Annotated in this window: 52 protein-coding genes, 1 tRNA gene and 4 pseudogenes (1 of these 57 only partly in view); 39 read left to right on the top strand and 18 right to left on the bottom strand. The window is 68.6% G+C overall.

The annotated features are described in order from the left end of the window. Window positions 1-254 precede the first annotated feature (254 nt). The 5 genes from mraZ to AWC25_RS09700 all read left to right on the top strand — a co-directional run bounded on the left by mraZ (window position 255) and on the right by AWC25_RS09700 (window position 6,097). The gene (gene mraZ / locus AWC25_RS09680; protein ID WP_044506536.1) at window positions 255-686 is read left to right on the top strand and encodes a division/cell wall cluster transcriptional repressor MraZ; all 432 of its coding nucleotides are present in this window, start codon (window positions 255-257) and stop codon (window positions 684-686) included. Next, the gene (gene rsmH, locus AWC25_RS09685; protein ID WP_142278770.1) at window positions 661-1,896 is read left to right on the top strand and encodes a 16S rRNA (cytosine(1402)-N(4))-methyltransferase RsmH; all 1,236 of its coding nucleotides are present in this window, start codon (window positions 661-663) and stop codon (window positions 1,894-1,896) included. The genes mraZ and rsmH overlap by 26 nt, the downstream gene beginning before the upstream one ends. After that, on the top strand, window positions 1,893-3,146 hold the full coding sequence (gene ftsL / locus AWC25_RS09690) for a cell division protein FtsL (protein ID WP_069400460.1): 1,254 nt from the start codon (window positions 1,893-1,895) through the stop codon (window positions 3,144-3,146). Before rsmH ends, ftsL begins: the two co-directional genes overlap by 4 nt. Before the next feature lie 173 nt (window positions 3,147-3,319). After that, the gene (locus tag AWC25_RS09695) at window positions 3,320-5,197 is read left to right on the top strand and encodes a peptidoglycan D,D-transpeptidase FtsI family protein (RefSeq protein WP_232327013.1); all 1,878 of its coding nucleotides are present in this window, start codon (window positions 3,320-3,322) and stop codon (window positions 5,195-5,197) included. 171 nt (window positions 5,198-5,368) lie between these two features. Then, on the top strand, window positions 5,369-6,097 hold the full coding sequence (locus AWC25_RS09700) for a sulfite exporter TauE/SafE family protein (RefSeq protein ID WP_085166699.1): 729 nt from the start codon (window positions 5,369-5,371) through the stop codon (window positions 6,095-6,097). On the opposite strand, the gene AWC25_RS09705 is transcribed toward AWC25_RS09700, so the two are convergent. Next, a complete protein-coding gene (locus AWC25_RS09705; protein ID WP_142278771.1) occupies window positions 6,089-7,210 on the bottom strand; it encodes an FAD-dependent monooxygenase in 1,122 nt (373 codons plus the stop codon). The genes AWC25_RS09700 and AWC25_RS09705 overlap by 9 nt on opposite strands. Before the next feature lie 63 nt (window positions 7,211-7,273). Between AWC25_RS09705 and AWC25_RS09710 the strand changes: the two genes are divergently transcribed. From AWC25_RS09710 to AWC25_RS09785, 16 genes and pseudogenes are all read left to right on the top strand, one after another. Then, window positions 7,274-7,879, top strand: a complete 606-nt coding sequence (locus AWC25_RS09710) for a TetR/AcrR family transcriptional regulator (protein ID WP_211281035.1) — start codon at window positions 7,274-7,276, stop codon at window positions 7,877-7,879. Between the two features lie 60 nt (window positions 7,880-7,939). Continuing rightward, the gene (locus AWC25_RS09715; protein WP_085166702.1) at window positions 7,940-9,517 is read left to right on the top strand and encodes a UDP-N-acetylmuramoyl-L-alanyl-D-glutamate--2,6-diaminopimelate ligase; all 1,578 of its coding nucleotides are present in this window, start codon (window positions 7,940-7,942) and stop codon (window positions 9,515-9,517) included. Next, a complete protein-coding gene (locus AWC25_RS09720; protein ID WP_085166703.1) occupies window positions 9,514-11,097 on the top strand; it encodes a UDP-N-acetylmuramoyl-tripeptide--D-alanyl-D-alanine ligase in 1,584 nt (527 codons plus the stop codon). The genes AWC25_RS09715 and AWC25_RS09720 overlap by 4 nt, the downstream gene beginning before the upstream one ends. After that, window positions 11,094-12,173, top strand: a complete 1,080-nt coding sequence (mraY, locus tag AWC25_RS09725; protein ID WP_069400453.1) for a phospho-N-acetylmuramoyl-pentapeptide-transferase — start codon at window positions 11,094-11,096, stop codon at window positions 12,171-12,173. Before AWC25_RS09720 ends, mraY begins: the two co-directional genes overlap by 4 nt. Before the next feature lie 19 nt (window positions 12,174-12,192). Then, window positions 12,193-13,632: a UDP-N-acetylmuramoyl-L-alanine--D-glutamate ligase gene (murD, locus tag AWC25_RS09730; RefSeq protein ID WP_276048578.1), complete on the top strand. Its 1,440-nt coding sequence runs from the start codon at window positions 12,193-12,195 to the stop codon at window positions 13,630-13,632. Between the two features lie 280 nt (window positions 13,633-13,912). After that, window positions 13,913-15,500: pseudogene (gene ftsW, locus AWC25_RS09735) on the top strand (putative lipid II flippase FtsW); the annotation flags it as partial. Beyond that, window positions 15,497-16,729: an undecaprenyldiphospho-muramoylpentapeptide beta-N-acetylglucosaminyltransferase gene (gene murG / locus AWC25_RS09740; RefSeq protein ID WP_085166704.1), complete on the top strand. Its 1,233-nt coding sequence runs from the start codon at window positions 15,497-15,499 to the stop codon at window positions 16,727-16,729. The pseudogene ftsW and the gene murG, both read left to right, overlap by 4 nt. 89 nt (window positions 16,730-16,818) lie before the next feature. Continuing rightward, a complete protein-coding gene (gene murC, locus AWC25_RS09745) occupies window positions 16,819-18,252 on the top strand; it encodes a UDP-N-acetylmuramate--L-alanine ligase (protein WP_069400480.1) in 1,434 nt (477 codons plus the stop codon). Further along, window positions 18,249-19,160 carry a cell division protein FtsQ gene (gene ftsQ, locus AWC25_RS09750; RefSeq protein ID WP_085166705.1) on the top strand — a complete coding sequence of 304 codons (912 nt, stop codon included), beginning with the start codon at window positions 18,249-18,251 and terminating at the stop codon, window positions 19,158-19,160. Before murC ends, ftsQ begins: the two co-directional genes overlap by 4 nt. 219 nt (window positions 19,161-19,379) lie before the next feature. Next, window positions 19,380-20,540, top strand: coding sequence for a cell division protein FtsZ (gene ftsZ / locus AWC25_RS09755; protein WP_069400479.1), 1,161 nt, complete (start codon window positions 19,380-19,382; stop codon window positions 20,538-20,540). Window positions 20,541-20,620: 80 nt separating this feature from the next. Beyond that, window positions 20,621-21,328: a peptidoglycan editing factor PgeF gene (pgeF, locus tag AWC25_RS09760; RefSeq protein WP_085166706.1), complete on the top strand. Its 708-nt coding sequence runs from the start codon at window positions 20,621-20,623 to the stop codon at window positions 21,326-21,328. Window positions 21,329-21,333: 5 nt separating this feature from the next. Next, a complete protein-coding gene (locus AWC25_RS09765; protein ID WP_069400450.1) occupies window positions 21,334-22,110 on the top strand; it encodes a YggS family pyridoxal phosphate-dependent enzyme in 777 nt (258 codons plus the stop codon). Window positions 22,111-22,177: 67 nt separating this feature from the next. After that, entirely contained in the window at window positions 22,178-22,822 is a 645-nt protein-coding gene (locus AWC25_RS09770) for a cell division protein SepF (protein ID WP_069400449.1), read from the top strand. Between the two features lie 174 nt (window positions 22,823-22,996). Further along, a complete protein-coding gene (locus tag AWC25_RS09775) occupies window positions 22,997-23,293 on the top strand; it encodes a YggT family protein (protein ID WP_069400448.1) in 297 nt (98 codons plus the stop codon). A gap of 233 nt (window positions 23,294-23,526) precedes the next feature. After that, on the top strand, window positions 23,527-24,318 hold the full coding sequence (wag31, locus tag AWC25_RS09780; protein WP_069400447.1) for a DivIVA-like cell division protein Wag31: 792 nt from the start codon (window positions 23,527-23,529) through the stop codon (window positions 24,316-24,318). A 74-nt stretch (window positions 24,319-24,392) separates the two neighbouring features. Continuing rightward, window positions 24,393-24,758 (top strand): hypothetical protein, encoded by a 366-nt coding sequence (locus tag AWC25_RS09785; RefSeq protein WP_069400446.1) that lies wholly within the window; start codon window positions 24,393-24,395, stop codon window positions 24,756-24,758. Window positions 24,759-24,760: 2 nt separating this feature from the next. On the opposite strand, the pseudogene AWC25_RS09790 reads toward AWC25_RS09785, so the two are convergent. Beyond that, window positions 24,761-25,447: pseudogene (locus AWC25_RS09790) on the bottom strand (phosphoribosyltransferase); the annotation flags it as partial. Between the two features lie 258 nt (window positions 25,448-25,705). On the opposite strand from AWC25_RS09790, the gene nthB reads away from it, so the two are divergent. The 4 genes from nthB to AWC25_RS09810 are packed head-to-tail and all read left to right on the top strand — an operon-like array spanning window position 25,706 to window position 27,584. Beyond that, entirely contained in the window at window positions 25,706-26,443 is a 738-nt protein-coding gene (nthB, locus tag AWC25_RS09795) for a nitrile hydratase subunit beta (RefSeq protein WP_085166707.1), read from the top strand. After that, the gene (nthA, locus tag AWC25_RS09800) at window positions 26,440-27,069 is read left to right on the top strand and encodes a nitrile hydratase subunit alpha (RefSeq protein WP_069400443.1); all 630 of its coding nucleotides are present in this window, start codon (window positions 26,440-26,442) and stop codon (window positions 27,067-27,069) included. Before nthB ends, nthA begins: the two co-directional genes overlap by 4 nt. Next, complete coding sequence (locus tag AWC25_RS09805; protein WP_069400442.1) at window positions 27,056-27,394, top strand: nitrile hydratase accessory protein; 339 nt, start codon at window positions 27,056-27,058, stop codon at window positions 27,392-27,394. The genes nthA and AWC25_RS09805 overlap by 14 nt, the downstream gene beginning before the upstream one ends. Next, entirely contained in the window at window positions 27,381-27,584 is a 204-nt protein-coding gene (locus tag AWC25_RS09810; RefSeq protein WP_069400441.1) for a CbtB domain-containing protein, read from the top strand. The genes AWC25_RS09805 and AWC25_RS09810 overlap by 14 nt, the downstream gene beginning before the upstream one ends. Window positions 27,585-27,607: 23 nt before the next feature. Here AWC25_RS09810 and AWC25_RS09815 read toward each other — a convergent pair whose 3' ends face one another. The 3 genes from AWC25_RS09815 to AWC25_RS09825 form a co-directional block, all read right to left on the bottom strand. Next, on the bottom strand, window positions 27,608-28,228 hold the full coding sequence (locus AWC25_RS09815) for an isochorismatase family protein (protein WP_232327007.1): 621 nt from the start codon (window positions 28,226-28,228) through the stop codon (window positions 27,608-27,610). 98 nt (window positions 28,229-28,326) lie between these two features. Then, window positions 28,327-29,151 carry an alpha/beta fold hydrolase gene (locus AWC25_RS09820; RefSeq protein WP_085166708.1) on the bottom strand — a complete coding sequence of 275 codons (825 nt, stop codon included), beginning with the start codon at window positions 29,149-29,151 and terminating at the stop codon, window positions 28,327-28,329. 375 nt (window positions 29,152-29,526) lie between these two features. Beyond that, window positions 29,527-29,612: transfer RNA gene (locus AWC25_RS09825), tRNA-Leu, on the bottom strand. Between the two features lie 101 nt (window positions 29,613-29,713). Here AWC25_RS09825 and AWC25_RS09830 point away from each other — a divergent pair. Genes AWC25_RS09830 through AWC25_RS09845 form a run of 4 tightly spaced genes read left to right on the top strand, consistent with a single transcriptional unit; the run spans window position 29,714 to window position 33,659 of the window. Beyond that, a complete protein-coding gene (locus AWC25_RS09830) occupies window positions 29,714-31,087 on the top strand; it encodes a M20/M25/M40 family metallo-hydrolase (RefSeq protein ID WP_084229330.1) in 1,374 nt (457 codons plus the stop codon). Window positions 31,088-31,121: 34 nt separating this feature from the next. After that, window positions 31,122-31,652, top strand: coding sequence for a YbhB/YbcL family Raf kinase inhibitor-like protein (locus tag AWC25_RS09835; protein ID WP_085166709.1), 531 nt, complete (start codon window positions 31,122-31,124; stop codon window positions 31,650-31,652). Window positions 31,653-31,658: 6 nt separating this feature from the next. Beyond that, window positions 31,659-32,261, top strand: a complete 603-nt coding sequence (locus tag AWC25_RS09840; RefSeq protein WP_069400423.1) for an alpha/beta fold hydrolase — start codon at window positions 31,659-31,661, stop codon at window positions 32,259-32,261. Between the two features lie 30 nt (window positions 32,262-32,291). Then, complete coding sequence (locus tag AWC25_RS09845; protein ID WP_085166710.1) at window positions 32,292-33,659, top strand: HNH endonuclease signature motif containing protein; 1,368 nt, start codon at window positions 32,292-32,294, stop codon at window positions 33,657-33,659. A gap of 1 nt (window position 33,660) precedes the next feature. On the opposite strand, the gene AWC25_RS09850 is transcribed toward AWC25_RS09845, so the two are convergent. The 3 genes from AWC25_RS09850 to AWC25_RS09860 are packed head-to-tail and all read right to left on the bottom strand — an operon-like array spanning window position 33,661 to window position 36,076. Beyond that, on the bottom strand, window positions 33,661-34,731 hold the full coding sequence (locus AWC25_RS09850) for a quinone-dependent dihydroorotate dehydrogenase (RefSeq protein ID WP_198166653.1): 1,071 nt from the start codon (window positions 34,729-34,731) through the stop codon (window positions 33,661-33,663). Between the two features lie 20 nt (window positions 34,732-34,751). Then, window positions 34,752-34,958: a DUF5703 family protein gene (locus tag AWC25_RS09855; RefSeq protein ID WP_069400421.1), complete on the bottom strand. Its 207-nt coding sequence runs from the start codon at window positions 34,956-34,958 to the stop codon at window positions 34,752-34,754. Window positions 34,959-35,002: 44 nt separating this feature from the next. Then, entirely contained in the window at window positions 35,003-36,076 is a 1,074-nt protein-coding gene (locus AWC25_RS09860; protein WP_085166711.1) for a YncE family protein, read from the bottom strand. Between the two features lie 110 nt (window positions 36,077-36,186). Here AWC25_RS09860 and AWC25_RS09865 point away from each other — a divergent pair, with 110 nt between their 5' ends. From AWC25_RS09865 to AWC25_RS09900, 8 genes and pseudogenes are all read left to right on the top strand, one after another. Next, window positions 36,187-36,489, top strand: a complete 303-nt coding sequence (locus AWC25_RS09865) for a hypothetical protein (RefSeq protein ID WP_069400419.1) — start codon at window positions 36,187-36,189, stop codon at window positions 36,487-36,489. Window positions 36,490-36,550: 61 nt separating this feature from the next. After that, window positions 36,551-37,381, top strand: a complete 831-nt coding sequence (locus tag AWC25_RS09870; RefSeq protein ID WP_085166712.1) for an undecaprenyl-diphosphate phosphatase — start codon at window positions 36,551-36,553, stop codon at window positions 37,379-37,381. Then, complete coding sequence (locus AWC25_RS09875; protein WP_069400417.1) at window positions 37,378-38,118, top strand: histidine phosphatase family protein; 741 nt, start codon at window positions 37,378-37,380, stop codon at window positions 38,116-38,118. Before AWC25_RS09870 ends, AWC25_RS09875 begins: the two co-directional genes overlap by 4 nt. A gap of 75 nt (window positions 38,119-38,193) precedes the next feature. Then, window positions 38,194-38,781, top strand: coding sequence for a DUF3090 domain-containing protein (locus tag AWC25_RS09880; protein ID WP_069400416.1), 588 nt, complete (start codon window positions 38,194-38,196; stop codon window positions 38,779-38,781). Next, on the top strand, window positions 38,765-39,580 hold the full coding sequence (locus tag AWC25_RS09885; RefSeq protein ID WP_069400415.1) for an SCO1664 family protein: 816 nt from the start codon (window positions 38,765-38,767) through the stop codon (window positions 39,578-39,580). Before AWC25_RS09880 ends, AWC25_RS09885 begins: the two co-directional genes overlap by 17 nt. A 65-nt stretch (window positions 39,581-39,645) precedes the next feature. Next, complete coding sequence (locus AWC25_RS09890) at window positions 39,646-40,413, top strand: 3'(2'),5'-bisphosphate nucleotidase CysQ (RefSeq protein WP_069400476.1); 768 nt, start codon at window positions 39,646-39,648, stop codon at window positions 40,411-40,413. Between the two features lie 139 nt (window positions 40,414-40,552). Continuing rightward, window positions 40,553-41,797, top strand: coding sequence for a cysteine--1-D-myo-inosityl 2-amino-2-deoxy-alpha-D-glucopyranoside ligase (gene mshC, locus AWC25_RS09895; protein WP_069400475.1), 1,245 nt, complete (start codon window positions 40,553-40,555; stop codon window positions 41,795-41,797). Window positions 41,798-41,822: 25 nt separating this feature from the next. Further along, window positions 41,823-42,703, top strand: a pseudogene (locus AWC25_RS09900) (SDR family oxidoreductase). A 15-nt stretch (window positions 42,704-42,718) separates the two neighbouring features. On the opposite strand, the gene AWC25_RS09905 reads toward AWC25_RS09900, so the two are convergent. From AWC25_RS09905 to AWC25_RS26785, 3 genes are all read right to left on the bottom strand, one after another. Further along, window positions 42,719-44,263, bottom strand: a complete 1,545-nt coding sequence (locus tag AWC25_RS09905) for an amino acid permease (RefSeq protein ID WP_244899487.1) — start codon at window positions 44,261-44,263, stop codon at window positions 42,719-42,721. Beyond that, window positions 44,260-45,111 (bottom strand): PAC2 family protein, encoded by an 852-nt coding sequence (locus AWC25_RS09910; protein WP_069400473.1) that lies wholly within the window; start codon window positions 45,109-45,111, stop codon window positions 44,260-44,262. The genes AWC25_RS09905 and AWC25_RS09910 overlap by 4 nt, the downstream gene beginning before the upstream one ends. Window positions 45,112-45,370: 259 nt before the next feature. After that, window positions 45,371-45,511: a hypothetical protein gene (locus AWC25_RS26785; RefSeq protein ID WP_157118300.1), complete on the bottom strand. Its 141-nt coding sequence runs from the start codon at window positions 45,509-45,511 to the stop codon at window positions 45,371-45,373. A gap of 44 nt (window positions 45,512-45,555) precedes the next feature. Between AWC25_RS26785 and metH the strand changes: the two genes are divergently transcribed. After that, window positions 45,556-49,302 (top strand): methionine synthase, encoded by a 3,747-nt coding sequence (gene metH / locus AWC25_RS09915; RefSeq protein ID WP_085166713.1) that lies wholly within the window; start codon window positions 45,556-45,558, stop codon window positions 49,300-49,302. A gap of 79 nt (window positions 49,303-49,381) precedes the next feature. Continuing rightward, window positions 49,382-49,663: a hypothetical protein gene (locus AWC25_RS09920; RefSeq protein ID WP_085166714.1), complete on the top strand. Its 282-nt coding sequence runs from the start codon at window positions 49,382-49,384 to the stop codon at window positions 49,661-49,663. Here AWC25_RS09920 and malQ read toward each other — a convergent pair. The 7 genes and pseudogenes from malQ to AWC25_RS09955 form a co-directional block, all read right to left on the bottom strand. After that, window positions 49,664-51,155, bottom strand: a pseudogene (gene malQ / locus AWC25_RS09925) (4-alpha-glucanotransferase). It abuts the gene before it with no gap. 474 nt (window positions 51,156-51,629) lie between these two features. After that, window positions 51,630-52,529, bottom strand: coding sequence for a class I SAM-dependent methyltransferase (locus AWC25_RS09930; RefSeq protein ID WP_069400412.1), 900 nt, complete (start codon window positions 52,527-52,529; stop codon window positions 51,630-51,632). 79 nt (window positions 52,530-52,608) lie between these two features. Next, complete coding sequence (locus tag AWC25_RS09935) at window positions 52,609-53,376, bottom strand: mannan-binding family protein (protein ID WP_142278775.1); 768 nt, start codon at window positions 53,374-53,376, stop codon at window positions 52,609-52,611. Further along, a complete protein-coding gene (locus tag AWC25_RS09940) occupies window positions 53,373-53,993 on the bottom strand; it encodes a tetratricopeptide repeat protein (RefSeq protein WP_085166715.1) in 621 nt (206 codons plus the stop codon). Before AWC25_RS09940 ends, AWC25_RS09935 begins: the two co-directional genes overlap by 4 nt. Window positions 53,994-54,061: 68 nt before the next feature. Further along, window positions 54,062-55,312, bottom strand: a complete 1,251-nt coding sequence (locus AWC25_RS09945) for an MlaD family protein (RefSeq protein ID WP_069400410.1) — start codon at window positions 55,310-55,312, stop codon at window positions 54,062-54,064. After that, window positions 55,309-56,508 carry an MCE family protein gene (locus AWC25_RS09950; RefSeq protein ID WP_069400409.1) on the bottom strand — a complete coding sequence of 400 codons (1,200 nt, stop codon included), beginning with the start codon at window positions 56,506-56,508 and terminating at the stop codon, window positions 55,309-55,311. The genes AWC25_RS09945 and AWC25_RS09950 overlap by 4 nt, the downstream gene beginning before the upstream one ends. Next, window positions 56,505-57,375 carry the 3' portion of an MCE family protein gene (locus AWC25_RS09955; RefSeq protein ID WP_069400408.1) on the bottom strand. Its footprint extends 251 nt past the window's final position, so the window shows 871 of its 1,122 coding nt (coding positions 252-1,122); its start codon lies beyond the right edge, outside the window; it ends in the stop codon at window positions 56,505-56,507. Before AWC25_RS09955 ends, AWC25_RS09950 begins: the two co-directional genes overlap by 4 nt.

Below are 57,375 nucleotides of genomic sequence, written 5' to 3' on the forward strand. Positions count from 1 at the left end.
ACCGGGCCCCCCGAAGGCCCCACCTTCCCCCACCTCGGGCGTCACGCGGTCTGACGTGCGGTTTTGGCAACCGAGTCGGATCGGGTGGCGCGCCGTTGCACACGCGCGCGGCCTCTTCGCTCGCGCCGGCGTGGCAAATAGTCCACGAAACGCCCCGGCGACACCTCATTTATGGGGAGAAGTGGGGGATTGTGGGGTATGGTGGCTGAAGTGTTTGGGCGAGCCGGGAAACGGCCTCGACGGGAGGTGAGCTGGTGTTTCTCGGCACCTACACGCCCAAACTCGACGACAAGGGGCGACTGACGTTGCCCGCCAAGTTCCGCGACGCGCTGGCAGGGGGGTTGATGGTCACCAAAAGCCAAGACCACAGCCTCGCCGTCTATCCGCGGGCGGAATTCGAGCAGCTGGCCCGCCGGGCGAGCAAAACGTCTCGAAGCAACCCGGAAGCCAGGGCGTTCCTGCGCAATCTGGCGGCCGGCACCGATGAGCAGCATCCCGATGCCCAGGGGCGCATCACCTTGTCGGCCGACCACCGGCGCTACGCGAACCTCTCCAAGGACTGCGTGGTTATCGGGGCGGTCGACTACCTCGAAATTTGGGATGCCCAGGCCTGGCAGGACTACCAGCAAACGCACGAAGAGAACTTCTCCGCGGCCAGCGATGAAGCACTCGGCGACATCATCTGAGGCGCATGCCCGTGCATCGTGGCCTCTGCCCGAACCGACCCTGGCGTACTTCCCCAACGCCTGGTTCGTAGTTTCGGACAGGGACCTCGGTGCAGGGGCGCGTCCTTCCCCAGCGCTGCGGGCCGGCCCGCGTTTCGACGAGTCCCTCCAGATGCGGGGAGGTGTTGCGGTGGCCGACGAGCCAGATCACCTAGGGCCGAACGGGTTCGGGCACGTGCCGGTGCTGCTGCAGCGCTGCGTCGAGCTGCTCACGCCGGCGCTGACCCGCCAGCACCCCGACGGAACCGGCGCGGTGCTGATCGACGCCACCCTCGGCGCGGGCGGGCACGCGGAGCGCTTCCTGACCGAATTACCCGGGCTGCGGCTGATCGGGCTGGACCGCGACCCCAGCGCCCTGCAGATCGCCCGCGACCGGCTGGCCCCCTTTGCCGACCGCATCGCGCTGGTGCACACGCGCTATGACGGCCTGGCCGACGCCTTGGCCGAATCCGGTTACGCCGCACACGAATCCGTCGACGGTGTGCTATTCGATCTGGGCGTGTCCTCGATGCAGCTGGACCGGGCCGAGCGGGGCTTCGCCTACGCGCAGGACGCCCCGCTGGACATGCGGATGGATCCCACCTCCGCGCTGACCGCCGCCGACATCGTGAACACCTACGACGAATCCGAACTGGCGAACATCCTGCATCGCTACGGCGAGGAGCGTTTCGCGCGCCGCATCGCCGCGCGCATCGTGCGCCGCCGCGCCCACACCCCGTTCACCTCCACCGCCGAGCTGGTGGCGCTGCTGTACGAAGCGATCCCGGCCGCGGCCCGCCGCACCGGGGGGCATCCGGCCAAGCGCACGTTCCAGGCGCTGCGCGTCGCGGTCAACGACGAGCTCGACACGCTCAGGCGCGCGGTTCCGGCCGCGCTGGCCGCGTTGCGGGTCGGCGGGCGGATCGCGGTGATGTCCTACCAGTCGCTGGAAGACCGGATCGTCAAACGCGCCTTTGCCGACGCGACCGCCTCGCGCACACCGGTGGATCTGCCGGTCGAGCTGCCGGGCGCCGGCCCGCGCTTCGCGACGCTGACCCGCGGTGCCGAACGCGCCGACGCCGACGAAATCGACCGGAACCCTCGCAGTGCGGCCGTGCGACTACGGGCCTTGCAGCGGCTGCAGCGCGAGGGACAACCACCGCAGCGGGCGACCGAGAAGGGCGACTCATGAGAGCGAAAGCCAAGCGCGAGACGCCGAAACGCCGGGGCGGCACCGACCGCCGCGGCGGGCGTGACGGCGCGGTCCGTATCGGCAGGCGCGGTGCGGCGGACCCGACGGCCCGCCGCACCCGCCCGGCGCAGGGTTCGGCGGCCGGCCGCGAGGCCCGGTCGGCCAAGTCCGGTCCGCAGACCAGCCCGCATGCCCGGCCCGTTCAGCGCTCGGCGCGGCCGACCAGCAGCAGGCAGGCCAAGGCGCGCGCGAAGGCCCGGAAAGCCAAGGCACCCAAAGCTATTCGGCCACGCCTCACGGAGCGGTTAGCGTTGCGGCTGGCCTCGGTCGAGCTGCGGCCGCAGACGCTGCTGGCCAAAGTTCCGTTCGTGGTGCTGGTCATCGGCGCGCTGGGTGCCGGGTTGGCGCTGACGCTGTGGTTGTCCACCGACTCCGCCGAGCGGTCCTATCAGTTGAGTGCCGCCCGCGAAAAGACCCGCCTGCTGCAACAGCAGAAGGAGGCGCTGGAGCGCGACGTCCGCGAGGCGGAGGCCGCGCCGGCGCTGGCCGAGGCGGCCCGCAAGCAGGGCATGATCCCGACCCGCGACACCGCCCACCTGGTCCAGGACCCCGCGGGGAACTGGGTGGTGGTCGGCACGCCCAAACCGGCCGACGGTGTTCCGCCGCCGCCGCTGAACACGAAGCTGCCCGACGAGGGGCCACCGTCGCCGAAACCGGCGGCGGCGCCGGAGGTCCCGGTGCGGGTGCAACCCGATCCGGGCGCGGCACTGGTGCCCGGCCGCAGCACGGGGCCGGAGGCGCTGTTGCGTGCACCGGACGGCTCGACCACGGTGGGCGGCCAGCATCTGCCGCCGGCCACCCCGCCCGTGCCGGGTGCGCCGGGCGGACCGGTCGCCGGGCAGTTCCCCGGCTTGCTCGCCGCGCCGGGCCTGCCGGCGCCGGGCCTTCCGGGGCAGGGCCTTCCGGCGCAGGGACTGCCGCTGCAGGGGCTGCCGACGCCGGGCTTACCGATGCCGGCCACGCCCGCCCCCGCCACTGCGATGCCTGCCGAGGTGCCGGTCCCGATCGCCGGGCTGCCGCCCGCGCCGGCCCCCGCCCCGTTGCCCGCGGAGGTGCCGGTCCCGGTGCAACCGGCTCCCGGACCGCAGGCCGGTGTCCCCGTCCTGCCCGGACTGCCGGGACCGGCCATCGCGGCCCCCGTCGCGCCGCCCACCGGTGCGGGTCCCGTTGCGGCCCCGGGTGCCCGGTGAGTCGCGGCGAGGACGGTCGCAGCCGCCGGCCCCGCAAGGCCGGCGGCCCGCGTCGAGGCGCCGGCGTCCGGCAATCGAACCGCCCGGTCAAGCCGGAGCAGGCATCGAACGCCCGGAAAGGCCGGAAAGCCCAGCAGCCCAAGGCTTCCCGTAAGGACAAGAAGTCCGGGGCGGTGGGCAAGCCGGAGGCCGCACTCGGCCACTCGGCGCGCGCGCGACGCACCCGGCCGGTCGTCGAGGCCACCACGCGCAGCACCTCGTTCCTGTTCCGGCATCGGGTCGGCTACACGGTCATCCTGGTGATGATGCTGGTGGCCGGGGCGCAGCTGTTCGTCCTGCAGGTCACCAACGCGCCGAAACTGCGCGCCCAGGCCGCCGGGCAGCTCAAGGTCACCGACGTCTCCAAGGCCATCCGCGGCAGCATCGTCGACCGCAACAACCAGCAGCTGGCGTTCACCATCGAATCGCGAGCTTTGACATTTCAGCCCAAGCGAATCCGCCAGCAGCTGGAGGACGAAAGGAAGAAGAACCCCGACGCTCCCGATCCGCAGGCGCGACTGCGGGACATCGCCAAAGAGGTGGCGGCGCGGCTGAACAACAAGCCGGACTACGCGACCGTGCTCAAGAAGCTGCAAACCGACGACAACTTCGTCTATTTGGCGCGTGCCGTCGATCCGGCCATTGCCAGTGCGATCTCGGACAAATACCCCGAGGTCGGCTCGGAGCGACAGGACCTGCGCCAGTATCCGGGCGGATCGCTGGCGGCCAACATCGTCGGCGGCATCGACTGGGACGGCCACGGCTTGCTCGGCCTCGAGGACAGCATGGACTCGGTGCTCTCGGGCACCGACGGCTCGATCACCTACGATCGCGGTTCGGACGGCGTGGTCATCCCCGGCAGTTACCGCAACCGGCACAAGGCGGTCAACGGTTCGACCGTGCAGCTCACCATCGACAACGACATCCAGTTCTACGTGCAGCAGCAGGTCCAGCAGGCCAAGAATCTGTCTGGGGCACACAATGTTTCGGCCGTCGTGTTGGACGCGAAGACCGGTGAAGTGCTGGCCATGGCCAACGACAACACCTTCGACCCGTCTCAGGACATCGGCCGTCAGGGTGACCGGCAGCTGGGCAACCTGCCGGTGTCCTCACCGTTCGAGCCCGGTTCGGTGAACAAGATCGTCACCGCATCGTCGGTCATCGAATACGGCCTGTCCAATCCCGACGAGGTGCTGCAGGTGCCGGGCTCGATCAACATGGGCGGCGTCAACGTGCACGACGCCTGGGATCACGGCGTGATGCCGTACACCACCACCGGCGTGTTCGGGAAGTCCTCCAACGTCGGCACCCTGATGCTGGCGCAACGCGTTGGGCCGGAACGGTTTTACGACATGGTCCGCAAATTCGGGCTGGGGCAGCGCACCAACGTCGGGCTGCCCGGTGAGAGCGCCGGTCTGGTGCCGCCGATCGACCAGTGGTCCGGCAGCACCTTCTCTAACTTGCCTATCGGACAAGGCCTTTCGATGACGTTGCTGCAGATGACGGACATGTACCAGGCCATCGCCAACGACGGGGTGCGCATCCCGCCGCGCATCATCAAGGCCACCGTCGCCGCCGACGGCACCCGCACCGAAGAGCCGCGCCCCGAAGGGGTGCGCGTCGTCTCGCCGCAAACCGCGCAGACCGTCCGGGGGATGCTGCGTGCCGTCGTGCAACACGACCCGATGGGCTACCAGCAGGGCACTGGGCCCGCGGCCGCGGTGCCCGGCTACCAGATGGCCGGCAAAACCGGCACCGCCCAGCAGATCAACCCCGGCTGCGGTTGCTACTTCGACGACGTCTACTGGATCACCTTCGCCGGGATGGCCACCGTCGACAATCCGCGCTACGTGATCGGAATCATGATGGACAACCCGGAGCGCAACGCCGACGGCACACCCGGACACTCGGCGGCCCCGCTGTTCCACAACATCGCCGGCTGGCTGATGCAGCGGGAGAATGTGCCGCTGTCCCCCGACCCGGGGCCGCCGTTGACGTTGCAGGTGACCTGAACGCGGGCGACGGTGCTAGCGTCGGGGTTCGACAGCGTCTAGGGTTCCGGCGTGATCGCGTGACTGGTCCGAGCGACGCCACCGCGGCTTCCGAACGGCCGCGGTCATCTGAACGGACAAAAGCCTGGAGGATCTCCGGTGGCGCGCCGCGCGTCGCCGAGAAGGTCCGTCATGCTTGCGACAGCCGTTCTGTTCCTCGTTGCATTGGCCGCCGGCGCTCTTGGTGGTCTGGTCGGCACCGGATCGTCGCTGGTGCTGTTGCCGATCCTGGTCAGCATGTACGGCCCACGGGTCGCCGTGCCGGTGATGGGCATCGCGGCGGTGATGGCCAATGTGGGCCGGGTTGCCGCCTGGTGGCGGCAGATTCGGTGGCGTCCCGTACTCGCCTACGCCGTGCCGGGCATGCCCGCGGCCGTCGTCGGTGCGAACACCCTGCTGACGATCTCGCAGACCGTGGTCGACGGCGTGCTCGCCGCGTTCTTTCTCGCCATGGTGCCGGTGCGAAGGATCGTGGCGGCCCGGCGGTGGCGGGTGCGGCTGTGGCAGCTGAGCGTGGCGGGCGTGGTCATCGGCTTTCTCACCGGGATGATCCTGTCGACCGGCCCGCTGAGCGTCCCGGTGTTCACCGGTTACGGCCTTTCCGGCGGGGCGTTCCTTGGCTGCGAGGCGGCCAGCGCGCTGCTGCTCTACCTGGGCAAGATGGCCACCTTCGGTCAGTTGGGTGCGCTCACCGGCACCGTCGTGGTGCGCGGGCTGGCCATCGGCGCGGCCTTGATGATCGGCCCGTTCCTGGCCCGCCGGCTGGTGCGGCGCGTGCAACCGCACACCTACGCGTTGTTGATCGACCTGGTCCTGCTCACCGCCGCCGCCGGCATGGCGGTGGCGACCTGGTCAACCTGACGACGCGGCGGCGAAATCGCGGTTGCGGGCCTCGATTTCGTCCTGGGTGGCCGGCACCAAGCGGTCGCCGCCCGGCGCCGCGGTGGCCTGGCAGCGGATGACGTGCGGACGCTGATCGCGCTCGTATTGCTGCCATGCCCGGTCCAGGTCGCCGGGGTTGTCGCGCAGCGCCCGGGCCAAAAACCAGGTGCCGGTCAGGGCGAGGCTGGTGCCGCGGCCCGAGAGGTTGGACGCGCAGTGCGCGGCGTCACCGACCAGCACCACCCGGCCGCGATGCCAGGCGGGCATGTCGATCTGGCTGACCGAGTCGAAATACAGTTCGGGGTCGCGGGTCGCCGCCTCGATCAGCTCCGGGACCCGCCACCGGTCATGGCCAGCGAACGCATTGGCGAGGATCCGCTGCTGGGCGTTCAGGTCGTGGTAGTCGTAGTCGATCCAAGTGGACCGAAACATGAAGACGGCCAACGCCTTATCGTTGTAGGCGGCGATGCCGGCGAGGTGCCCGGGGAAGTTGTACATCGGGTTGGTGCGGCCCTGCGGCGCATAATCGGGCAGGGCGGCCAGCGCGACGTAGAAGCCGAGATGGCGCAGGAACTGCGGTTCGGGGCCGAAGGTGAGGCGGCGGACCGCGGAGTGCATCCCGTCGGCGCCGACGACCAGGTCGTAACGGTCACGCTCACCCGAGGCGAACACGACGTCGACCCCGGCGCCGAAGTCGTCGAGCGCGGCGACGGACTGCTCGAAACGCAGCCGCGTCGACGACCCGAGATGCTCGTAAAGGATGCGGGTGAGGTCCTCGCGCGGGATTTCGATGTCGTCGACCGAGTCATTGATCTGCTGGAGCGGCGGTTCGGCCACGACCGTGCCGGTCCAATCGACGAACTGCACGCGTTCGGTCATGTCCACCCGGTGGTCGACGATCTCGGCGAGCACACCCATCCGCTCGGCGACGCCGATGGCGACCTCGCCCCGAATGTCGATGGGGGAGCCGTTGACCCGCAGATGGTTGGCGCGCTCGACGATGGTGACGTCGTGACCGTCGGCGCCCAGGTCGATCGCCGCGCTCAGGCCCGCGATTCCGGCGCCGGAGACGAGAATGCGCATCGGAGCCACCCCTTCCGGCTATTAGATACGTTTTGTATCCTATGACCCTAAGCGCGAGCGCTAGGAAACGCAATGTCTCTTAATTCGACGGGCGGCCCGCAACGTCGCCGGGGCGCCGCCTTGGAAGAGGCGTTGCTGGATGCCGCCTGGCTGGAGCTGACCGAGCGCGGTTACGACGACCTGACGATCGATGCGGTCGCTGTGCGCGCCGGCACGAGTCGCGCGGTGCTCTATCGCCGCTGGCCCAACAAGCAGGAGCTGGTGCTCGCCACGCTGGCGCACGAGGTGGGCAAGGATGCCGTGGTCATGCCCGATACCGGCAGTCTTCGCGGCGACGTCGTCGAGCTGCTCCGGCAGGCCAACAAGCTCCGGGTGGGGTTGGCGACTGCGCTGATGACCCGGCTGGGCGGTTTCTACCAGCAGACCGGCCGCAGCCTGGCCGACCTCAGGGCGTTCGTCCTGGGCGACCGCGACGCCGTCCTCGAACAAATCATCCAGCGCGCCATCGACCGCGGCGAAATCCGGCCGCAACAGGTCACCGACCGGATCGCGCGCCTACCGGTGGAGTTGTTCCGGTATGAGATCCTCATGACGCTGCGGCCGCTGTCCGACGAGGCGATCGAGGAGATCGTCGACACCATCTTTTTGCCTCTGCTCGAGTCGCGTAAGGAGCGGTAACGCGCCCCGTCCGGGCGCGGGACGACGAGCACGGTGCCGGCTCCCCCTCGGTAGGGTGTCATGGCCGATCATGGCGGACGGAGGTGGTGCTCAGTGTCGGTGCCGATGGCGCTGCGGCCGAACGGGGTGGCCGGCGTGCGGCTGCCCGCCCTGGCGGCTCGGGTCGGCGCGGTGCCGAGCGACGGAGCGGCCGCGGTTGCAGACCTCGCCGTCACCGGCGTGACGCTGCGCGCCCAGGACGTGCGGCCCGGTGACCTGTTCGCCGCGCTGCCCGGCTCGGCCACCCACGGCGCCCGCTACGCCGCCGAGGCGGTCCAACGCGGCGCCGCCGCGGTGCTCACCGACGCGGCCGGGGTGGCCGAGATGCGCGAGATCTTCGGCGCCGCGGCGGTGCCTACGCTGGTGCACCCGTCCCCGCGCACCGTGCTGGGCGAGCTTGCGGCGACGGTGTACGGGAACCCGTCAGCGCGGACCGCGGTGATCGGCATCACCGGCACGTCCGGCAAGACCACCACGACCTATCTGGTCGAGGCCGGCTTGCGGGCCGCCGGCCGCACCGCCGGGCTGATCGGCACCATCGGCATTCGCATCGACGGCACCGACATCCCCAGCGCCCTGACCACGCCCGAGGCGCCCGCATTGCAGGCCCTGCTGGCCGCCATGGCCGAGCGCGGGGTGGACACCGTCGTCATGGAGGTCTCCAGCCACGCTTTGGCCCTGGGCCGGGTCGACGGCACCGGCTTCGCGGTTGGCGCATTCACCAACCTGTCCCGCGACCACCTCGACTTTCACCCCACCATGGCCGACTATTTCGACGCCAAGGCGCTGCTGTTCGACCCGCACTCGCCGCTGCACGCCCGTCGTGCCGTCGTCTGTGTTGACGACGACGCCGGTCGCGCGATGGCCGCGCTGGCCGCCGACCCGGTCACGGTCAGCGCCGCCGGTCACCCGGCGCACTGGCGCGCCATCGACGTGGCACCGGCCGGCGCGGCCGGTCAGGAGTTCACCGCCGTCGACCCGGCCGGCGGCCGGCACCGCATCGGCATCGGGCTCACCGGCGCCTACAACATCGCCAATTGCCTTGTGGCACTGGCGATTCTCGACGCGGTCGGGGTGTCCCCGGAACACGCGGCCGCCGGATTGGCGGACACCCGGGTGCCGGGCCGGCTGGAAGAGATCGACCGCGGCCAGGATTTCCTCGCCCTCGTCGACTACGCGCACAAGCCCGGCGCGCTGCGCGCGGTCTTGACCACGCTGGCCCGGCCGGGGCGCCGCGTGGCGGTGGTGTTCGGCGCGGGCGGGGACCGCGACCCGGGCAAGCGGGCGCCGATGGGCGCCGTCGCCGCCGAGCTGGCCGACCTGGTCGTCGTCACCGACGACAACCCGCGCAGCGAGGACCCGGCCGCCATCCGGCGCGAAATCCTGCGCGGCGCAACGGGATTCGCCGCGCAGGTGATCGAGATCGGCGACCGGCGGGAGGCGATCCGGCACGCGGTCGGCTGGGCCGGTCCGGGCGACGTGGTGCTGATCGCCGGCAAGGGGCACGAGACCGGGCAGCGCGTCGGTGACGCGCTGCGCCCGTTCGACGATCGGGTGGAATTGGCCGCGGCGCTCGACGATCTCGGGGCACGCCGGTGATCGATTTGACCGTCGCGCAGGTCGCCGAACTCGTCGGCGGCACACTGGCCGACGTCTCCGCGGAGCGGGCCGCCGAACTGCGCGTCACCGGGACCGTCGAATTCGACTCGCGCGCGGTCGGTCCCGGTGGGCTGTTTTTGGCGCTGCCCGGCGCCCGTTCGGACGGACACGACCACGCCGCCGCGGCGGTGGCCGCCGGTGCGGTGGCGGTGCTGGCGGCCCGGCCGGTCGGGGTGCCCGCCATCGTGGTGGCCCCGCGGGGGGCGTCTAAATCGCGCGCCGGCGTGCTCGAGCACGACGTCGACGGCTCGGGCGCCGCGGTGTTGGCTGCGCTGTCGAAGCTGGCCGCGGCGGTGGCGCGGGAGTTGGTCGCCGGCGGGCTGACCATCGTCGGGATCACCGGCTCGTCGGGCAAGACCTCGACGAAAGACCTGGTGGCCGCCGTGCTCGCGCCGCTGGGGAACGTGGTGGCGCCGCCGGGATCGTTCAACAACGAGCTCGGCCATCCCTGGACGGTGTTGCGGGCGACGCGCGAGACCGATTACCTCGTCCTGGAGCTGTCGGCGCGTCATCCCGGCAACATCGCCGCGCTGGCGCACATCGCCCCGCCCGCGATCGGCGTGGTGCTCAACGTGGGCACCGCGCATCTGGGCGAGTTCGGCTCACGCGAGGCGATAGCGAAGACGAAATCCGAACTGCCGCAAGCTATTCCGTCGACCGGCGCGGTGATTCTCAACGTCGACGACCCCGCCGTGGCCGCCATGGCCCAGCTCACCTCGGCCCAGCTGGTGCGGGTCAGCCGCGCCAGCCACACCGACTCGGGCCGCAGCGACGTCTGGGTCGAAGGCGTGTCGTTGGACGAGTTGGCCAGGCCGCGCTTTACCCTGCACGCGATGGACGCGCGAGGCGCCGTGCAGACCGAGGTGCGACTCGGGGTGTCCGGCGAACACCAGGTCACCAACGCGCTGTGTGCCGCCGCGGTGGCCCTGCGATGCGGCGCCGGTCTCGAGCAGATCGCGGCGTCGCTGGCGGCGGGCGAGCCGGTGTCGCGGCACCGGATGCACGTGCGGACCCGCGCCGACGGGGTCACCGTGATCGACGACGCCTACAACGCCAACCCGGATTCGATGCGCGCCGGACTGCAGGCGCTGGCCTGGATCGCCTCTGGCGGGTCGGCACCCGGCGCGCCGTCGCGGCGCAGCTGGGCGGTGCTCGGCGAGATGGCCGAGCTCGGCCCCGATGCGATAACCGAGCACGATCGCATTGGCCGGCTGGCGGTGCGCTTAGATGTGTCTCGACTTGTTGTCGTCGGAACGGGGAGGTCGGTAACCGCGATGCACCATGCTGCGGTCCTCGAAGGGGCATGGGGCTCGTGGGGCGCTTCCGGCGAGCGGGGGGCTGTACACGTGCCCGACGCCGACGCGGCGCTGGACCTGTTGCGGGCCGAACTGCGACCCGGTGACGTGGTCTTGGTGAAGGCGTCGAACTCCGCCGGGCTCGTTGTCCTGGCCGAGGCGCTCGCCGATGCGCCGGCTGATACTTCCGCTGAGGCCGACTCCGGGGGCGGGGCTCGCCCGTGAGGCAGATTCTGGTTGCCGTCGCGATCGCCCTGACCGTGTCGATTTTGCTGACCCCGGCGCTGATCCGGCTGTTCACCAAGCAGGGCTTCGGCCATCAGATCCGCGAGGACGGCCCGCCCAGCCATCACACCAAGCGCGGTACCCCGTCGATGGGCGGGGTGGCGATCCTGGCCGGCATCTGGGCCGGCTACCTGGGCACCCACCTGGCCGGGCTGGCCTTCGACGGCGAGGGTGCCTCCGCGTCGGGCCTGCTGGTGTTGGGCCTGGCCACCATCCTGGGCGGCGTCGGCTTCCTGGACGACCTGATCAAGATCCGCCGGTCGCGCAACCTGGGCCTGAACAAGACGGCCAAGACGGTCGGGCAGATCGTGGCCGCGGTGTTGTTCGGTGTGCTGGTCCTGCAATTCCACAACGCCAACGGCTTGACACCGGCCAGTGCAGATTTGTCATATGTGCGTGAAATCGCCACCGTCACACTGACTCCGGGACTTTTCGTGCTGTTCTGCGTGATCGTCGTCAGCGCCTGGTCCAACGCGGTCAACTTCACCGACGGGCTGGACGGTCTGGCCGCCGGCTGCATGGCCATGGTGACCGGCGCCTACGTGCTGATCACCTTCTGGCAGTACCGCAACGCGTGCGCCACGGCGCCGGGGTTGGGCTGCTACAACGTGCGCGACCCGCTGGATCTGGCGATCGTGGCCGCCGCCACCGCGGGCGCCTGCATCGGCTTTCTGTGGTGGAACGCCGCGCCGGCCAAGATTTTCATGGGCGACACGGGCTCGCTGGCCCTGGGCGGCATCATCGCCGGGTTGTCGGTCACCAGCCGCACCGAGATCCTCGCCGTCGTGCTGGGGTCGTTGTTCGTCGCCGAGGTCACCTCGGTGGTGCTGCAGATCCTGACTTTCCGCACCACCGGGCGTCGGGTGTTCCGGATGGCGCCGTTCCATCACCACTTCGAGCTGAGCGGCTGGGCCGAAACGACGGTGATCATCCGCTTCTGGCTGCTCACCGCGATCGCCTGCGGCCTGGGCGTGGCCCTGTTCTACGGTGAGTGGCTCGCCACGATCGGCGCCTGAGGTGCCCGGGCTCGAACCGTTGGCGCCGCTGTCTGCGGGTGCGCCCGTCCTGATCGCCGGTGCCCGGGTCACCGGCCGGGCGATTCTGGGCGCGCTGCAACGATTCGGCGCCGCGGCCACGTTGTGCGACGACGACCCGGACATGCTGCGCCCGTACGCCGAGCGCGGGGTGCCCACCGTCGACCCGGCGGCGGCCGTCGAGCGGATCGCCGACTATGCGCTGGTCGTCACGAGTCCCGGCTTCCAGCCGTCGGCGCCGGTGTTGGCGGCCGCGGCCGCGGCGGGCCTGCCGATCTGGGGCGACGTCGAGTTGGCCTGGCGGCTGGACGCCGCGGGGCGTTACGGCAGGCCCCGGCGCTGGCTGGTGGTGACCGGCACCAACGGCAAGACCACGACGACCTCCCTGCTGCACGCCATGCTGGTCGCCGGGGGCCGGCGCAGCCTGCTGTGCGGCAACATCGGCGATCCCGTTCTCGACGTGCTGGATCAGCCGGCCGACCTGTTGGCCGTCGAGCTGTCCAGCTTTCAGCTGTTCTGGGCGCCGTCGCTGCGACCCGAGGCCGGGGCGGTACTCAATATCGCCGAGGACCACCTGGATTGGCACCCGTCGATGGCGGACTACACCGCCGCGAAGGCCCGGGTGCTGAACGGCCGGGTGGCGATCGTCGGATTGGACGACCGGCGAGCCGCGGCCCTGCTGGACACCGCGGCGGCGCCGGTGCGGACGGGTTTCCGGCTGGGCGAACCGGCCGCGGGGGAGCTGGGGGTGCGCGACGGGCAACTGGTCGACCGCGCCTTCGCCGACGACCTGACCCTGCTGCCGGCGGCGGCGATCCCGGTGCCGGGCCCGGTGGGCGTGCTGGACACGCTGGCCGCGGCGGCGCTGGCCCGCAGCGTCGACGTGCCCGCGGCCGCCATCGCAAACGCCGTCGCGACGTTTCGGCCGGGCCGGCACCGCAGCGAGGTGGTCGCGGTGGCCGACGGGATCACCTACGTCGACGACTCCAAGGCCACCAACCCGCACGCCGCCGAGGCGTCGGTGCTGGCCTACCCGCGGGTGGTATGGGTGGCCGGCGGTCTGCTCAAGGGCGCCTCGCTGGACGCCGAGGTGGCCAGGATGGCATCACGGCTGGTCGGCGCGGTGCTGATCGGCCGCGATCGCCAAGTGGTTGCCGAGGCGTTATCGCGACACGCGCCCGATGTCCCCGTCGTCAAGGTTGTGACAGGCGAGGATGCTGGTATGCATGCGACTGCTGATACTGATGTGACAAAAGTTGACAGTGTGGGGGATAGTCTCGGCGTTCGCGTGATGACCGCAGCGGTCGCGGCGGCCAGGGAGCTGGCAAAGCCGGGCGACACCGTATTGCTGGCACCCGCGGGGGCGTCGTTCGACCAGTTCAGCAGCTATGCGGACAGGGGTGACGCGTTCGCGGCGGCCGTTCGCGCGGCGCTGCGGTAGGTATGCGGTACGTGACTGTGGGTAACGGGCTGACCCGGCGCCTGCGCCGGGGGAAGAAGAAAGGCGAGACCGCGCCGGCCGCGCGGGACACGGATGCCGCCGCCCCGGCCGACGCCGAGGTCGCCACTGAAGTCGACGCTGAGGTCGCGGCCGACGGCCCTGACACCGCCCAAGACGCCGCCCAAGACGCCGAAGGCGCCGCCCAAGATCCGGGTGCCGGCGAAGACGCTGAAGTCAGCGAAGTCAGCGACGTCGAAGACGCTAGTGACCCGGACACCGACGCCGCGACGGACGCGATCGCGACCCCCGAACCGGTCGCGGCGCAGGTCAAAGCGCCGGTCAAACCCCAGGTCAAGGACCCGCAGCACAGTCCGCGGGCCAGATTCGGCGCGTGGCTGGGCCGGCCGATGACCTCGTTTCACCTGATCATCGCGATCACCGGGTTGCTGACCACGCTGGGCCTGATCATGGTGCTGTCGGCCTCCGGCGTGCGGTCCTACGGCGCCGACGGTTCGGCGTGGGTGATCTTCGCCAAGCAGGTGTTGTGGACGGTCATCGGCGTCGTTGGCGCCTACGTTTCGATGCGGCTGCCGGTCCGTTTCATCCGCCGGGTGGCCTTCTCGGGGTATGTGGTCACCATCATCCTGTTGGTGCTGGTGTTGGTCCCGGGCATCGGCAACCTCGCCAACGGTTCCCGCAAATGGTTTGTGGTGGCCGGTTTCTCGATGCAGCCCTCGGAGCTGGCCAAGATCGCGTTCGCGATCTGGGGTGCCCATCTGCTGGCGTCCCGCCGCATGGAACGGGCCTCGCTGCGCGAGATGCTGGTTCCGCTGGTGCCCGCGGCGGTCATCGCGCTCGGGCTCATCGTCGCCCAGCCCGACCTCGGACAGACCGTGTCGATGGGCATCATCCTGCTGGCCCTGCTCTGGTACGCGGGGCTGCCGCTGCGCGTGTTCGGCACGTCGCTGCTCGCGGTGTTCATGGCCGGTGCGGTGCTGGCCATGTCGGCCGGGTACCGCTCCGACCGAGTGCGCTCGTGGATCAATCCCGAGAACGACCCGATGGACACCGGCTACCAGGCCCGGCAGGCGAAGTTCGCGCTGGCGCACGGCGGCATCTTCGGCGACGGCCTGGGCCAGGGCACGGCCAAATGGAACTACCTGCCCAACGCGCACAACGACTTCATCTTCGCCATCATCGGCGAGGAACTCGGCTTCATCGGAGCGTTCGGGCTGCTGGCGCTGTTCGCCCTGTTCGCTTACACCGGAATGCGCATCGCGCGCCGTTCCGCCGACCCGTTCCTGCGCCTGCTGACGGCCACCACGACGATGTGGATCCTCGGGCAGGCCTTCATCAACATCGGCTACGTCATCGGCGTACTTCCGGTCACCGGCCTACAGCTGCCGTTGATATCTGCTGGTGGAACATCAACGGCTGCAACGCTTTTCATGATCGGCATCATGTGCAACGCGGCCCGGCACGAGCCGGAGGCGGTGGCGGCGCTGCGCGCCGGGCGAGACGACAAGGTCAACCGGCTGCTGCGGCTGCCACCGCCGGAGCCGTATGTGCCCAGCCGCATCGAGACCTTCCGCGGCCGCCGGCAATCGCGTCCGCCCGCGCCGCGGCCGCCCGGCCCGGGACGCGCCCGCCGGGCACCCGCCCGGGTCACTGAGCCGACCGCCCGCCGGGGTGGGCGCGCCGCCGAGCCGCCCCCGCGCCCGGCGTTCGGGCGGACACCTGCCCGCGGGGAGCCGCGGTCAAGGCATCATGGATCTGGCCAGCGCCATGCCGGCCAACCGGCCAGCCCATCAGCCGGTCAGCGTCAGGCACGGCGCGCTCGCGCATTGGAAGGTCAGCGTTACGGGTGAACCACCAGATCAAGGAGTCGGCCGGCGGGCAGGGGGGCAGTCCCTCGCCCGCCGGTGCCGCATCACCGGTCCCGGCACCGGTCGACGGGGCCGTGTCGGTCGTGCTGGCCGGCGGCGGCACCGCCGGCCATGTGGAGCCCGCGATGGCCGTCGCCGACGCGCTCAAAGCACTCGACCCGCGCGTCCGGATCACCGCGCTGGGCACGGCGCGCGGGCTCGAGACGCGGCTGGTGCCCGAGCGCGGCTACCACCTCGAGCTGATCACGCCGGTGCCGTTGCCGCGCAAGCCGAGCGGCGACCTGGCCCGGTTGCCGCCGCGGGTGTGGCGCGCGGTGCGGGAGACCCGCGCGGTGCTCGACGACGTCGGCGCCGACGTGGTGATCGGCTTCGGCGGCTACGTTGCCCTACCCGCCTACCTGGCCGCGCGCGGACTGCCGGCCGGGCGCCGGCGGCGCATCCCGGTGCTGATCCACGAGGCCAACGCCCGCGCCGGGCTGGCCAACCGGGTCGGCGCCCGCACCGCGGACCGGGTGCTGTCCGCGGTGCCGGATTCCGGGCTGCGCGGCGCCGAGGTGGTGGGGGTGCCGGTGCGGGCGGCGATCACGACGTTGGACCGCGCGGCGCTGCGCGCCGAGGCGCGCCGGCACTTCGGGTTCGCCGACGACGCGCGGGTGTTGCTGGTGTTCGGCGGTTCCCAGGGTGCGGTGTCGCTCAACCGCGCGGTGTCGGGCGCCGCCGCGCAGCTGGCCGCCGCGGGCGTGTCGGTGCTGCACGCGCACGGCCCGAAAAACACCCTCGACCTGCGCGAGCCCGCCGACGGCGACCCGCCCTACCGGGCCGTTCCCTACCTCGACCGGATGGACCTGGCCTACGCCGCGGCCGACCTGGTCATCTGCCGCTCTGGGGCGATGACGGTCGCCGAGGTGTCGGCCGTCGGGCTGCCGGCGATCTACGTTCCGCTGCCGATCGGCAACGGCGAGCAGCGCCTCAACGCGCTGCCGGTGGTGCACGCCGGGGGCGGCCTGGTCATCCCCGACGGCGTGCTGACGCCGGATCTGGTGGCCCGCGAGGTCACCGGCCTGCTGGGCGACGCGCCGCGGCTGGCGGCGATGACCGCGGCCGCCGCGCGGGTGGGCCATCGCGACGCGGCGCGGCAGGTGGCGCAGGCGGCGCTGGACCTGGCCCGCCACGCACGTGATGGGGGGCCTGCCGCCAGGGGGCCGCGGTGACGTTCGCCGGCAGCCAGCCGCCTAACCGGCCACCCGACGAGCCGCCTGACCAGCCGCCCGAGCTGCCCCCCGAGCTGCACCGGGTGCACATGGTCGGCATCGGCGGAGCCGGCATGTCGGGCGTCGCCCGCATCCTGCTGGATCGTGGTGTGCAGGTATCCGGGTCGGACGCCAAGGAATCCCGCGGCGTGCACGCGCTGCGGGCCCGGGGCGCGCTGATTCGCATCGGCCACGACGCGTCGGCGCTGGATCTGCTGCCGGGCGGCGCGACTGCCGTGGTCACCACCCACGCGGCCATCCCGAAGACCAACCCGGAGCTGGTCGAGGCCCGACGGCGCGGCATTCCGGTGCTGTTGCGCCCGGCCGTGCTGGCCATGCTGATGCACGGACGCACCACGCTGATGGTGACCGGTACCCACGGCAAGACGACCACGACGTCGATGCTGATCGTGGCGCTGCAACAGTGTGGGCGCGACCCGTCGTTCGCGGTGGGCGGCGATCTCGGTGAGGCCGGCACCAACGCGCATCACGGTAGCGGTGACTGCTTCGTGGCCGAGGCCGACGAAAGCGACGGGTCGCTGCTGGAGTACACGCCCGACGTCGCGGTGGTCACCAACATCGAGGCCGATCACCTGGATTTCTACGGCAGCGACGACGCCTACGTCGCGGTCTTCGATGCGTTCGTCGAGCGGCTGGCCCCGGGCGGGGCGCTGGTGGTGTGCACCGACGACCCCGGCGCGGCGGCGCTGGCCCGGCGCAGCAGCGAGTTGGGCATTCGGGTGTTGCGTTACGGCTCTGCGCCGCAAGGGGATTCGGATCTGGCCGCCACCCTGCTGTCGTGGGAGCAGCAGGGCACCGGGGGTGTCGCGACCATCCGGGTGAGCTCTGATCCCGCCCCGGCGACGGTGCGCTCGATGCGACTGTCGGTGCCGGGGCGGCACATGGCGCTCAACGCGCTGGGCGCCCTGTTAGCTGCGGTCCAGGTGGGCGCCCCGGTGGAGCAGGTGCTCGACGGCCTGGCCGGCTTCGAGGGCGTGCGCCGCCGTTTCGAACTGGTCGACACGGTGGGTTCGGTGCGGGTGTTCGACGACTACGCCCATCATCCGACGGAGATCGCCGCGACGCTGTCGGCGGTCCGGGCGGTTCTCGAGCAGGGTGGCGACGGCCGGGCGCTGGTCGTCTTCCAGCCCCACTTGTATTCGCGGACAAAGGCTTTCGCGGCGGAATTCGGTCACGCCCTGGACAACGCCGACGAGGTGTTCGTGCTCGACGTGTACGGGGCCCGTGAACAGCCGCTGGCCGGGGTGAGCGGGGCGATCGTCGCCGAGCACGTCAGCGTGCCGGTCAGCTACCTGCCGAACCTGTCCAGCGTCGCCGAGCAGGTGGCCGCCGCCGCGGGACCCGGTGACGTCATCGTGACGATGGGCGCCGGCGACGTGACCCTGCTGGGGCCGGAGATCGTCGACGCGTTGCGGGCGCGGGCCAACCGCGGCGCGCCCGGGCAGCCCGGGGTGTTGCGATGACCGATCCGAACGTCGCGCAGCCCGACGCCGACACCGCGGTCACCGAACCGATTGCCGCCCAGCAAGATCCGGCACCGGAGCCGGTCGACTTCGAGGGCCCGCGCCGGCGCGCCCGCCGGGAGCGCGCCGAGCGTCGCGCCGCCCAGGCCCGTGCCACCGCCATCGAGGAGGCGCGCCGTGAGGCCAAGCGCCGGGCCAGCGGGCGCCTCGGCGCGCCCGAGCCGAAAAGGCCTGCGCGCGGCGTGGTTCGCGGCCTGAAGATGTTGCTCGCGACGGTGCTGCTGGTCATCGTGGGGATCGGGCTGGCGCTGATCCTCTACTTCACCCCGGTGATGTCGGCGCGCGACATCGTCGTCGTCGGTACCGGCGCGGTGTCGCGCGAAGAGGTGCTCGACGCCGCCCGGGTCCGGGTCGGTACGCCGCTGCTGCAGATCAATACCAACCAGGTGGCCGACCGGATCGCCGCGATCCGCCGGGTGGCCAGCGCCCGCGTGCAACGCCAGTACCCGTCGGCGCTGCGGATCACCATCGTCGAGCGAGTTCCCGTGGTGGTCAAGGACTTTGCCGACGGCCCGCACCTGTTCGACCGGGACGGCGTGGACTTCGCGACCGGCCCGCCACCGCCGGCGCTGCCCTATATCGACGTCGCCAATCCCGGCCCGGCCGATCCGACGACCAAGGCCGCGCTGCAGGTGCTGTTGGCGTTGCGCCCCGAGGTTGCCGGGCAGGTCAGCCGGATCGCGGCGCCGTCGTTGGCCTCGATCACGCTGACCCTCGGCGACGGGCGGGTGGTGATCTGGGGGACCACGGACCGCACGGACGAGAAGGCCGAGAAGCTGGCCGCGCTGCTCACCCAGCCGGGCAAGACCTACGACGTGTCGAGCCCCGATCTGCCCACGGTGAAGTAGCGCCACGCGCTGCGACCGAGCTCACGTGTGCAAAATTGCGGAAAATTTGCGCGCCGTGCGTCGGCGCGCCTGCAGGGATAGCGCGCGTCGTACCCATACCGTTCTGGTTGCACGGAACTACTTGACATAACTCTAACTCTATGGTTGAGGTTGAGAGTTTGCCAGGAGAACCGCAAAGCCCGGAAAAACCGAATCCCCACCAGGGAGGAAGACGAGATGATGACCCCCCCGCATAACTACCTGGCCGTCATCAAGGTTGTGGGTATCGGTGGTGGCGGCGTCAACGCCGTCAACCGGATGATCGAGCAGGGCCTCAAGGGCGTGGAGTTCATCGCGATCAACACCGATGCCCAGGCATTGTTGATGAGCGATGCCGACGTCAAGCTCGACGTCGGCCGCGACTCCACCCGAGGATTGGGCGCCGGCGCCGACCCCGAGGTCGGACGCAAGGCCGCCGAGGACGCCAAGGACGAGATCGAAGAGCTGCTGCGCGGCGCGGACATGGTGTTCGTCACCGCCGGAGAAGGTGGCGGAACCGGCACCGGCGGAGCGCCCGTGGTGGCCAGCATCGCCCGCAAGCTGGGCGCGCTGACCGTCGGCGTGGTCACCCGGCCGTTCTCCTTCGAGGGCAAGCGCCGCAGCAACCAGGCCGAGAACGGCATCAACGCCCTGCGCGAGAGCTGCGACACGCTGATAGTGATCCCCAACGACCGGCTGCTGCAGATGGGTGACGCCGCGGTGTCGCTGATGGACGCGTTCCGCAGCGCCGACGAGGTGCTGCTCAACGGTGTCCAGGGCATCACCGACCTGATCACCACGCCGGGTCTGATCAACGTCGACTTCGCCGACGTCAAGGGCATCATGTCCGGCGCGGGCACCGCGCTGATGGGCATCGGCTCGGCGCGCGGCGAGGGCCGGTCGCTCAAGGCCGCCGAGATCGCGATCAACTCGCCGCTGCTGGAGGCGTCGATGGAGGGCGCCCAGGGCGTGCTGATGTCGATTGCCGGCGGCAGCGACCTGGGCCTGTTCGAGATCAACGAGGCGGCTTCGTTGGTGCAGGACGCCGCCCACCAGGACGCCAACATCATCTTCGGCACCGTGATCGACGACTCGCTGGGCGATGAGGTGCGGGTCACCGTCATCGCGGCGGGCTTCGACGCCGCCGGGCCCGGCCGCAAACCCGTCATCGGCGGTCCGGCCGAGAAGGCTGAGAAGACCGGGGGTGCGCACCGCATCGAATCGGCAAAGGCGGGCAAGCTCACTTCGACGCTGTTCGAGCCCGTCGACGCCGTCAGCGTCCCGGTGCACACCAACGGTGCGACGCTCAGTATCGGCGGCGACGACGACGACGTGGACGTGCCGCCGTTCATGCGTCGCTGAGAACGGACATGCCCGCGGCTGCCGTCCCCGCCCATTCGGCGGGGACGGTTGTTCGACAAAGGAATCCGGATACTGGTCCTGTGAGCGTTCGCATCCGGCGAGTCACGACCACCCGGGCGGGCGGCGTGTCCAAACCACCATTCGACACCTTCAACTTGGGTGACCATGTCGGCGACGACCCGGCGGCGGTGGCCGCCAACCGGACCCGGCTGGCCCGCGCCATCGGTTTGGGCGCCGACCGGGTGGTGTGGATGAACCAGGTGCACGGCGACCGGGTCGAGGTCGTCGAAGGGCCACGAAAGACCGCCTTCGACGACACCGACGCGTTGGTGAGCCGTACCCCGCGACTGGCGCTGGCCGTCGTGACGGCCGACTGTGTGCCGGTGCTGCTGGGCGACGCGCGCGCCGGGGTGGTGGCGGCGGTGCACGCCGGGCGGGTCGGCGCGCAGCGGGGCGTGGTGGTGCGCACGGTCGAGGCGATGCTGAAGCTGGGTGCGCAGCCCGCCGACATCTCGGCGCTGCTCGGCCCCGCGGTGAGCGGACGCAACTACGAGGTGCCCGCGGCGATGGCCGACGAGGTGGAGGCGGCGTTGCCGGGTAGTCGTACCAGCACCGGTCGCGGCACTGCCGGTCTCGACCTTCGGACCGGAATCGCTTGCCAACTAAGAAATTTGGGCGTCGAGTCGATCGACATCGACCCACGTTGCACGCTGGCCGACCCCGCGTTGTTCAGTCACCGTCGGGGCGCGCCGACCGGGCGGCTGGCGTCGTTGATCTGGATGGAGTGAATGCCATGGCTGTTGGCCCGGCGGACTCCAGGGCGGGCAACCGCGAAACTGAATTGACTCATGCGTTGGCGGCCGTGCGTTCCCGACTGGCGATGGCTGCGGAAGCCGCGGGACGCAATGTCGGTGAAATTGAACTTCTCCCTATTACCAAATTCTTTCCGGCTAGCGATGTCGCGATTTTGTCTCGATTGGGTTGTCGTTCGGTCGGTGAATCGCGCGAACAAGAAGCGTCGGCAAAGGTGGCCGAAGTCACGTGCTTGATGCAGTCTTCCGGTGCTTCGCGGGAGTTGCACTGGCACATGGTCGGCCGGATTCAGCGCAACAAGGCTCGGTCGTTGGCGCGCTGGGCGCACACCGCTCATTCGGTCGACAACGTGCCGTTGGCGAGCGCGCTGGACCGGGCGGTCGCCGCGGCGTTGGCCGAGGGCAGGCGGCAGCAGCCGCTGCGCGTCTACGTTCAGGTCAGCCTGGACGGGGACGCCTCGCGCGGCGGTGTGGATCCGGCCGCCCCGGGCGCCCTCGAAGAGGTGTGCGCCCAGGTCGAGGCGGCATCAAGCCTTCAGCTGGTGGGGCTGATGGGTATTCCGCCGCTGGACGCCGACCCCGAAGCGGCCTTCGAGCGGCTGCAAGCCGTGCACGGCCGGGTCCTGGAAGCGCACCCGAACGCCGTGGGGCTGTCTGCCGGAATGTCGAACGACTTCGAAATTGCGGTCAAACACGGTTCGACGTGTGTGCGTGTCGGTACCGCGCTTATGGGCCCGCGCCAGCTACCGTCACCGTGAGTAGTCACTGTAGTCACACCTTCATCACAGACAACAGAAATCCCAGGGGCTAGAAGGGGTCAACGCGATGAGCACACTGCATAAGGTCAAGGCCTATTTCGGGATGGCCCCGATGGACGACTACGAGGACGAGTACTACGACGACCGCGCGCCGTCGCGCGGATTTCCTCGGCCTCGCTTCGACGACGGATACGGACGCTATGACGGCCGCGACTACGACGACCCGCGCGCCGACACCGGCGAGTACCCACCGGCCGGCTACCGCGGCGGCTACCCGGAGGAACCGCGTTACGGCGCCGTGCACCCGCGCGAGTTCGACCGCGGCCCGGAGATGAGCCGGCCGCGACTGGGCTCGTGGCTGCGCGGGTCGACCCGCGGTGCGCTGGCCATGGACCCGCGCCGGATGGCGATGATGTTCGAAGAGGGCCACCCCCTGTCGAAGATCACCACGCTGCGGCCCAAGGACTACAGCGAGGCCCGCACCATCGGCGAGCGCTTCCGCGACGGCACCCCGGTGATCATGGACCTGGTGTCGATGGACAACGCTGATGCGAAACGGCTGGTCGACTTTGCGGCCGGGCTGGCCTTTGCCCTACGCGGCTCGTTCGACAAGGTAGCCACGAAGGTGTTCCTGCTGTCCCCGGCCGACGTCGACGTCACGCCCGAAGAGCGCCGGCGAATCGCCGAAACCGGCTTCTACGCTTACCAATAAGCGCGCCCGACCCCTCCCTGGTACGGCGGGGTCGGTCATTGGGGCGCTGGTCGGTGCCCAGCGCGCCGCGGCTGCGGTGCAGGTGAGATGTCCGCCCATCCCCGAGTCGGTACGCTTGCCAGTGCTGCGCTATCGCGCGGCGGTTGACATCTCATCGTTAAGGTCGGGCTCTCGTTGGTGCTGTTCTTTCAGATCCTTGGGTTTGCGCTGTTCATCTTTTGGCTGCTGCTCATCGCTCGGGTTGTCGTCGAGTTCATCCGCTCGTTCAGCCGGGACTGGCATCCCACCGGCGTCACCGTGGTGATCCTGGAGATCATCATGTCGATCACCGATCCGCCGGTGAAGTTGCTGCGCCGGCTCATCCCGCAACTCACCATCGGAGCGGTCCGCTTCGATCTGTCGATCATGGTGCTCTTGCTGGTGGCGTTCATCGGCATGCAGCTCGCCTTCGGTGCCGCGGCCGGAGCGTAGTAGGGCCCGCAGCGTCGGTTCGGCCACGATTAGGCCTCGGTTTGATGGGCGCGATTTGCAAATTCTAAGGATTGAGATTTTATGTCTCTTAGTGTTTGAAATTGGCTCTTAATTATTGGCCTAATCGGCGACCGCCGGGTCTGGTGTGACAGGATGGGCGGCAGTTGCACAACCGCTGCCACTCCGTTCTACACTTCCGGGAACGTTTGACAGGAACTTGAGGGGACGAACAAATGCCGCTTACACCAGCCGACGTCCACAATGTGGCGTTCAGTAAGCCGCCGATTGGCAAGCGCGGTTACAACGAGGACGAGGTCGACGCGTTCCTGGACCTGGTGGAGAACGAGCTGACGCGGCTGATCGAAGAGAACTCCGATCTGCGCCAGCGGGTGGAGGAACTGGACCGCGAACTGGCCGCCGGCGGCGCTCCCGCTGCCCACCCCGCTCCCGCAGCCCCTGTCTTCGAACCCGAGCCCGAGCCGGAACCTGTCAAGGCGGCACCCGCGGCGGCCGCCCCGAGTGGGACGAACGAGGAGCAGGCCCTCAAGGCGGCTCGTGTGTTGAGCCTGGCCCAGGACACCGCCGACCGGCTGACCAGCAGCGCCCAGGCCGAGTCCGAAAAACTGCTGGCAGACGCGCGGGCCAATGCCGACCAGATCCTCACCGAGGCCCGGCAGACGGCCGAGACCACCGTCACGGAGGCCCGCCAGCGCGCCGACGCCATGCTCGCCGACGCCCAGACCCGTTCCGAAACGCAGTTGCGCCAGGCCCAGGAGAAGGCCGACGCCCTGCAGGCCGACGCCGAGCGCAAGCACTCCGAGATCATGGGCACCATCAACCAGCAGCGCACGGTGCTGGAGGGACGTCTCGAACAGCTCCGGACGTTCGAACGCGAATACCGCACCCGTCTCAAGACCTACCTGGAATCCCAGCTCGAGGAGCTCGGCCAGCGCGGATCGGCGGCTCCCGTCGACTCCAGCGCGGATGCCGGTGGATTTGACCAATTCAATCGGGGTAATAACTAGCCGGGACCCGATGCCATTCGGCACGCCATGTGTACGGGACCTGGCGGTCCCGCCCTTCGGCTAGAGGATGACGAATGCTGATCATTGCGCTGGTGTTGGCCCTGATCGGGCTCGTCGCGCTGGTGTTTGCGGTGGTCACCAGCAACGAGCTGGTGGCTTGGGTGTGCATCGGCGCCAGCGTCCTGGGTGTGGTGCTACTCATCGTCGACGCGCTACGCGAACGGCAGCACCGCGACGCGAGCGATGCCGCCGAAACCGATGACGCCGATGACGCCGATGCCGCCGACGACGCCGCTGACGCCGATGCCGCGGCCGAGCAGCCGGACACCGGCGAGGAGCCGGTCGACTACCCGGAGGAAGACGCCCAGGCTGCCGACGAGGCGGACGGCGACCAGGCCGTCTCGGCCGAGACCACCCGCGGCGACGACGCGGCCAAGTAGGGTCAGCGGGTCGACGAGCTGAGCAGCTCGCGCACCTCGCGATCGCTGACCTGGTGGAAATCGTCGTAAACCTGCCCGACCGCCTCGAATGCCGACGGTGTGAGGGTGCACACGACGTCGTCGGCCGCCGAAGCGAGTTCCCGCCAGACCGATTGCGGCCCGACGGGCACGGCGACAACGATCGATTTCGGTTCGGCGGCGCGGACGGCCCGCACCGCGGCGAGCATGCTGGCGCCGGTGGCAATGCCGTCGTCGACCACGATCACGATCTTGCCCCGGGGGTCGGCGACGGGACGGCCGCCGCGGTAGGCGTGTTCGCGGCGGGCCAGCTCGGCAGTCTCGCTGTCGATAACGTCGCGCACCTGCTCGTCGCTGATGTGCAAGCTGGACACCACATGGTCGTTCATCACCACGCCGCCGCTGGCCAGCGCGCCCATCGCAAGCTCCGACCAGCGGGGCACCCCGAGCTTGCGGACTAAAAACACATCCAGCTCGGCATGCAGCGCCCGGGCGATCTCCCATGCCACCGGAACGCCACCGCGCGCCAATCCCAGCACCAACACATTGTCTTTGTCCCGGTAGGCGCCCAGTTGCTCCGCGAGCACGCGGCCGGCTTCATGACGGTCTACAAACCGTCGCGCGGTTTGCTGGGTGGTGCGGCGCAGAAATCCGTTCGGTGAGTTCATCGGTATGGTCGAGTTTACGCGTCCGTCGCTGACCGATCGAATCAGTTGCGTACCAACGCAATTGGCGACGAAAGTCGGCCAAGTGTCGGAAGGGGCCGACGAACCCCGCGATGGGGCTCGGCTACCGGTATGTCGTGTTTCGTGGGAAACACGGCGCAATTGCCATGGGTGAGCGGCCCCGACTGACCGCAGACTGTATACAGTTCCCTGGCGCGGGGAACACGGGTTCGGCGATCGGAGCACAGAAGGCGTGACCAAAGCATGAAGCTGCAGCACTATATCGGGGGTTTGGAGGGGCTGCCCGAGCCGTTGCATCTCGAGAAGCGAGTCTTCGTCGAGGACTGGGAGAAACGCATCTTCGGGATCCATGTCGCGCTGATGGCGCTTTCGAAGCATCTCGGCTCGGCGCTGCCACAGTATCCAATTGCCGAGGTGGCAACGGCATTCGACGACAAATGGACCTGGGCTGACCTGCGCACCAGCGCGGAGGCGATGAATCCGTTCGACTACTTCAAGTTCCGCTACTACGAGAAGTGGCTTGGCGGGATCACCCAGTTCCTGGTGGACAAGGGATACCTGACGGCCGACGAATTGGCGGCGCGCATCGACGCTTTGCCGTTGCGGCAAGAAGTCGCGAGCTCTTCGGACGCCGACGGCATCGACGCCCAGGTGTTGGCGTACCTGCGGATGGGGGATAGCCCGCGGCGCGACGTCGCCCACCCGAAATTCGCCGTCGGCGACACGGTGCGGATCGCCGACGTGCCGGCGGGGCCGCATACCCGATTGCCCGGATTCCTGCGGGGCCGCCTCGGCACGGTGACACGCATTTTCGAGGGCGACTACGCGTATTTCAATCACACCGCGGACGGGATCGGCGACCCGATGCCCAACTACCTCGTCGAGTTCACCGCCGCCGAGCTCTGGGGATCCGGCGCCGAGGATGATCGTCAGACCGTCTGCGCCGAGCTGTACGAGGCATACTTGAAAGGAGTGGAATGACAGCGCGATTCGCCTTTCCGGAGGACCGCGAGGAAAGCAGTGCCGCGAAAGTGCAGGCGCTGGAATCGCTGCTCATCGACAAGGGCGTGATCACCAGCCAAACCGTCGACAAGGTGCTGGCCTACTTCGAATCCGAGATGACCCCGCTCAACGGCAAGAAGATCGTCGTCAAGGCATGGACGGATCCCGAATTCGCCGCCCGCCTGGTGGCGGACACCCCGTCGGCGATTGCCGAGCTCGACCTGCCCGACGGTATGGCGGGCGCCGAGGGTGAGCATCTGCGGGCCGTGGCCAACGGCCCGGGGGTGCACCACCTAGTGATCTGCACGCTGTGCTCGTGTTTCCCGTGGCCGGTGCTGGGGTTGCCGCCGTACTGGTACAAGGATCCGGTTTTTCGCGCCCGGGCCGCGCGCGAGCCGCGAAAGGTGCTCGCCGAGATCGGCCTGGAACTCGCGGCGGACGTCGAGATCAGGGTGTTGGACAGCAGCGGCCATTCGAGATGGTTCGTCATACCCGAAAGGCCAGCGGGCACAGAGGATTTCACCGATGAGATGCTGATGGAACTGGTCACCACCGAATCGATGATGGGCGTCGCTCTGGCGGGTCGGTCGCATGAAGCTGCATGACAGCTGCACCACCGATCAGGCCGCCCCGCAGTTCGATCACCCTTGGCAGCGTCGGGCGTTCGGCCTGGCATTGGCATTGGCGGAATTCGGTCACTACCCGTGGAGTGAATTCCAGCAGAGCCTGATCGCCTCCATCGCCGCGTGGGAGAACGCCGGCGATGATCGGCGCGGCGACTGGGAGTACTACGACCACTGGGTCGCGGCACTGGAAAAGATCGTGGCCGAGCGCGAATTACTCACGGCGCCGCTGGTTTTGGACGACGGCGACCACGCGGCAGCCGCCGATCACCGAGATGGAGACGACCATGACGATGCAACCCGTTGAACGCGTTAGCCGTTCGATCCCCGTCGCCCTGACCGGTGCGGTATGGCTCAGCATGACAACGCTTCTGGCGTTGCTGGCGTTGTACCTCGTCGGCATCGAGCAAGGCGCGGTGTCGGTGTTCGGCTCGGACACTCATGTCCACGAATTCATGCACGATGCCCGCCATCTGCTGGGCTATCCGTGCCATTGATGCCGACGTGGATACCCCAAGCGTCAGTGTTTTGTGAAGGCGGCAACGATTTCGTCGGTGTTTTCAACGGCGTGGGCCAGGTAGGCGTAATTCACCAACGCGGCCTGATAGCCGTCACCGCGAACGGGATGCCGGGGGCCCGCTGTGGCATCACGGACCACGGCCACCTCGAATCCTTGCTCGAGTAGATCGCGCAGGTGCGACTCCACGCAGATGTTGGCGAGCATGCCGCACAGGACGACTTTGCTGATCCCTCGTTTGCGCAGCTGCAGCACCAGGTCGTTGGTCTGCGGACCCCATACTTTGTGCGGGCTGGCCACCACAGTCGCCGGGTCCTCGATGAAGGGCTTGAGCTCATCGAGCCAGTCAGCGCCGGAACCGGCGAAGCCATCCAGGGTTAGCGCGCCAGCACGAGCAAACGTGTTTGTACGGAGTTCGTCCGATTCCAGCGGACCGTTGAACAACCAACCGTGATCGGAGGGATAGAAATAGTGCGGGGAGATCATCACCACAAACCCGCCCGCCTTGGCGGCGCTGAAGATCTCGACGAGGTGGGCGACAGTTTTGTTTTCAGTCACGCTCGCTTCGAGGGCGTTCCAGTTTCGGCCCGTGGGGCTCAGCACATCGTTTTGGGGGTCGATCACGACGACCGCGGTATCGGCGGGGTCATACCTCACTGCTGGGCTCCTAGCTGGCCGGCCATTCGCTCAGCGAACTCGCGCGTAGCAGTCCGCTGGGCTGTTCATTGGGTGATGAAAGCCAACAAATCGGCATTGATCGTATCGGCGTGTGTCGTGGGCATGCCGTGTGGGAAGCCGGGGTAACTCTTGAGGACCGCGTGCTTGAGCAGTCGCGCCGACAACGGCGCGGAATCGGCGAAGGGGACGATCTGATCGTCTTCGCCGTGCATCACCAACACCGGCACGGTGATGCTTTTGAGGTCCTCGCTGAAGTCGGTCTGGGAGAACGCGACGATGCCGTCGTAGTGCGCCTTGGCGCCGCCCTGCATGCCTTGACGCCACCAATTGGCGATGATCGCCTCCGACGCCTGCGCCCCCGGCCGGTTAAAGCCGTAGAACGGTCCGGAAGCCAACTCGCGGTAGAACTTTGACCGGTTGGCCGCCAGCTGTGCCTGCAAATCGTCGAACACGTCTTTGGGCAGGCCGCCCGGATTTGCGTCAGTCCGCACCATGAGCGGCGGCACCGCGCTGATGAGCGCTGCTTTGGCAACCCGACTCTCGCCGTGGCGCGCGATGTAGCGCACCACTTCGCCGCCCCCGGTGGAATGGCCCACATGGACGGCGTCGTGCAAATCAAGGTGGGCGGTCAACGCCGCAAGGTCGTCGGCATAGTGGTCCATGTCGTGCCCCTCGCCGCCCTGGCTGGACCGCCCGTGGCCACGCCGATCGTGGGCGATGACCCGATAGCCGTGCCCGAGAAAGAACAGCATCTGGGTGTCCCAATCATCGGCGGACAGCGGCCAACCGTGGCTGAACACGATTGGCTGGCCGGCACCCCAATCCTTGTAGAAGATTTCGACGCCGTCGGGGGTGACGATGGTGCTCAATGTTTTCCTCACAACGCTGGACGCGAAATAGTACGTCAACAATGGGAACAATGGGAAGGCCCGGGCGGGCTGTGGTGCCGACAGGAATCTACGCGACGCGGATGACCCGCGTACAGGTTGCAGCACCGCGCGGAACGGAAAAAGGGTCAGCCCCGGATCGCTGCGATCGTCGGGGCCGATTAATCCGGCCGTCCACCAAGCGAATTCGTCTAGCATCGGCGGGTGGAGTTGCCCCCGCGGGAGGCCATTGTGACGGTGGCCACCCGGCGGTCGGCCGGTTTGTGCACGCGGCGCTGGTCTGCGAGTCCACGACATAGGTAGCAGATGAGTCGCATGGCGCTCAGGTGTGCCCGCGCTGCCACCCATCACAATTTGTGTCCGAGGGGGGACTTGAACCCCCACGCCCATTAGTAGGGCACTAGCACCTCAAGCTAGCGCGTCTGCCATTCCGCCACTCGGACTCGACCAACCAAAGTCGGCAGCTAAGGCTAGCGGATCGGCCGGAAGGACCCAACTTAGGCTACCGCCGGATTGGCTTGACGGCTCGCCCCCGTGCCGGCCGATGCGTGCAGTGGTAGGAAGGGTTCTTGTGACAGTTGAGAACGAAGTTCCCAACGCTTCGAGCGACGAAGTAATCGAAGTCGTCAGCAGGCTGATCCGGTTCGACACCACCAACACGGGTGACCCCGAAACCACACGGGGCGAGGCCGAGTGCGCGCAGTGGGTCGCCGCACAGCTCGCCGAGGTGGGCTACGAGCCGCAGTATCTGGAATCCGGGGCGCCGGGGCGGGCCAACGTGTTCGTCCGGCTGGAGGGTGCGGACAGGTCGCGCGGCGCCCTGCTGATCCATGGGCATCTCGACGTGGTTCCGGCCGAGCCGGCCGACTGGAGCGTGCACCCGTTTTCCGGGGCGGTCGAGGACGGCTACGTGTGGGGTCGCGGCGCGGTCGACATGAAGAACATGGTCGGCATGATGATCGTCGTGGCCCGTCAGCTGAAACGGGCGGGCATCGTGCCGCCGCGCGATCTGGTGTTCGCGTTCCTGGCCGACGAGGAACACGGCGGCCGCTACGGGGCGCACTGGCTGGTTGACAACCGTCCCGATCTATTCGAGGGCATCACCGAGGCGATCGGCGAGGTGGGTGGATTCTCGCTGACCGTGCCGCAACGCGACGGCGGTGAACGCCGGCTGTACCTCATCGAGACGGCCGAGAAGGGCATGCAGTGGATGCGCCTCACCGCCCGCGGACAGGCGGGGCACGGCTCGATGGCCAACGACCGCAACGCCGTCACCATCTTGTCCGAGGCGGTCGCGCGGATCGGCCGGCACGAGTTTCCGGTGGTGGTGACCGACACGGTGACGCAGTTCCTGGCCGTCATCAGCGAGGAGACCGGCCTGACCTTCGACACCAACTCCGCGGATCTGCACGGCATGATCGCAAAGCTCGGTCCGATGGCTCGCATGCTTACGGCGGTGCTGCGCGACACCGCAAACCCGACGATGCTCAAGGCCGGCTACAAGGCCAACGTCATTCCCGGCGCCGCCGAGGCGGTGATCGACTGCCGGGTGCTGCCGGGTCGGCTGGCCGCCTTCGAGGCCGAGATCGACCAGCTGATCGGCCCGGACGTGACTCGGGAGTGGATCAGGGACCTGCCGTCCTACGAGACCAGCTTTGACGGTGACCTGGTCGACGCGATGAATGCGGCGGTGCTCGCGGTCGACCCGGACGGACGGACCGTCCCGTACATGCTGTCCGGCGGCACCGACGCAAAAGCCTTCGCGCGGTTGGGGATTCGCTGCTTCGGCTTCTCCCCGCTGCGACTGCCGCCGGACTTGGATTTCTCCTCGCTGTTCCACGGCGTCGACGAGCGGGTACCCGTCGACTCGCTGCGCTTCGGCACCGAGGTGCTGACCCACTTTTTGACCCACTGCTAGTGCTACAAACGAACGGAAAACGAGAGGATCGCCCATGAGCTTGTCGTCCGACCCGTATGACGCGCTGCCCAAACTGCCGACGTTCACCCTGACCTCCGAGTCCGTCACCGACGGCCAGCCGCTGGCCAAAGCCCAAGTGAGCGGCATCATGGGCGCCGGGGGAGAAGACGTCAGTCCGCAACTGAGCTGGTCCGGCTTCCCGAAGGAGACCCGCAGCTTCGCGGTCACCGTGTATGACCCCGACGCCCCGACCCTGTCCGGTTTCTGGCACTGGGCCGTCGCCAACCTGCCGGCCGACGTCACCGAGCTGCCCGCCGACGCGGGCGACGGACGTGAGCTGCCCGGCGGTGCGCTCCAGCTGGTCAACGACGCCGGCATGCGTCGTTACCTGGGTGCGGCGCCGCCGCCCGGGCACGGTGTGCACCGCTACTACATCGCGGTGCACGCCGTCGACGTCGACAACCTGGACCTCAGCGAGGACGCCAGCCCCGCCTTCCTCGGTTTCAATCTGTTCCAGCACGCGATTGCGCGGGCCTATATCCACGGAACCTACGAACAGACCTAGGCGCCGGTGACCGCCCGCGCGTGCGTGCTGGTGCTGCCCGGCGGGCGGGTGCGCAGCGACGAAACCTCCCGATGGTGGCAGTCGGCCAACCTGCGGATGATGCTGGTCGCCCTGGTGTTGCGGTTGCGGCTGGGCCGCGCTGTCCCGGTGCGACGGGTGCAGTACCGGCTGCGCGGCTGGAACAGCCCGCGCTTGGACGCGGTGGCCGACGCGGCGGCCGCGCTAGATCAGATGCAACGCCGATACGAAGCGAAAACCATTGTTCTGGTTGCTCATTCGATGGGCGGACGGGTAGCGGCGCGGCTGGCCGCCGGCGGACAGATCGGCGCGCTGGTCGCGCTGGCGCCGTATTGGCCGCGCGACGACGCCGACCTGATCCCGCCGTCGACCCGGCTGTTGGTCATCCACGGCACCGCCGATACCCGCACCGACCCGGACAGCTCGCGCATCCAGACGTTACGAGCCCGCCAGCGTGGGCTGGACGCGCAGTGGGTGGGCATCGACGGTGTCGGCCACGCCATGTTGCGCCGCGTCGGCGAATGGCACCGCCGCACCGTGGATTTTGTCGCCGAATATCTGGCCGAGACGCAGGTTGACCGCTCGAGCTAACTTGTCAGTGGGTGGCGATAGTATTCGAACATGCGTTCGATCAGTCGGGAAGAGATTCAGCGGGACTTCGCCGCGCTGAAGGACGCGGTGTCGCGGGTAGTGGGCCATTCGTTCGACGCCCTGGCCACACCGGAGCGGCTGGCGCTGCTGGAGCAGCTCGAGCAGGCGACGTGGCGGTTGCAGGCGCCCGGGCACGAGCTGATCAATCAGATCGCCGAGGAGTCCGATGCCAGCGAGTTGGGTGGCACCCTGGCGCATGCATTGGCGGACCGGCTGCGCATCAGCCGCGCTGAGGCCGCCCGGCGCGTGTCCGAGGCCGCCGATCTGGGGCCACGGCGGGCGCTTACCGGTGAGCCGCTGCCGCCGATGTTGACCGCGACGGCGACGGCCCAGCGAGACGGTTTGGCCGGTCCCGCGCACGTCTCGGTGATCCGGCGGTTCTTCGATCGGTTGCCGGCCTCGGTGGACCTCGAGACTCGGGACTGTGCCGAACGGCATCTGGCCCGGCTCGCCACCCAATTCCGCCCCGATCAGGTGGCCAAACTCGCCGACCGGCTTGCCGATTGCCTCAACCCCGACGGCAATTATCGCGAAGAAGACCGGGCGCGGCGACGCGGGCTGACGCTGGGCCAGCAGGACGGCGACGGCATGTCGCGACTGACCGGCTGGTTGACGCCGGAGACTCGGGCCACGGTGGAGGCGGTGCTGGCTAAGCTGGCTGCGCCCGGCATGTGCAACCCCGAGGACGACACGCCGGTCCTCGACGATTGCGCCGGTGAGGCCCGGGCGCGCCGCGACGGCCGGACCGTGGCCCAGCGGAACCACGATGCACTCAATGCCGCGCTGCGCGCGGTGTTGGCGTCGGGAAAGTTAGGGCAGCACAACGGATTACCCGCCACCATCATCGTGACCACCACACTGCGGGACCTCGAAGCCGCCGCCGGCACCGCGTTCACCGCCGGCGGAACCCGGCTACCGTTGACCGACGTGATCCGCCTGGCCCGCCACGCGCATCACTATCTGGCGATCTTCGACGGCGAGCACGCCGTCGGCCTCTACCACGCCAAGCGATTGGCCACACCGGGTCAGCGAATTGTGTTGTACGCCAAGGATCGGGGCTGCACGGCGCCCGGCTGCGACGTGCCGGGTTATTGGTGTGAAGTGCACCATGTCGACGATTGGGCAGGCACGTATCGCACCGACATCGACCAGCTCACCTTCGCCTGCGGCGTACACCACAAACTCCTCGACGCCGGCTGGGTCACGCGAAAACGCAGGGACGGCGTCACCGAATGGATTCCGCCGCCGCACCTGGACCGCGGGCAGCCGCGGGTGAACACCTTCCATCATCCCGAGAAGCTGCTGGCCGGCGACCAAGACGAAGACGGCGCGGCGTGATCTAGTCCCGAGCTGCGGACCCGACGGCTTCGGACAGGGAGGCGAACCCGCCGTCGCGGAGCCGTTGGGCGATGCCGTCGTGAATGTGCTTGGGCCACAAGCCGCCCGCATAGACGAAGCCGGTGTAGCCCTGCAGCAGGGACGCGCCCGCGGTGATCCGTTCCCAGGCGTCGTCGGCGGTCTCGATGCCCCCGACGCTGATCAGCACCAGCCGGTCGCCGACCCGCCGGTAGAGCCGACGCAGCACCTCCGCGGCGCGGCGGGCGACCGGCGGCCCCGAGATGCCGCCCGGGCCGAGATCGTCGACGCCCGGCGTATGTAGGCCGTCGCGTGACACCGTGGTGTTGGTCGCGACGATGCCCGCCAGCCCCAGTTCGACGGCCAGATCCGCGATGGCGTCGACGTCGGCATCCGACACGTCCGGCGCGATCTTCACCAGCACCGGCACCGACGTTTCGGCCAGCACCCCGGACAGGATGGGGCGCAGCGCCTCGACCGCCTGCAGGTCGCGCAGCCCGGGGGTGTTCGGCGAGCTGACATTGACCACCAGGTACGACGCCAACCGACCCACTAGCCGGGCGCTGGCCCGATAGTCCTCGACCGCCTCGGCGGCGGGGGTCAGCTTGGTCTTGCCGATGTTCACCCCGATCGGCACGTCGGGGTGGTGTCGCGCCAACCGGCCGGCCAGCTCCCCGGCGCCGTGATTGTTGAAGCCCATCCGGTTGAGGAGCGCCCGATCCTCGGGCAGCCGGAACAACCGGGGCGCGGGGTTGCCGGGCTGCGGGCGTGCGGTGACGGTGCCCACCTCCGCGTATCCGAATCCCAGAGCGCCCCAGGTATGCAAGCCCCGACCGTCCTTGTCGAAGCCGGCGGCCAGCCCGAGCGGGGCGGGAAAGCGCACACCGTACACCGTGCTGGCCAGCACCGGGTCGTGCGCGCCCAGCAGCCGGTGCAGCAGCCGTCGGGTTACACCCAGTGCGGTCGCGGCGCGCAGGGCGGCGAACACCAACGTGTGGATGCGTTCGGGCGGGACCAGGAAGAACAGCCGGCGCAACAACCCGTACGGGCTAATCGCCCGGCGCTGGCGCGTCGTCACAGCTCGGGTTGGTCAGGATGCTGGTCGCTCATGCGAGACTTCTTGCGGCGCAACAGGACTCGCCTACTGCCGTCGTTGTAGAGACGCACCCGGGTCAGTTCCCAGCCGCGATACTCCGCCTCGATGGACAGCCTGGTGGACGCGCTGAGCCGGGTCACCTCCGGCGGCAGTCGTAGCGGGGCCCATTCGTAGTCGTCGGACATTTCGGTGTCCCAGTCCGCCGGGAGCCGGCTCCATCGCGGCGCGCTCAACGGTTGCCCGCCGCGTGCTCGATGACCTGGATCCCTGCCCCGGAGCCCGACACCACGTACAGGGTGTCCGCTGCTTCGTCATAGGCCAACGAGTTGGGTTGCTGCACTGTTGGGTAACGCACCTTTTCGACGGGAATTCCGGTTGCCAAATCGTAACCAATAACCATATTCGATTCGGTTTGAGACACCCACGCCAACGCGCGCGAACCCGCCAAGCCGTAGGGGCTCTGCCGTACCGGGTACGCCTGCCGCAGGATCAGCGGGGTCCGCGGCGCACAACAGCCGTAGACCAGCAGTTCGCCGCCGCGGGTGTCGGCCACCAGGACGCGCCCCAGCCCGTCGGCGGCCATCGTGGTGGCGCCCTCGCCGGCCCGCAGCGACTGGGCGGCCCGGCCGTCGGGACCGATCGTCGTCACCGAGGTCTGCCCGCGGTCCAGCACCACAGTGGTATTGCCTTGAGTGACAAGCCAATCCACCCTGGCAAAGATCTTGTTCCGGTTCTCGACCGTCGCGGTGCCCGCGTCGCCGGGATGTGCGGCAAGCGTGAACAGGGTGCCGTCGGCGCTGCCCAGCACCAGCTTGCCGTCGGCGCGCTGCGCGATCGCGGTGAAGTCCACATTCGCAAAATCGGCGACCGCCACCCGGGTGGTGCGGCCGGTCGACACTCCCACCCGGAAGTAGCCGCCGCGGGCGGCCAGGTAGGCCGCGCCGTGGCCGTCGCCGGTCAACGCCGTCGCCGGGCCGGGCAGCGCGATGACCCGGGCCCGCGGTGCCGAGCCGAGCACCGCGACCGTGGCCGGGGCTCGTGCATCGGCGCCGGGGACCAGGATGACCAGCTGATGGGTGTCCTCGTCGAAGGCCGCGGCGGACGGGTGCCCGGGCAGCGGGCGCACCGTGCCGGCGGGCGGCACCGCCGCGGGCGGCGACACGGCCGGGCGGGCCGCCTCGATGGTGGGCGGGGTGGTGTCGAGCGGATTCGACGAACAGCCGGTGACCGACGACAGCAAAATCGATAACCCACAAACAATGCGCTGAAATCGCTGTTCACCGTGCCTGTGGCGTGTTAGCAAAACCGACCTCGACGTGGCGGATGGGGAAACTCACATTGTAAGGAACGGTTCCGCATCCAACTGCGCCATGTTGCGCACGCGGGGGCGTTCTGGAGAGGTATCGTCGCAATATGACCGTCATGGCCGACCGGCATACCGCCGGCAATGAGTTTGCTGTCGAGGACATCTCGACAGGAATTTTTGCCAGCGGTTATGGACAAGTTGGTGATGGGCGCAGTTTTTCGTTCCACATTGAGCACCGTTCGCTGATCGTGGAAGTTTACCGGCCGCGCCTTTCCGGGCCCGTTCCACAGGCCGAAGACGTGGTGGCGAGGGCGGTGCGCGGGCTGGTCGATCTCGACGTCACCGACGCGCGCAGTTTGACGGCCGCAGTGCGTGATTCCATCGCCGCCGCGGTGCCCGTCCCGCGTTAGTCGCCGCGGCCCGCGGCGGCCGGTACCAGGTACGGTCGTCGTCGTGACTGCGGTGTTGGCAATGTCTTGGTGGCAGGTCATCGCGCTGTCGGTGGTGCAGGGGCTCACCGAGTTTCTGCCGGTTTCCTCCTCCGGTCACCTGGCGATCGTGTCGCGGGTGTTCTTCGCCGACGACGCCGGCGCCTCGTTCACCGCGGTGACGCAGCTCGGTACCGAGGCCGCGGTGCTGGTGTACTTCGCGCGCGACATCGCGCGCATCCTCAAGGCCTGGTTCGCCGGGCTGGCCGCCGCGTCGCGCCGCGACTTCGACTACTGGATGGGCTGGTACGTCATCATCGGCAGCATCCCGATCTGCGTGCTGGGGCTGTTCTTCAAGGACGAGATCCGCTCGGGGGTGCGCAATCTGTGGGTGATCGCCACCGCGATGGTGGTGTTCTCGGCGGTGATCGCGCTGGCCGAGTACCTGGGCCGGCAGACCCGGCACGGCGAGCAGCTGAACTGGCGGGACGCCCTGGCGGTGGGCACCGCGCAGTGCCTGGCGCTGATTCCCGGCGTCTCGCGCTCCGGGTCGACGATCAGCGCGGGTCTGTTTCTGGGACTGGACCGGGAGCTGTCCGCGCGCTTCGGTTTCCTGCTGGCCATTCCCGCGGTGTTCGCCTCCGGGCTGTTCTCGCTGCCCGACGCGTTTCATCCGGTGACCGCGGGCATGAGCGCGACCGTCCCGCAGCTGGGCGTGGCCATGCTGATCGCGTTTGTCATCGGCCTGTCCGCGGTGGCGTGGTTCCTGCGGTTCTTGGTGCGGCACAGCATGTATTGGTTCGTGGGCTACCGGGTGATTGTGGGAGGCATCGTGCTGATCCTGCTGGCGACGGGCACGGTGGCGGCGACATGACCGTCATCCTGTTGCGGCACGGCCGTTCGACGTCCAACACCGCCGGCACGCTGGCCGGCCGGTCGGAGGGCGTGGACCTCGACGACAAGGGCCGCGAGCAGGCCGCCGGGTTGATCGACAGGCTCGGCGACCTGCCGATCCGGGCCGTGGTCACCTCCCCGCTGCTGCGCTGCCGGCACACGATCGAGCCGCTGGCCGAGCTGCTGTGCCTGGAACCGCTCGTCGAGGAGCGCCTCGCCGAGGTGGACTACGGCGACTGGACCGGCCGCAAGATCGGTGAGCTGGCCAAGGAGGAGCTGTGGCGGGTGGTGCAGGCCCATCCCAGTGCCGCCGTCTTTCCCGGCGGGGAGGGGCTGGCGCAGGTGCAGGCCCGCGCGGTGGCCGCGGTCCGCGAGCACGACCGGCGGCTGAGCGAAGAGCACCAGGGTGACGCGCTGTGGGTGGCTTGCACGCACGGTGATGTGATCAAGTCGTTGATCGCCGACGCCTATGGAATGCACCTGGACGGCTTCCAGCGCGTCACTGCCGACCCGGCCTCGGTAAGCGTCATCCGGTACACCCCGCTGCGGCCGTTCGTGCTGCATGTCAACCACACCGGCGGTCGGCTGGCCGCCGCGCTGCGGGCCGGACCCCCGCCCAAGAGCGACTCCGACGGCGACAAACCCGATGAGCCGCAACAACAACCGACCGAGCCGGTGCCGTCCAGCGACGCGGTGGTCGGCGGTTCGCCAGACTGATACGGGTAATTTTCTGATGCCGCAATCGGATCGCATCGCGCTGCGACGTCAACAGCCGGTATTTTGGGAGATGCCATGCCTCGCGCAATCCACGTATTCCGCACGCCCGACCGCTTCGTGGCCGGGACCGTCGGGCAGCCCGGAAACCGCACGTTCTATATCCAGGCGGTCGGCGACTCCCGCGTCGTCTCGGTGGTGCTGGAGAAGCAACAGGTCGCGGTGCTTGCCGAGCGCATCGGTGCGCTGCTGCTCGAGGTGAACCGCCGGTTCGGCACACCGGTCCCGCCCGAACCGTCGGAGATCGACGACCTCAACCCGCTCATCACCCCGGTGGACGCGGAATTCCGGGTCGGCACCATGGGCCTGGGCTGGGATTCGGAGGCACAGACGGTTGTCGTCGAGCTGCTGGCCGTCACCGACGCCGAGTTCGACGCCTCGGTGGTGCTCGATGACACCGATGAGGGTCCCGACGCGGTGCGCGTGTTCTTGACCCCGGAGTCGGCGCGTCAATTCGCCACCCGATCCACCCGGGTGATCTCGGCGGGACGCCCGCCCTGCCCGCTGTGCGACGAACCGCTGGACCCGGAGGGTCACATTTGTGCGCGCGCCAACGGATACAAGCGCGGCGCGCTGCTCGGGCCAGACGATGAACCCGAGGAATGACGAACGCGAGGTCTTGCGGAACGGCGAGCTGACGGTTCTCGGGCGGATCCGCTCGGCCAGCAACGCCACCTTCCTGTGCGAGTCGACTCTCGGCGAGACCAGCGTGCACTGTGTGTACAAACCGGTGGCCGGCGAGGCGCCGCTGTGGGATTTCCCGGACGGAACGCTGGCCGGCCGGGAACGGTCGGCTTATCTGGTCTCCGCGCAGCTGGGCTGGAATCTGGTGCCGTACACGATCATTCGGCACGGGCCGGCGGGTCCGGGCATGCTGCAGCAGTGGGTGCGGCAGCCCGGTGACGAGGTGGACGCCGACCCCCCGCCGGGCCCGGATCTGGTCGACCTGTTTCCCGCCGGCAAGCAGCAGCCGGGTTATCTGCCGGTGCTGCGGGCCCAGGACTATGCCGGCGACGAGGTCGTTCTGATGCATGCCGACGACATTCGGCTGTGGCGGATGGCGGTGTTCGACGTGCTGGTCAACAACGCCGACCGTAAGGGCGGGCACGTGCTGCGCGACCTCGACGGCCACATCTACGGCGTCGACCACGGTGTGTGCCTGCACGTGGAGAACAAGCTGCGCACCGTGCTGTGGGGGTGGGCCGGCAAGCCGATCGACGATCACATGCTCACGGCCGTCGCCGGTCTGTCCGACGCGCTCGGCGACGACCTCGGCGAGGCGCTCGCCGAACACGTCACCCGGGCGGAAGTCGCCGCCCTGCAACTGCGGGTGCACACGCTGCTGGACAACCCGGTGATGCCCACGCCCAGCCGGCATCGGCCCATACCCTGGCCCGCGTTTTAGCGCTGCGCATCGACGTCGGCGATACTGAACCGGTGACCCCGGGCGCCCCCAAAACGCGGGATGAGATGACCGATGCCGCGTTGGCTGCCGATCTCGCCGCCGACGCGGGGGAGCTGCTGCTGAAGGTCCGGGAGGAGATCGGCTTCGGTCATCCCTGGATGCTGGGCGACGCCGGCGACAGCCTGGCCAACGAGCTGATCCTGCGACGGCTGCGGGCCGAGCGTCCCGACGACGCGGTGCTCAGCGAGGAAGCCTACGACGATCTCAAGCGCCTCGAGCACGACCGGGTGTGGATCATCGATCCGGTCGACGGCACCCGGGAGTTCTCCACGCCCGGGCGCGACGACTGGGCGGTCCACATCGCGCTGTGGCAGCGGCCCACCGATGGGCGACGCGAAATCACCGATGCCGCAGTCTCGTTGCCCGCCCGGGGCAACATCGTGTATCGCAGTGACACCGTGACCGCCAGCCGGGCACGGGTCGGTGTACCGCACACGCTGCGCATTGCGGTCAGCGCCACCCGGCCTCCCGCGGTGCTGCACCGGATGCGCCAAGAGTTGGCGATTCAGCCGGTGGCGATCGGTTCGGCCGGCGCCAAGGCGATGGCCATCATCGACGGCGACGTCGATGCCTACCTGCACGCCGGGGGGCAGTGGGAGTGGGATTCGGCCGCGCCGGCCGGGGTGGTGATGGCCGCCGGCATGCACGCGTCGCGGTTGGACGGTTCGCCGATGCGGTACAACCAGCTCGACCCGTACCTGCCCGACTTCGTGATGTGTCGCGCCGAGGTTGCCCCAATCTTGCTCGACGCCATCCGCAACGCGTGGCGCTGACCGTCGGGCTGGACTTGATTGCCCGCTTCCTTCTCGGCCCACTGCGTGGGCCGCATCGTCACCGGGCTGGACTTGATTGCCCGCCTCCTTCTCGGCCCACTGCGTGGGCCGCATCGTCACCGGGCCTAAAGTCGACAGCATGCAGTCGTGGTCTCCCGCACCGATTCCCGAAGTGCCCGGACGCGGTCCGGAACTGCGGCTGTTCGACACCTCCGACCGCCAGGTCCGTCCGGTGGCGGCCGGGTCGACGGCGAGCATGTATGTCTGCGGGATCACCCCTTACGACGCCACGCATCTGGGCCACGCCGCCACCTATCTGGCGTTCGACCTGATTCATCGGCTCTGGCTGGACCTGGGGCACGACGTCCACTATGTACAGAACGTCACCGACGTCGACGACCCGCTGTTCGAGCGGGCCGCCCGCGATGGCGTCGACTGGCGCGAGCTGGGCGATCGCGAGGTCGCCCTGTTCCGCGAGGACATGGCCGCGCTGCGGGTGCTGCCGCCGCGCGAATACGTGGGCGCGACCGAGGCGATTCCCGAAGTGGTGGAGCTCGTCGAAAAGATGCTGGCGTCGGGAGCGGCCTACGTCGTCGACCCAGAAGTCGGGGAATATCCCGACGTCTACTACCGGGCGGACGCTACGCCGCAGTTCGGCTACGAGTCGGGCTACGACCGGGACACCATGCTGCGGCTGTTCGCCGAGCGGGGCGGCGACCCGGATCGGGTGGGTAAAACCGATCAGCTCGACGCCCTGCTGTGGAAGGCCGCGCGACCCGGCGAGCCCAGCTGGCCGTCGCCGTTCGGCGACGGCCGTCCCGGCTGGCACGTCGAATGCGCGGCGATCGCGCTCAGTCGCATCGGCAGCGGCCTCGACATTCAGGGCGGGGGCCGTGACCTGGTTTTCCCGCACCACGAATTCACCGCCGCGCACGCCGAATGTGTCCGGGGCGAAAGACGATTCGCCCGCCACTACGTGCACGCCGGGATGATCGGCTGGGACGGGCACAAGATGTCGAAGAGCCGCGGCAACCTGGTGCTCGTCTCGGCGTTACGCGCGCAGGGTGTGCCGCCGTCGGCCATTCGGCTGGGTCTGCTGGCCGGGCACTACCGCGCCGATCGGTCGTGGAGTCAGGAGTTGCTCGACGAATCCGTCGCGCGGCTGCAGCGCTGGCGCAGCGCCACGACGCTGCCCGCCGGTCCGGACGCCGCCGACGTCATCGCGCGGGTGCGCAAATATCTGGCCGACGACCTGGACACACCCAAAGCGATTGCGGCACTTGATGGTTGGGCCACCGATGCGCTCGAGTACGGTGGTCACGACGCGGCCGCGCCGAAGTTGGTGGCCGCCGCGATCGACGCGCTACTCGGGGTGGACCTGTAATCGCGGCGACGGTACGTTGACGGCCATGGCATCGCTGCAGGGCAAGGTCGTCTTCATCACCGGCGGCGCGCGAGGCATCGGCGCGGAGGTCGCCCGCCGGCTGCGCCGCCGGGGCGCCCAACTTGTGTTGACCGACCTCGACCGCGCTGCACTGGACACGTTGGCCACCGAGCTCGGCGGCGACGAGCACGTGCTGACCGCGGTGGCCGACGTCCGCGATCTGTCCGCGCTGCAGGCGGCCGCCGACCGCGCCGTGGAACGCTTCGGCGGCATCGACGTCGCCGTGGCGAACGCCGGCATCGCCAGTTATGGGTCGGTGCTGCAGGTCGACCCCGAGGCGTTCAAGCGGGTCCTGGACGTGAACCTGCTCGGCGTGTTCTACACCGCGCGGGCGACGTTGCCGGCGCTGATCGACGGCGCGGTTACCTGCTGATCGTCTCGTCGCTGGCGGCGTTCGCGGCCGCACCCGGGATGGCGCCCTACGACATGTCCAAGGCCGGCAACGAGCACCTGGCGCACGCGCTGCGGCTGGAGATCGCCCATCGCGGCGTCGACGTGGGCGTGGCGCACATGTCCTGGATCGACACCGCGCTGGTGCGCGACACCAAGACCGATCTGCCGTCCTTCGCCAACCTGCTGGCCAAGCTGCCCTGGCCGCTGAACAAGACCACGTCGGTGGACGCGTGCGCAACCGCCTTCGTCAAGGGCATCGAGGCCCGCAAGGACCGCATTTACTGCCCCGGGTGGGTGGTCGCGTTCCGCTGGCTCAAACCCGTGCTGTCCACCCGGCTCGGTGAACTACCCGTACGTCGCACCGCCGCGAAGTTGATGCCGCAAATGGACGACGAGGTCGCCGCGCTGGGCCGGTCCACCAGCACCTACAACGAGGAGTTGGGCAAGGCGTAGCGGCCACGCCGCGCGTCAGTCGGAGTGCTTGTCCGGCAACGGACGTCGCGTCGGCGGGTTGGCGACCGTCGGATAGGGGCCGGTATGGCCGATGCGCTCCCGGGCGGCGGCCAGCACTCGGTTGCGCACCACGAACCAGCCGCCCAACAACGCCGGCACGATGACGACCAACGACGCGACGGTCCAGGTGCCGACCGGTTCGTCGAACGCCATCAAAACCAGAATCGCGGCCAGAAACGCCAACGTCAGGTAACCGCTGTACGGGGTGAACGGCATCCGGAATTGCGGTCGCTTCAACACCCCGGCCTTGGTGAGTTTCACGAAACGCAGCTGGCACAACACGATCGTGCCCCACGACGCGACGATGCCCAGCGCGGCGATGTTGAGCACGATCTCGAACGCTTCACCGGGATTGAACGCATTGAGCCCGATGCCGAACAGGCAGATGACGGCGGTCATCGCGATACCGCCATATGGCACACCGCTTTTCGTCATGTGTGCGGCGAACTTGGGCCCGCTGCCGCTCACCGCCAGCGAGTGCATCACCCGTCCGGTCGAATACAGCCCGGCGTTCAGGCTCGACAGCGCGGCGGTCAGCACCACGATGTTCATCAGGTCGCCGGCCCCGTGAAAACCGATCTTGGAGAAGAACGTCACGAACGGGCTTTCCCCGGCCTTGTAGGCGGTGTAGGGCAGCAGCACCGCCAGCAGCGCGACCGAGCCGACGTAGAAGACCGCGATACGCAGGATCACCGAGTTGATGGCCCGCGGCATGATTTTCTCCGGCTCGGCTGTCTCGCCCGCGGCGGTACCCACCAATTCGACCGCGGCGTAAGCGAATACCACTCCCGAGGCGACCACCAGCAGCGGCAGCGCGCCCGAGGGGAACAGCCCGCCGTTGCCGTCCCATACCCCCGGGCCGGTGTCGTGCCCGTCGATCTTGAAACGTCCGGCCAAGAACACGATCCCGACGATTAGGAAGGCGACCAACGCGAAAACCTTGATCAGTGCCGCCCAGAACTCGAGTTCGCCGAACCACTCCACAGAAATCAAGTTCATCGACAACACGACCACCAGGGCGATCAGGGCAAGCAGCCACTGCGGGATCGCGCCGAACGCAGTCCAGTGGTGCAAATAGGTGGCGATCGCGGTGGTGTCCACGATCGAGGTCATCGCCCAGTTCAGGAAGTACATCCAGCCGACGAGGAAAGCGGCTCTCTCGCCGAAGAATTCGCGCGCGTAGGACACGAACGAGCCCGACGACGGCCGGTGCAGCACCAATTCGCCCAGCGCCCGCAGCATCAGAAAGACGAAGATGCCGCACACCCCGTACACCAAAAACAGCCCGGGCCCGGCCTTGACCAGCCGGCCGCCGGCGCCGAGGAACAGGCCGGTTCCGATGGCGCCCCCGATCGCGATCATCTGCAGCTGGCGCGGTTTGAGGCCCTTGTGGTAGCCGGCCTCCTCGTTGAGGTCGTCCGGGTTGGGGTCCTCCGAGTTGGGGTCTTGCGACGAATGCGAGTCGGGCCCGGGCGAATCCGGGGCGACGCGACGGCTCACCGGCCGAATCCCGGGCGGCGGCGGCGCAGATAACGCTCGAATTCCGCGGCCAGCGCGTCGCCGTCGATCTTGCCCAAGGCGTCGTTGACGTCGATCTCGGCGTCGCCCCGCTGTTCCAGGGACTGGACGTACTCGGCCAGGTCTTCGTCCTCCCCGGCCATCTCCGTGACCGCCTGCTCCCATTCCTCGGCCTGGGCCGGCAGGTCGGCCAGCGGGACCTCGATGTCCAGCACGTCCTCGACGCGGCGCAGCAACGCCACCGTCGCCTTCGGGTTCGGCGGCTGCGACACGTAGTGCGGCACCGCGGCCCAGAACGTCACCGCCGGGATCCCGGCGGCCACGCAGGCGTCCTGGAACACCCCGGCAATCCCGGTTGGCCCCTCGTAGCGGGTTTCCTGCAGCCCGAACCGTTTCGCCGACTCGGGGGAGTAGGCCGCCCCGGACACCGGCACCGGTCGGGTGTGCGGGGTGTCGGCCAGCAGTGCGCCGAGGATGACGACGGTGTCGACATTGAGCTTGTCGGCGATGGCCACCAGTTCGGCGCAAAACGTCCGCCAGCGCATGTTCGGTTCGACGCCGTGCATCAGCACGATGTCGCGATCGCTGCCCGGTGGCCGGCAGTAGGTGATGCGCATCGCCGGCCATACCAATTCCCGGGTCACGCCGTCGACCTGCCGGATGACCGGGCGGTTCACCTGGTAGTCGTAGTACGCCTCGTCGTCGATCTCGATGATCGGATGGGCCTCCCAGATGGCGTCCAAATGTTCCAGCGCATCACTGGCGGCGTCCCCGGCATCGTTCCAGCCTTCAAACGCAGCCACGACGATCGTGTTGTGCAGGTCGGGCAGCGCTGCGGCTTCCGGGCCACGATCCGGCCTACCATTGGGCCTACCATCCGGCCCACCATCATCCGGCCCACCATCATCCGGCACTGTCACAGAATCAGCCTAAAGCCTGCCACGCTACGACGACCCCCGACCGCATCGCACCAGCGCATTTGCATAGGTCGACTATGCTTATGGGGTGATCGCGGCAAGTCAAACTGAGCACACCAGCGACCTGCACAAGCCGAATCACGGTCGACTGCACACTGGTTAACCTTGGTAACTACGACATGCCCGACCAGATCCGCGAGCCGGCGTGCCAGCGGATCGGGGCGGGCTGGGCGTCCGGACGTCGGGTGACGACGTAGACTTTCCTGGTCGAGAGGCGTTGCAACGGTTCGCCGGTTCCTCCGGTGTCCGCCACGCTCGGCAGAGTCAAGGACGCCTTCCGCTACGGAAGGAACGTACGTGAACGCCCCTGTGAACGCTCTGGAGCCGAACATCCGCCCCGACTGCACCGACGAGCTGACGGCAGCACTGCGTCGGCGCATCGTCGTGATCGACGGCGCGATGGGCACGGCGATTCAGCGGGACCGGCCGGACGAGGCCGGCTATCGCGGCGAGCGCTTCAAGGACTGGCCCAGTGATGTGGTGGGCAACAACGACCTGCTCAACCTGACGCAGCCGCACATCATCGAGGGGATTCACCGCGAGTACCTCGAGGCGGGCGCCGACATCCTGGAGACCAACACGTTCAACGCGAACGCGATCTCGCTCTCCGACTACGGGATGCAGGAGCTCAGCTACGAGCTGAACTACACCGGCGCCACGCTCGCCCGCCGGGCCTGCGACGAGTTCAGCACCCCGGACAAGCCGCGCTACGTCGCCGGGGCGTTGGGGCCGACGACGCGGACCGCGTCGATCTCGCCGGACGTCAACGACCCCGGAGCCCGCAACGTCAGCTACGACCAGCTGGTCAGCGCTTATCTCGAAGCCGCCAAGGGCCTGCTCGACGGCGGCGCCGACCTGCTCATCGTCGAGACGATCTTCGACACCCTGAACGCCAAGGCCGCGATATTCGCGATCGAGACGTTGTTCGAGGAGCGTGGCCGCCGTTGGCCGGTCATCATCTCCGGCACCATCACCGACGCGTCCGGGCGGACGTTGTCCGGGCAGGTCACCGAGGCGTTCTGGAACTCGATCAGGCACGCCAAGCCGCTCGCGGTCGGCCTCAACTGCGCGCTCGGCGCGCCGGAGATGCGGCCCTACATCGCCGAGATGTCGCGGATCGCGGATACCTTCGTGTCCTGCTACCCGAATGCGGGGCTGCCCAATGCCTTCGGCGAGTACGACGAGTTCCCGACCCGCCAGGCCAGCTACGTCGCCGAGTTCGCCGACGCGGGCTTCGTCAACCTGGTCGGCGGATGCTGCGGAACGACGCCCGCGCACATCGCCGAGATCGCCAAGGCCGTCGAGGGCAAGCCGCCGCGCCAGGTGCCCCAGATTCCGGTGGCCACTCGCCTGTCGGGCCTGGAGCCGCTCAACATCGACAACAACTCCCTATTCGTCAACATCGGTGAGCGCACCAACATCACCGGCTCGGCCCGGTTCCGCAACCTGATCAAGGCCGAGGACTACGACACCGCCCTGTCGGTCGCCCTGCAACAGGTCGAGGTCGGTGCGCAGGTCATCGACATCAACATGGACGAGGGCATGATCGACGGCGTCGCCGCGATGGACCGATTCACCAAGCTGATCGCCTCGGAGCCGGACATCAGCCGGGTCCCGGTGATGATCGACTCCTCCAAGTGGGAGGTCATCGAGGCCGGGCTGAAGAACGTGCAGGGCAAGCCGATCGTCAACTCGATCTCCATGAAGGAGGGCGAGGAGAAGTTCATCCGCGAGGCACGGCTGTGCCGCAAGTACGGTGCCGCCGTGGTCGTGATGGCCTTCGACGAGCAGGGCCAGGCCGACAACCTGGAGCGCCGCAAACAGATCTGCGGTCGCGCGTACCGGATCCTGACCGAAGAGGTCGGCTTCCCGCGCGAGGACATCATTTTCGACCCGAACTGCTTCGCGTTGGCCACCGGTATCGAGGAGCACGCGACCTACGGAATCGACTTCATCGAGGCCTGCGCCTGGATCAAGGAGAACCTGCCCGGGGTGCACATCTCCGGCGGTATCTCCAACGTGTCGTTCTCCTTCCGGGGCAACAATCCCGTCCGGGAAGCGATCCATGCGGTGTTCCTGTTCCACGCCATCAAGGCGGGCCTGGACATGGGCATCGTCAATGCCGGTGCGCTGGTGCCGTACGACTCGATCGACCCAGAGCTGCGGGACCGTATCGAGGACGTCGTGCTGAACCGTCGCCCGGACGCGGCCGAGCGGCTGCTGGAAATCGCCGAGCGGTTCAACCGCACCGAAAAGGGTGAGGATCCTCAGGCCGCCGAGTGGCGCAGCCTTCCGGTCCGCGAGCGGATCACGCACGCCTTGGTCAAGGGCATCGACGCGCACGTCGACGAAGACACCGAGGAGTTGCGCGCCGAGATTGCCGCGGCGGGCGGGCGGCCGATCGAGGTGATCGAGGGCCCGCTGATGGACGGCATGAACGTCGTCGGCGACCTGTTCGGCTCCGGGAAAATGTTCTTGCCCCAGGTGGTGAAGTCGGCCCGGGTGATGAAGAAGGCCGTCGCATACCTGCTGCCGTTCATCGAACAAGAGAAAGAGCAGAACGGCACTGCTGCGAGCAAAGACACCAACGGCACCATCATCATGGCGACCGTCAAGGGCGACGTGCACGACATCGGCAAGAACATCGTCGGAGTCGTGTTGCAGTGCAACAACTTTGAAGTCATCGACCTCGGTGTGATGGTGCCCGCCGAAAAGATCCTTGCGGCGGCCAGGGAGCACGACGCCGACATCATCGGGCTCTCCGGACTGATCACCCCGTCGCTGGACGAGATGGCCAACTTCGCCGTCGAGATGGAGCGCGAGGGCCTCGAGATTCCGTTGCTGATCGGTGGCGCGACCACCTCGCGCGCCCACACCGCCGTGAAGATCTCACCACGGCGGTCCGGTCCGGTGGTCTGGGTCAAGGACGCGTCCCGCTCGGTGCCCGTCGCGGCCGCGCTGCTCGACGACAAGCAACGCCCGGCACTGCTCGAGGCGACCGAGAAGGACTACGCCTCGCTGCGCGAGCGGCACGCCCAGAAAAACGAGCGGCCGATGCTGACGCTGGAAAAGGCGCGCGCCAACCGGACGCCGATCGACTGGGACGGCTACACGCCACCGGTGCCCGCCCAGGGGCTCAGCGTGCGCGAGTTCTCCCACTACGACCTGGAGGAGCTGCGCCAGTACATCGACTGGCAGCCGTTCTTCAACGCCTGGGAGATGAAGGGCCGCTTCCCCGACATCCTCAACAACCCGGCCACCGGCGAGGCGGCGCGCAAGCTGTACGACGACGCGCAGCAGATGCTCGACACCCTGATCAAGGAGAAGTGGCTGACCGCCAACGGGGTGATCGGCTTCTTCCCCGCGAACGCGGTGGGTGACGATGTCGAGGTCTACACCGACGACACCCGCACCGAGGTGCTGACCACACTGCACAACCTGCGCCAGCAGGGCGAGCACCGCGACGGCATCCCGAACCGGTCGCTGGGTGACTTCATCGCGCCCAAGGAGACCGGTCTGGCCGACTACATCGGCGCCTTCGCCGTCACCGCGGGCCTGGGCAGCCAGGAAAAGATCGCGGAGTTCAAGGCGGCCCTCGACGACTACAGCGCCATCCTGCTGGAATCGGTCGCCGACCGACTGGCCGAGGCGTTCGCCGAACGGATGCACGAACGGGTCCGCAAGGAGTTTTGGGGATACCAGCCCGACGAGCAGCTGGACAACGACGCGCTGATCGGCGAGAAGTACGTCGGAATCCGTCCGGCCCCCGGCTACCCGGCCTGCCCGGAGCACACCGAGAAGGTGACGCTGTGGCAGCTGATGGACGTCAAGGAGCGCACCGGCATCGAACTCACCGAGTCGATGGCGATGTGGCCCGGCGCCGCGGTCAGCGGCTGGTACTTCTCGCACCCGCAGTCGCAGTACTTCGTGGTCGGCCGGTTGGGTCAGGACCAGGTCGCCGATTACGCCAAGCGCAAGGGGTGGACGTTGGCCGAAGCCGAGCGCTGGCTAGCCCCCAACCTGGGCTACAACCCCGAGGACTGAGCGCCGGCGCCTTTGCTGCACCACCCCGGCGCCGCGAGCCGCGACGGCTACACTCGGTAGGCATTGCGGGGGAGGTGTCATGCTTGAGCGAGAGCTGAATCGCGTTGCCGATTTCGCGGTCGAGGCCGTCACCGTCACGGCGCTGCATGTCCGGCGTATCGCCGCGGCGTTGCACACCGCGGCCCGCCGCGCCAAGCGCGAAGTCGGCGACTTAGCTTGGGATTACCACGAATTGGCGGCACGGGTGCGCGGGTCGGCGCGACGCAACCGCGCGGTGGGCGACGACAGCGCCGCAACCGGACACGGCGAGCACATCGCCGAGGTGATCTCCATCGACCTGCGTCGCCGGCAGGCCAACTGATCAACCGGCCGCCCGGAAGATGGCGGTGATCTGGGCGACGCGCGGGTCGGTGCGCAGCTCTTCCAACGTTTTCGGCAGCGGCAGCCGCCAATTCGGATACTCGTCGATGGTGCCCGGCAGGTTCGGCTGTCGCGGCTCGGCCAGGACGTCATAGGGCGAGATCAGTTTCAACCGGCTGGGAGTCGACGCCAAGAAGCGGTGCATCGCGGAAACGACGGTGGCCTCGTCGGGATCGGGCGGGAGTAGACCCTCGGACCGTAGCAAGTCCAGCCACTCCGCCCGTTGCGCATCGGCGGAGGCTTTTTCGGCGGGCACATCCTCGAGCAGGCCCAACTCCGCGCGCGCCCGCACATGTTCGCCGCGCAGAAATCCGGCCGCCGTGGGCAGGTCGTGTGTGGACAGGCTGGCCGCCGCCCGAGTGGGCCACTTGGCGGCCGGCAGTAACGGCTCGTCGGGTGCCGTCTCGTCGCGGGTGAACCAGGACACCGCGCAACCCAGCATACCGTTGTCGCCCAACGCCTTTGTGACCTCGGGTTCGACGGTGCCCAGGTCTTCGCCGACCACGGTCGCGTTGGCACGGTGTGCTTCCAGCGCCAGCACCGCGAGCATGACGTCGGCGTCGTAATGCACATAGGTGCCCCGGTCCGGACTGTCGCCGGGCGGGATCCACCACAGTCGCCACAGGCCGGCGACGTGGTCGATGCGCAAACCGTCGGCGTGAGCGAGGTTGGCGCGCAGCATTTCTCGTAACGCGGCGTATCCGGTGGCGGCCAGGCGGTCCGGCCGCCACGGCGGCAGCCGCCAGCACGTCGGCCAGCGCCCACGCGTCGGCTCCGTCGGCGTCGACGCCCACCGGCAGGTCGTGCAGGACGCCGAGCGCCATACCGGCGTCCCGGGCCGCATCGCGCACGGCGGCGAGCTGCTGGGCGCACTGCTGTTGCACCCACGCGTGGAAGGCGATCCTCGGCGCCAGCCCCGCGCGGGCCTCGATCACGGCTTGCCCGTTGACATTTCGTAACGGCTGCGGCCATCGTGACCAGCGACCGCCGTGCCGCTCGGCCAGGGCGCAGTAGGTGGCCCAGTCACGCAGACTGCGGGTCGCGGGCGAGTCGTCCACCGGGCAGGGGCGGCCCTCCGCGCGCCATAACAATTCCAGTGCCGCCCGCTTGGCGGCCCAGACGAGGTCGTGGTCGATTCGGTCGGTATCGGCCGCAACGCGCAGCGCGTCCACTTCCGCGCGGGCGTCCGGGCCGGCTCGGCGGTAGGCGTCGAGGTCCTCGATGCGCAGCGCCAGCGGGTTGGCGAATCGCCTGCTCGACGGTGTGTAGGGCGAGGGCTGCACGGGATGCGTCGGGCCCGGCGCGTTGAGCGGGTTCAGCAATATCGCACCCGTGCCGTGTTCGGTGGCGGTCCAGCGCAGGAAGTCACGCAAGTCGCCCAAATCCCCGATGCCCCACGACCGTCCGGATCGCAGCGCATACAGCTGCAGCATCCACCCCCAGGTGGCCGGCGGCTGCGGCACCTGAGGTGGCGCCGCCACCAGCGTGACGTCCTGACCGTCGCGGGTGTGCAGCCGGTACCAGCCGGGGGACAGATCGGCCGGCAGCTCGTCGCGCAGTTCGACTTCGGTGCCGTCCTCGCCGACCAACCCCGCCGCGCCCGGAAACGGCCGCCGTCGGCCGTCCAGCCGGGTAGCGACCGTCGGCGCCAGCACAGCGTCCCGGTCGGCCAACTTGGCCAACTCGTCACGGCGCTCGGCTGCGGTGCCGGCCGGCACGTCGAGCAGGGCCAGCACCTTGACCACGACGTCGGCGTCGACCTCTACCGGCTCACGCCGTTCGTTGCGGTAAAAGGTCGCCACCCCATGGGCTTTGGCGAGTCGACGGAGATCTTCGGGCACCGGGTTCACCCTCGGGGTGTACCCCGGTCGTCTGTTGTTACACCAGCGCGCCGCGCGCCGGTGGCCTCAGCGCAGCACCGCGGTCAGGTAGCCCGACGCGTCGCCGAATGCGGCAAGCTCGTCCTGCGGTACCTGGAAACCGTTGGCGGCGTACGCCTGTTCGGTGTTCTTGACGTCGACCTGCCAGCCACGTGCGGTGAGATATTCGCCGGGAGTGTTGCGGTCGCCGGTGTAGAACAACTCGGCGAGATTGATATTGGAGTCAATGCGCCGCGACCGCTCGGTAAGGCGCTCCGCCCAATCCGCGGGAATGCTGCGGAAATCCAAATGCTCGCAGGCGATGCGGCTGCCGGATGTCGACAGCGCGGCGATGTTGTCGAACAACCTGTCCTGGGCCTCCGGCGGCAGGTACACCAGCAACCCCTCGGCGCTCCACGCGGTGGGCCGATGCGGGTCGAACCCCGCACCGATCAGGGCCGCGGGCCAGTCGTCGCGCAGGTCGATCGCGACGGTGCGGCGCTGCGCGGGCGGCTGGGCGCCCAGGTCGGCCAGGGTGCGGGTTTTGAAGTCGATGACGCCGGGTTGGTCGATCTCGTAGACCACGGTGTCCGCCGGCCAGGGCAGCCGGTAGGCCCGGGTGTCCAGACCCGACGCCAGGATCACCGCCTGCCGGACACCCGCCTCGGCGGCCTGCAGGAAGAAGTCATCGAAAAACCGGGTCCGTACGGCGATCTGTTCGTTCATCGCCCGCCGGTTCAATATCGGGTCCTGGTTGTCGCCGAGTTCACCATCGATCAACTTGACAAAGGTGTCGATGCCGACCGCGCGCACCAGGGGATCGGCCCACGGGTCGTCGAGCAGCGGATCCTGCCCTTGGGACGCCATGGCGCGGGAGGCCGCGACCGCGGTCGCGGTCGCTCCCACGCTGGATGCCAGATCCCAGGTGTCGTTCTCGGTGCGCGCCATGCCAATGTCCTTCCGTCACGCCTCTGCGTTAGTTAGATCAGTTAATTACTGTGACCCACTGTACGCGGCGACGCCGGGTCTACAGGCGCAGCACGGATCCGAGCGCGGCGAGCGGAATGTGCGCCTGCACGGTGCCGCCGTCCATGAACCACTGCGGCAACCCGGGCGAGAAGTTGATGGGCTCGTCGTGGGCGACGGGATAGTCCGGCATGTAGAGAATTAACTCGTCGGGGGTCAGTGCCCAGGCCTTGTATGCCCCGGAATACACCTTGTCCGGGGTCCACCGGTCGACCAGGAACGGGTAGGTCCCCGGATCGTGCGGTGGGGGCGCCTGATCGAGCGCGGTCTGGATGAACGGCTGCGCCAGCGGGGGGATCGCGGTCAGCGGGTTCGACGTCGTCAGATCGGCTAACCGGACCCGCTTACCGCTGGCCATGTCGAAGGTGAAGGTGCGGTAGGCGTTGTTGGGTTGGGGGCCGTCGGCGTGGTAGTTCTCGTGGAAGACCGCGCTGAGCAGATTGCCGTGCCGGAAGATCTGGTAGTTCTCCTCGCCGTAGCTGTCGGCGGCCATGTGCGCGTTGGCGGTGCGCCAGTTGTTCACCAGGGTGCGCAGGTAGTCGCGCACCACGGCGCCGGTGGTGGCGTCGTCGATGAGCTCGCCGGGCAGCGCCACCTTGATGTCTCGGACGGCATTGCGTTCGGAGGTCACCGTGGTATGGCAGTACTGGCCGTCCCAGTCGCCGCCGAGTTCGCCGCAGAACGACGGCGCCGATGCGTGCGCGGTCGCGTTGCCGGGAAGTGTTGCGGTGACGGCCAATACGACTGCCGCGACAAGCCGTGGCATCACAGCAACTGCACCTTGCTCGCCCGCCAACGACCGTCGACCAGCTCCATGGTCATCTTGATCCGGCTACGGTCGATGCGCGGGTCGGGCGCCTGGCTGTTGGTCACGGTCTGGTCGATAAAGACAAGCACCACAACCTTGTTCGTGGACTCGGACTGAATTGCCGAGTCCACCACCACGCCGTGCGCCGTGGCCTTGTTGTCGATCAGCAGTTGGCGCAGCTGCACGCTGGATTGGGTGTACATGTCTTTGAATTCGCCGGTCGCGCCGTCGAGCACCTGGCGGAAGTTCTCGTCGACGTTGTTGGAGTCGATGCTGGTGAGCACGTGCGCGTAGGAGATCGCGGCCTGCTGGGCTTGGCGGCCGGCTTCTTGCACGCGATGTTCTTGCCACTGGTGCCATCCGAGGAACCCGTTGACGGCAAGGGAGGCGATCAGCAGCAGCGGCAGCAGGGCGCGGCGCAGGTAGCGTCCCCACGGCCGGCCGCGCAGGTACAATTTTTTCTTCTCGTTGCGCCCGAACGGGATGTCGTCGTCGGCGGCGGAGTCGTCGTCCAGCGTCTCTTCAGCCTCTTCGGTGGGCTCTTGGGGGTCGGCCTCCGCGCCTGGTGCTTCTGGCATTTCAGCCTCGCCAACTTCCTTGGATATAGCGGTCACGGTGTTTTCCTCGTTCCGAGGTTACGGCGGTCTCAGTGCGGTGGTTCGATGGGCAGCGGCGGACCGCCGTAGGGCGTGGGAATCGTGAAGCGGCCCTTCGGAGTTGGATCGGTTCGGCGGCCGAGGTCCGCTCCCGGCGGCGGCCCGGCGGTGTCGTCGCCGGCCGGGCGGGGCGCGTTCTTGGCGCCGCGGATCGAGACGGCGGGATCGTCGTCGCGGCAGTAGGTGTACATGAACGGCTCGTAGTAGTCGGCGGCCGACGGCGCATGTGCCGGCGTCCCGTAGTCGCACACGTAGCGGGGGTAGAGGTCGGCGATGGCCCAGACTCCGTGGTCGTGGAAGGCGCTCGCCACCGCATCCAGCACCGAGCCCCGATAGTCGGGAAACAGCGCGTTGAGCGCCGGCACCCGCAGGTAGAGCAGCTGCGACATGGTCGCCATGCTGCCCAGCAGCTGCACCATGGTGTCGGAATTGTCGGAGAACAGGTTGTCGATCGCGGTCAAGGTGCGCGGCGTCTGTGCGGTCAGCCGCCGGTACCCGGCCTGCATCCTGGCGACGCCGGACAGGGTGTGGTTGAGTTCGGTTGCGGTGGCAGCCAAACCGGCATTCTTGTCGCCCGCCAGGGTGAGGACCACCCGGCTGGTCTTGATGATGCTTGTGGTCTCGGGAAGCACCGAATCGAGCGTCGACAGCAGGAAGGTGCCGCCGTCCACGATCGCCGCCAACTTGCTCGGGCCCGCCTTGCTCAAGCTCAACTCCTTTTTGATCAGCTCGATCTTGCGGGGATCGACCTGCGACAGCAGCCCGTCCGCGTCGCCGAGCAACCGCGCCAAGCTGACCGGCACGGTGGCGTGGTCCAGGGCGATGCGGCTGCCGTCGTGCAGGTATGGCCCGGCGTCGGAGTCGGCTTCGAAGTTGATGTATTGTTCGCCGGCCGGCGACAACGCCGACACATGCACGACGCTGCTGGCCGGGATGCGTACCCTCGACGTGATGTTGGCGATCGCGTTGACCCCGGTGGGCGTGATCTGCAACGACTCGACGCGGCCGATGCGCACGCCGCGCAACGCGACATCCTGATTGGGAAGCAGGCCGCCGGAATCCGGCAGCTGCACGGTGACCCGATACGACGACGCGAACGGCGTCACCCGCAGGGCGCCGATCAACAGATACGCCGAGCCGATCACCAGGGTCAGCACCAGGCCGGCCACCGACAGCCAGACCTGTTGGCGGTGAGCCGCGCGCACGGCGCGGACCACGGCGGTGGCGACCGAATCGATCACGGCGGTCCCGGTGCCGGCCGGGGAGGGCCGGGGGCGACGTCGATTTGCCCTGGGACGTCCGGGTCCGGAAGGACGGGAACCTGCGGCGAATTCGGACCGCGGCCGACCACGCGTTCTTGCAGCCGCCACAGCGTGTACTTCAGGGTGCCGACGAGCAGGTTCACGTTGTAGTGATGCGGCCCGTGCAGCCCGATGTCACCGGGGTACCCGATGTCGGGAAGGGATCCCAAGATCAGCTTGTCAACACCGACGTGCACCGAAATGGCGCTTCCCGCAGTCGATTTCACCAATGGCGGGATCAGCCGGTTCAGGGCGTAAAAGCTGGTGTCCGGGCTGACCGCGACATCGTTGGCAGCACCGGCGATCGCGTTCAAGTCGCGGATCAAGCTGCGCCCGCTGGTGTCGGTGCCGCCGATCGCCGGGAATCTGGCCAGCAACCGGGCGGTGTCGCCGGCCTGCACCGCCAAATCGGCCAGCTCGGTGGTGTTGTCGGCTAGGGTCGCGGTGGCGGGCTGGGCCGCGTTCATCAGGTCGGTGATGGTGGCGTCCTTGGCGTCGAGTTGATCTGATAGCCGGGACATTTGGGCCAACGCACTGGAAATCTGGTCCGAGCGGGTGTCGAGGGTGCCAACCAGTTGGTTCGATTTGCGAATCAGCTCACCGAAGGCCTGGCCCTGGTCGCCGGTGGCCTTGCCGAATCCGTTGATGATGTTGGTGAAGTTGCGGACGGCGCCGCCGTTGACCAAGATCGCCGCCGAGCTCAACACCGACTCGACGGTCGCCGCCGCCGCGGTGGAATCCAGGCCGATGGTGTCGCCGTCGTGCAGCATCGGCATGTCCGCGGGATCGTCGGCGGGCGGCTTCAGCGCGACGAACACGTCGCCGAGCGGTGTGGCGGTACGTAATTCGGCGGTGCTGCCCCGCGGCAGCAGCACGCCGTCGCGGATCCGCAGCGTGGTGACCGCGGTGTAGTTGCGGGCCCGCATCGACTCGACCTGGCCCACGTCGGCGCCGGCGAGTTTGACCTTCGCGTTCATCGGCAGGTTGAGCGCGTTGGAGAACACCGCGGTCAACAGGTACCCGCCCGAGCCCAGGCCGGGCGCCGGGAGGGGCAGGCTGGCAAGGCCGTTGGTGGCGCACCCCGACGTGATCAGCGCCGCGGCGACCGCGGCGAGACAGCCCCGGGCGGTGCTCATTTCTGCCCCATCGCGGCCATGCCGTCCAGCACATAGGTCAACCCGAAATCCGGGCCGAAGTCGCCAATGGTGCCGGTGCTGCAGCCCAGTTGGCGCAGTCCCATCAGGTTGCAGATTTCCTTGGTGTACTGACTGTCGAAGAGCAGTCGGTCGGTGAGAAAGCGTGCCCGCACCGCGCCGTTCGCGCGGTCGACCATGTTGTAGGCGTTGTCGGCCAGCATCGGCGCCACGTCCAGCAATTCGGCGAGGTCGCGGCGCTGGTCGGTGACCACCTGCAACAGGTTGTTGCCGTGACCGACGGACTGCTTGATGGCGTCGCGATTGGCGTCCAGCAGGTCACCGGCGCGCTGGATCAGCTGGTCGAGTTTGCGGCCGGTGCTCCCGCCGCCGATGTCCTCATCGGCCATGATCTGGCTGACTTGATGGATGGTGGAGGCGAATTCGCGCAGCTTGGCGTCATTGGCGGCGATCGCGTCGAACAGCGTGCTGATGTTCTTGACGATCGTGGTGATCTGCTCCCGGGTCGCCGCGCCGCCGTCACTGGACAGGCGCAGCGCCTTGGACAGCTCGTCGAGCGCCGATTTGATCCGTTCGCCATTGCCCGCGACGACCTTGGTGCCGTTGTTGAGCACGTCGGCGACCGGCCCGCCGCCGTGGCCGTCACCCTCCAGCGACTTGGTCACCTTGTCGAGAACGTCGAGCACGCGGCTGAATTCGACGGGCGTCTTGGTGCGGGGCAGCCCGATGGTGTCGTGGTCGCCCAGCACGGGACCGCCGCGGTACGGCGGGGTCAGTTCGATCTGCCGGTCGGTGAGGATGGACGTAGAGACGGTGACGGCCTGCGCGGTGGCGGGAATCTTGACGCGG

Source organism: Mycobacterium sherrisii (genome assembly GCF_002102355.1).
In the GTDB taxonomy this organism is placed as follows: domain Bacteria; phylum Actinomycetota; class Actinomycetes; order Mycobacteriales; family Mycobacteriaceae; genus Mycobacterium; species Mycobacterium sherrisii.

What these genes read in the sequence shown, in the direction of transcription:
- AWC25_RS09715 (WP_085166702.1), top strand. Translation starts at nt 7,940, where the DNA reads ATGGCCGATCATGGCGGACGGAGGTGGTGCTCAGTGTCGGTGCCGATG.
- AWC25_RS09890 (WP_069400476.1), top strand. Translation starts at nt 39,646, where the DNA reads ATGACCGATGCCGCGTTGGCTGCCGATCTCGCCGCCGACGCGGGGGAG.
- mshC (WP_069400475.1), top strand. Translation starts at nt 40,553, where the DNA reads ATGCAGTCGTGGTCTCCCGCACCGATTCCCGAAGTGCCCGGACGCGGT.
- AWC25_RS09865 (WP_069400419.1), top strand. Translation starts at nt 36,187, where the DNA reads ATGACCGTCATGGCCGACCGGCATACCGCCGGCAATGAGTTTGCTGTC.
- AWC25_RS09920 (WP_085166714.1), top strand. Translation starts at nt 49,382, where the DNA reads ATGCTTGAGCGAGAGCTGAATCGCGTTGCCGATTTCGCGGTCGAGGCC.
- AWC25_RS09810 (WP_069400441.1), top strand. Translation starts at nt 27,381, where the DNA reads ATGCAACCCGTTGAACGCGTTAGCCGTTCGATCCCCGTCGCCCTGACC.
- AWC25_RS09765 (WP_069400450.1), top strand. Translation starts at nt 21,334, where the DNA reads ATGGCTGTTGGCCCGGCGGACTCCAGGGCGGGCAACCGCGAAACTGAA.
- AWC25_RS09880 (WP_069400416.1), top strand. Translation starts at nt 38,194, where the DNA reads ATGCCTCGCGCAATCCACGTATTCCGCACGCCCGACCGCTTCGTGGCC.
- ftsQ (WP_085166705.1), top strand. Translation starts at nt 18,249, where the DNA reads ATGACCGATCCGAACGTCGCGCAGCCCGACGCCGACACCGCGGTCACC.
- AWC25_RS09940 (WP_085166715.1), bottom strand. Translation starts at nt 53,993, where the DNA reads ATGCCAGAAGCACCAGGCGCGGAGGCCGACCCCCAAGAGCCCACCGAA.
- nthA (WP_069400443.1), top strand. Translation starts at nt 26,440, where the DNA reads ATGACAGCGCGATTCGCCTTTCCGGAGGACCGCGAGGAAAGCAGTGCC.
- murC (WP_069400480.1), top strand. Translation starts at nt 16,819, where the DNA reads ATGGTCGGCATCGGCGGAGCCGGCATGTCGGGCGTCGCCCGCATCCTG.
- AWC25_RS09710 (WP_211281035.1), top strand. Translation starts at nt 7,274, where the DNA reads ATGTCTCTTAATTCGACGGGCGGCCCGCAACGTCGCCGGGGCGCCGCC.
- AWC25_RS09870 (WP_085166712.1), top strand. Translation starts at nt 36,551, where the DNA reads ATGTCTTGGTGGCAGGTCATCGCGCTGTCGGTGGTGCAGGGGCTCACC.
- AWC25_RS09875 (WP_069400417.1), top strand. Translation starts at nt 37,378, where the DNA reads ATGACCGTCATCCTGTTGCGGCACGGCCGTTCGACGTCCAACACCGCC.
- rsmH (WP_142278770.1), top strand. Translation starts at nt 661, where the DNA reads ATGAAGCACTCGGCGACATCATCTGAGGCGCATGCCCGTGCATCGTGG.
- nthB (WP_085166707.1), top strand. Translation starts at nt 25,706, where the DNA reads ATGAAGCTGCAGCACTATATCGGGGGTTTGGAGGGGCTGCCCGAGCCG.
- AWC25_RS09930 (WP_069400412.1), bottom strand. Translation starts at nt 52,529, where the DNA reads ATGGCGCGCACCGAGAACGACACCTGGGATCTGGCATCCAGCGTGGGA.
- AWC25_RS09845 (WP_085166710.1), top strand. Translation starts at nt 32,292, where the DNA reads ATGCGTTCGATCAGTCGGGAAGAGATTCAGCGGGACTTCGCCGCGCTG.
- ftsZ (WP_069400479.1), top strand. Translation starts at nt 19,380, where the DNA reads ATGACCCCCCCGCATAACTACCTGGCCGTCATCAAGGTTGTGGGTATC.
- AWC25_RS09835 (WP_085166709.1), top strand. Translation starts at nt 31,122, where the DNA reads ATGAGCTTGTCGTCCGACCCGTATGACGCGCTGCCCAAACTGCCGACG.
- ftsL (WP_069400460.1), top strand. Translation starts at nt 1,893, where the DNA reads ATGAGAGCGAAAGCCAAGCGCGAGACGCCGAAACGCCGGGGCGGCACC.
- AWC25_RS09770 (WP_069400449.1), top strand. Translation starts at nt 22,178, where the DNA reads ATGAGCACACTGCATAAGGTCAAGGCCTATTTCGGGATGGCCCCGATG.
- AWC25_RS09805 (WP_069400442.1), top strand. Translation starts at nt 27,056, where the DNA reads ATGAAGCTGCATGACAGCTGCACCACCGATCAGGCCGCCCCGCAGTTC.
- AWC25_RS09885 (WP_069400415.1), top strand. Translation starts at nt 38,765, where the DNA reads ATGAACCCGAGGAATGACGAACGCGAGGTCTTGCGGAACGGCGAGCTG.
- AWC25_RS09855 (WP_069400421.1), bottom strand. Translation starts at nt 34,958, where the DNA reads ATGTCCGACGACTACGAATGGGCCCCGCTACGACTGCCGCCGGAGGTG.
- AWC25_RS09830 (WP_084229330.1), top strand. Translation starts at nt 29,714, where the DNA reads ATGCGTGCAGTGGTAGGAAGGGTTCTTGTGACAGTTGAGAACGAAGTT.
- AWC25_RS09950 (WP_069400409.1), bottom strand. Translation starts at nt 56,508, where the DNA reads ATGAGCACCGCCCGGGGCTGTCTCGCCGCGGTCGCCGCGGCGCTGATC.
- AWC25_RS09785 (WP_069400446.1), top strand. Translation starts at nt 24,393, where the DNA reads ATGCTGATCATTGCGCTGGTGTTGGCCCTGATCGGGCTCGTCGCGCTG.
- wag31 (WP_069400447.1), top strand. Translation starts at nt 23,527, where the DNA reads ATGCCGCTTACACCAGCCGACGTCCACAATGTGGCGTTCAGTAAGCCG.
- AWC25_RS09700 (WP_085166699.1), top strand. Translation starts at nt 5,369, where the DNA reads ATGCTTGCGACAGCCGTTCTGTTCCTCGTTGCATTGGCCGCCGGCGCT.